This window comes from Reticulibacter mediterranei, from assembly GCF_016587455.1.
The window spans coordinates 1,093,756-1,149,848 of the sequence record NZ_BNJK01000002.1; the positions used below are offsets into that span (position 1 = coordinate 1,093,756).

Consider the following 56,093-nt stretch of genomic DNA (forward strand, 5'->3'; position numbering starts at 1 on the left):
GCAGAATCCCGAACAATTTATCATGGATGCACATGGCAGCGTGATTGCTCAAAACGCCTTCACCAAAGTCTTGAAACGCCTCGACTCCATCGGTGCGGAGGCAGCGAGCGCCGCCTTTGGCCTGACACCAGTGGAAAAGCAGCGGCTCACCCGCTTAGAGCGCAAGAAAGCCCTACTGCTCGTGGGATCGAAGCGGCTGATCGTGGAGATCACCGCCAATGCAGAGGAATACGACCTGGCTCATACTGATCCTCCTACGCACGTGGAGGTACTTGCTCTGCCAGCAGCCGAGAAAGCAGTGCCGGGGGAGCGGGGAGATGCTCTCCAGGAAAGCAAAGAAGAGGATCGACCCTCGGTTGCCAGGACGAGCAAGCGGGCGGCACGCAGCGGCAGCAGGCACGCGTCTCCACCCCCTGTCGTGGCTGCCTCATCACAGGAGGCAGAGCTGCAAGTACAGGCAGGCGACCAGCAGGCAGATGAGGTGGTCCCCATCGATTCGGATGCGCAAGAGAAGCAGCTTCCCCTCTCAGCACCCGTGTTGAGGGAGCAAGAGGAGCCTCTCTCTGGTGCCACGAACACCGTCTCTCTGCACGGCAAGCGGACGGCACGCACCCGCTCCAGGCACGCCAAAACGGGTGTTGCCAGAGCCGCGCCAGTCCCAGCGCTGAGAGCACAGGCAGACCAGCACGCGTCCAACGGGCAGGCGATCACCGCCACGACCCCAGGAGGTGCGCAATGAGTCTGTTCTCTCGTCGAAGCGACCCCTCGTTTGTGGTGCAGATTGTGCCTCCTGCGAACGTGCCGCCGCTTGGCCTGCATACACTAGAGACACTGATGCAATCCCTCGTCGTCCCTTCCGCACGGCTCAGTCTGGAGATCGTTCAGCGCCAGTCGGGGCCACACTTCCTGCTGCGAGCCACCAAGCAGAGCACACTTTCGCAGGCCACCCGCCAGCTTCAGACCTTCTACCCGCAGGCTGTTGTGCGTCCGGTCTCGCACCAGGATGATCCCTTGCACCTGGAGCCGCAGACCGAGCAGGCCAGTGCTCTTGAGGTGCTGCGTCACGGCCCCGTCTATGAAAGCCTGCGGCAGTGGGAGATCCGCGAATGGGCGACCCCTCACAATGATCCGATGTATGCCCTCCTCTCGGTGGGAGCTGTGCTTCCTGCGTCGCTCCGGCTGGTCAGTCAACTCTCGCTGACCCCCTTATCTCCCAAGTGGGCACACCCCTACAGCCGCTTGGCGCTTGAGCATCCCCTAGAACAGGAACGCCAACGCCAGCGCGAGACGCTCTCGCGCACACGACAGGGACGTACTCCTGGCTGGGGGGCAATCATTGGCATGGGGCTACTGGTCCTCATCCTCTCGCTCTGGAGGGCGGGACGACTCGATGGAGTGCTGCCCGCGTGGGGGGAGCAGGCTCTTCTCACGCTCTTGCACGGACAGATGCCCGTCATCAGTGCCACCCAACGCCTCCAACTCATCCTGGCGGGTCTTGCCTGCACGATCCTGCTCGTGACGCTCTCCATCGCGGCTCGCCTGCTTGTCCGGCTGGTGCATCCAGCGCCCACCCTCTACGATCCACGACGCATTGCCGACAAGCTTTCCAAACGAGCGTATCAGGCACGACTGCGGCTGGTGCTCATTGAGACCACTGAAGCAGGCGCACCCACGCCCTTGCCTCGCGCCCCCGGATCACGACGCTGGGCAGACGTGCTCGACCGGCTTTCGCTCCGTCTGCAACGTTCCTGGTTGGGACACATGCGTTTGGTACGCTGGCTCTTTGGACGCTACTATGCCCTGCTGGTGCCTGCTGAGGCGAGACTCTCCCCGCTTTCCACCTGGATGAGCCAGCGATACGTGCAGTGGAGGAGCCAGAGCACCCGACGACGCTTTCGGCAGCAGATCCTCACGCTGGCGCTCGCCAGCTACCGTCAGTACGAGACGACGGCAGTGGGCATACGCTCTCGTCGGTGCTCGACTCGTGCGCTTCGACGAACAGCCCTCCCTCGCTCGGGAACCTGGGTGCTCACTGGCGAGGAAGTCGCGCTCCTCTGGCATCCGTTGACCGAGGCGATGGCCGGTCTCGAACAGCGGCAGGAGCGCACCATCCTGGCCCCTGCTGACGTGACCTCTGGCTCCGGCTGGAAGGTCGGGATCTCTGAGCAGGCCGGGATGCGTGCCGAGGTGTTTTATCCCCCAGAGGCGCTTCGACAGCATGCCTTTGTCTTGGGGCGCACCGGCAAAGGCAAAAGCACCCTCTTTGAGCACCTGGCCCAGGCACAACTGGCGCTGCGGGACGGCCACCCAGATCAGCCAGGGCTGTGTGTGATCGAGCCACATGGCGATTTGATCCGTGCGCTCTTGCGAGGCATTCCCGCGCATTTGGCAGGAGCCGTCACCCTGATCGATCTTGCCGAGCGGGACCACCCGGTCGGCTTCAATTTGCTCGATGTCTCCCAATGGTGGAATAGTGCAAGCGCGGGGCGTCTGGAAATGGATCTTTCGACCAGCGCCATCCTCACGACGTTGCGGAGTATCTGGATTGGCAGTTGGGGATCGCGCATCGAAAATGTGATGCGCTACAGTTTGCGTGCGCTCATGGAAGCCAATCTGACGCTGGTCACAGGCGACCCGAGTGCGGGTCTCATGCAGCAATATAGCCTGCTTGATGTTGTCCCTCTCTTACAGGTGAGGGTCTTTCGCCGCCGTGTCCTCGATCTCGTCCACGATCCCTTTGTCCTGGAGTGGTGGCACACGTATTATGAACAACTCGACGCACAACATCAGCAGGATCTCATCATGCCAGTCATCAGTAAGATTTCTGCCTACGCATCCAGCGAGACCGCCAGGCGCATCATCGGCCAACCCTGCTCGACCATCGATCTGGAGCAGGTGATTCGCACCAGCGGCCTCCTGCTCATCAATACCGCATCAGGGGAGGTCGGAACCGATATCAGTAGCCTGCTCGGAGCGACCATCCTCAGCTCCCTCTCTCAAGGTCTCTCCAGGCAGTACGCACAGCCCCAAGCCGAGCGGCGAGCTTTCCTCGCACTCGTCGATGAGTTTGCCAATTACCCCGTCGATTATGGGGTGTTGCTCACCGAGCGGCGCAAAGCCGGATTGTCTCTGGTGCTCGCTGCCCAATCGCTCACCCAGTTGGAGCAGGTTGATGCGGGGTTGCGCTCGACGGTGCTGGGTAATAGCGAACACCTTTTCGTCTTTACGCCCTCCGTCGAGGATGCCGTGCTCTTGCGCGAGGTGCTTGCGCCGCTGACGCCCCAGGAGGTGATTGCGCTTCCAGACTATCTGTGTTATGCGCATTGGGCACGCTCGCACAAACGCCTCCCGCTCTTCTCCTTTGAGCTACGACAGCTTGCTGCTGGCTCCACGATCCAGGAAGAGCAGATCCGCGCCACGAGCACCCAGCGCGATGGGCGACCACAGGCCCAGGTAGACACGCTCCTCGCCCAATTACATGCCCTGCATCATCAACCGCTCCCTCCTGCACCAGGAACCGGTCGGGGAAAGGGTCGCCAGCCCTTCTCCTCTGCGTCTAACAACGCTGCAAAGGGTCCCCTCCCCCACGTCGCAGGAACACCGACCGGAACCGGACGCAAGCATGTGCGCACGCGCAAACCGATGTTCGCGCCTCGCCCGGCAGGAAGCAGTCACGACTTACTGGAGGAGGAACAGGATGACGTAAGCAAGCCGCCACCTCCACCTCTGCTGCCCTAATTGCTGTACTTTTACAGCGTGAAGAAAGGAAGCTCTCGTATGTCTGTAGATCGCACACACCAGTCCCTCGCACACGTAGATGAGGGAAGAACCATGTTCTCGCAACCTGACGCGCATACACAAGCCTTCTTGCTGGAACAATATGCTGAACGCGCCGTCCTCACGCTCAGGCGGGCTGCCAATTTTACGGAATCTCTCTCTCGGCAAGATCTTTCAGAAGAGATCACGGTGCTTTCCCTTCGTGGCAAGCCGCTGACCATCCACGGCAAAGATCTCTACAATGAGCGGACTTGGCAGAAATTCCTGTCACAGGCGCAGTTTCCCCCTTCTACGCTCTGCTCCCTGGTACAGGGAAGCGATGAGGTGATCCGACGATACCGCAGTTTTCTGATGACCGCTCACACCAAGCGCTATCAGGCGATTGCCACCAGCGAACATCTGTCCTGGTTTCGAGCAGTGAGTCGCCTCGCTGTGCTCTGGCACATGCTGGAGGCGAAATATCAGCAAGCCGCTTTTGCTGATCCGTGGGTGGCTCAGGAAGTCGAACGGCTCTTGACCCTCACCCTCCTCTCCGCTGAGATCGCCAAAGCCATCCACCATATCATTGCTGAGCCACAAGAGCAGGCGACCGAGTTGATCGAGCAGCTCTATCTGACCCATGCCCGGACGCTCTCCGAGTCGTCTCTGTTGCCTGACCCCCTTGCTCCCCTGCCCAAAGGGGTCACGCACCCATTCCTGGAACGAGCAACACGCCATGTTGATGATGAAGAGACTGAGCTGCTCGACGGGAGAACGTCCGATGAGTGAACAGCGTTGGGAAGAAGATCAGACACACCAGGGAGAGACTCCTGAGCCATACGAAGTCGTGACCTTTGATTACAGCGCTCTTGATGAAGAAACGCGTATCTTCGTGCAACAGAAGACAGAGGAAACCCATGTCTATCTCAAGCGCACAACGGAGACGATTGTTCAGATTGGACACAATTTGCTCACCGTCCAGCAACGCCTGGGACACGGACGGTTCATGGCCTGGCTCCAGGCCGAGTTTGCGATGAACTATTACACCGCCCATAACTGTATGCTCGTTGCCTCGCGCTTCGGCGACAAATTTAGAAATTTTCAAAATTTCCCCGCCTCCGTCTTGTATCTGCTTGCCCAGCCTTCCATCTCAGAGAACATTATCGCTCAGGTAGAAGCCGGACACCTGGCTCCCACGCTGGGAGCGATCAAGGCCGCAAAACAGGCTGAACACGCGGCCAACGTGCAAGCCAAGCAGCAGGCACAAAGCAATACCCCAGATGAGCAAGAACAGACCCAAGAGCGTGTGCTGCACCACCAGCACGAGCCTGATGTACCTCCTCAGCATGAGGCCCCACCTTTGATGCAACAAGCAGAACCGAGAACCATCATCAAAGAGGTGGTGCCCAAAGCAACCGAAGTCGAGCTAGCCGCGCTTCGAGAGAAGCTCCGCAGGCTCTCCCAGGAGCGAGATGCGCTCTCGAAGCAAGCTGAGGAACAGGCCCGGCACGCTCAGGCGGCAGCCTTGCAAGAGGAGGAGCGGCCCACCGCTCACATGAACGCTCAGTGGCAACGCAGAACACAGGAGGCGTTGCAGATCCTTTCTCAGCTTCTCATCGGCTGGCCTTCCCCACTCGATGCCGATCATTTTGGACACGACGATTGGAAAAGACTCTCCCAAGTCGAGGAGGCAGTGAACCGACTGCAACACGCCTGTGCGCAGTTACGAGAGACCAGAGATCGCACCGTGAGTGCGGATATTCCGACCAATGAAACAGGAGAAGACAATGGGCCATAACCGCTCCCAGGAGACACCTGCCAGCACGGGACAACACACACCGCTTGAGGCAGATGAGCGATCTGTGCTCAGCAGGTTGCTGCACACCCCCTTGCTCCGAGTGGAAGATCTGCATATCTCCACCGGCCTCTCCCGCGCCACGCTGTACCGCCTGCTGGCTCGGATGCAGCAGCACACGTGGGTTGAGGCTGTCTCCATCCCGGCACTTGGGGTGCGTTCCTGCTCCTGCTACTATCTCAGCACACAGGGCATCGCTCGGCTGGCCCACGAACAAGGGGATGATCCCGTTCACCTCGCCCGCCAATGGGGAGCGACCGAGCACGCCCTCCTGCGCCTGCTGCCACGCGCCCCTCAGCGTCTCGCGCTTCAGGAGATCCTCTGGGAAGTGTGTTTGTCGGCCCCCGAGCATCTCACCTCTCAGGGCCAGCGTAGCGCCATTGCCTGGCACATCGTCCACGACTATGCCTATCCTGTCCCAGAGGGTGAGCGTCAAGGATCGCGCTGTCGGGTCTCAGCACTGGTGTTCTTGCGCCGACGCCCACAGGTGGCCCATTATCCTGATGCGCTTCGAGAGGAAGCGGCGCAGCAACAGGCCCGCGCTCATGAAGCCTGGTATGCGCTGCAATTCCTCCAGGATAGTCCCCTGCTCTCGATGAGCGCTATCGAGCGGTGGCTCGCTCGCTTGATGGTGGCTCGCGCTCACGCTCCCTGGTTCTCGCCTGTCGTGGTGCTTTTGGCATCCCCTGAGCGTGAGGCGCTCTGGCATGCCTGTGCTCGTTGGATTGGTGAGCAGCAACAGCCGCACACCGCGTTCTCAGCCATCGTGACGGTGCTCACACCAGATACCACGCGCCAGGCAGAGGACTTCTGGCTGCGCTCCTTTCGGCAGTTGGGAACAGGTACAGCACGACGCCTGGACTCCGTGCTCTCCCCTGTTGCCCTCGATACGCTCCCCACCGCGATGCAGGTGCTCTTTGGCAACGAGGAAGCCACGACCACCCCCACTCTGCGACCAATCATGCCAGAGCAAGCCATGCCTTCCTCTCTGCAAAAGGCCACCAAGCAGCATTCCCGTGCCACGCCCATCGTGCGAGGACGCTTTGCCAACAGAATCGCCCGTGCCAGAGCCAGCCAGCGGCTCCACCATCTGCCGGTCCCCCTCGCAGCCCTCACGCTCACGGAGAGAGAGCGAGGGCTGCTTTCCCTGCTGGAACACTGCCCGTTTGCCAGCGTGGAAGAACTGGCCTCCTGGCTGGGGCTGCGTCCCTCGACCGTCGCACGACAGCTTGGAGAGCTAGCCCGTGCCCAGTGGGTGCAGGAGGCGCACACGCTCCTGCCGGAACACCCACACACACGAGCAAGCACACGCTGGGTGCTCACTGAGCGGAGCCTCTCGGCCCTGGCTGCGACATCGCCTCTGCCACTCGGCCCCCAGATGATCGTTGTGGAGGGTTCCCCAGCCGGTCACTCCACCGTTTTGCCCAAACGAGCGGCCATGCTGCGACGAGAGGCGGCTTGGCGGCACCAGCGCGGCGTGTATGCAATCTGTGCGCACCTGGCTCGCGCCTGCCGCATGATGTCCGAAGCAGGAACAGCGCATTCCTTCTGGTGGAGTGCGCAGCTTGGCACGCGCCGCTACCGGTGGCAGGACACCATCTGCCTCTTCCAGCCTGATGTCCTCTTCGAGATTCGGACGGGAGAACATCGTCTGCGCTACTGGCTGGAGTACCTGGCAGGCGATCCTTCAGGGCGCACAATAGAGCGGACCCTGCTCGTCTATTCGCGCTATGTGCAATCGCGAGCCTGGAGAGCCGAAGATGCCCTGCTCCCACGACTCTGTGTGGTCCTGGACGGACCTGCCCAGGAACGGCGCTTCGCACGGGGTCTGACACAGGAGGCTCCTTTGCTTACGCCATTGTCACTGCTCAGCACGACGATGGGCAGGATACACACCAGAGGAGCATTTGCTCCGATTTGGTGGTCGTTGCTGCCCACACGAGGCGCGCCGGAGGAGAAAGCCCCTGTACGGGTGAGCCTGCTCGATGCTAGCTTCCCATCCCGTGAGGCGTGAAGTTCCCTCTTGCTTTCAGACAAGAAACACCCAGAGAAAGACTCATGGAGAACCATTCACATGATACGTTCAGAAGGAGACGACCGTGAAGAAACACAGACCATCACGAAGCACAGGGAGATCTGACAAGGCGCACCCAGATCCCCCGGCAAAACGACCCAGGCAGATCATCCACACACAGACCTTTCGGCGAGCCTTGCAGCAGCTCGCCCCCGATGTCCAGCGCTCGGTCCAGCACAAAATCGCGTACCTTGCTATTGATCCACGCCATCCTTCGCTGCACGTGCAGCGAGTACGTGCTCGTCCGGGAACCTGGATGTGTAGTGTCAGTCGCACCTACCGCCTCTTGTACCACCATGTCGGCCACCGCTTGATCTTGCAGGAGATCGGTCGCTATCCCCTGCTTGCACGCTCCTATCGCACACGCTCGTAGGACAAGTACAAGCAGAAGAAACAGACAAAAAAGAGAAAAAGAAAGAAGGACATGCTATGAAAAGCACGCATGATCATCCGATCAGGAGGCAAAGACCCGTGCTCTGGTTGCTCCTGTTCCTGCTCTTGCTCGCAGCCGTCAGTGCAGGGCTGTTGGTGCTGCGTCCCGCAGCGCATCCCATGCGGCACTATCTGCTCACAGGCCAAAGCGTGTTTGCCTTTGAAGGCGGTCGCACGCTCTGGCATCATTCCCTACCCACTTTCAAGACGAGCCTGCCCACCATGCTGCTGGTCGAGGAGCACCTCTATGTGGCGGCAGGTTCCATCTACGCCCTTGACAAAGAGACGGGCAGGCAGCTTTGGCAACGGCAGATCCCCCTCGTGACCGCGCTCTTTACTCAGGAGCAGCTTGCCACTTCGCTTTTTTGGAAGGAGGGACACCTCTATGTTGAGACGGACGCGCAACGCCTGCTGCGGCTTGACCCACAGACGGGAACGATCCTCTGGGAATATGCAGAAGCAGAAGCTGAGATCTCACCTCCCGCCTTCTCAGAGAGAGGGGACGTGATCTACGTCGTCACCCGCCAACAGATCGGCACCTCCGCCTATGAGGTGACAGCGCTGAGTGTAAAAAAGTGCCTTCTGCTCTGGCAACAGCGCTTCGTGCTCCCTGCCCACTGGGACCATGTGCAGGCTCCCATCGTCCAAGAGGAATTGCTGCTCGTGCCACTGGGGGATGTCGTCATGGTGCTACGCACGACCGATGGACATCGGCTTGCGACCTGAAACGGTTCGGGCAAGAGGAGACGAGTGAGCAGGGCAAAAATGCTCTGCCCACCAAAGAACAAAATAAGAGCGACAGAATATCCAATGAGAACAGGAGAGCATGACCCATGAGAACAGACGTGAACGACCTCTTTGCTCAAGCCGCCTATGAAGCCCGCCGCCAAGCGCTTCTCACTGGAGCCTATCCTAAGCAAGCATTCACCATCCCAAATTCAGAGCGTTGTTTCACCTGGGACGAAATAGACCCGGCACTGGAGGATGCTGTCAAATGGCTCTATCGCAAGGAAGCACAGGCGACCATCGAAGCGTTCATCAGCTTTGTGATGCAACATGGCACGACAGAGGCGAAACAAGCGATAGCAACAGCCTTCTCTGAGATGCAAGACGTGTTGTATACCCAGCGTGAACGAGCCACGATGGAAGCAGAGAGGTGGAGGCAGGAGCCACGCTAGAACGGGCTTCGATGCCACATCTTTTCCAGTGAGTCAGAGAACTATATCCTTTCCCATTTCATACGAGAGCGCGATGTGGCTTCAGCATGTCCGTTGCTCAGCCGTGAGAGTCTCTGTAATGACGAGCTTGAGCTTGAGATGCTCGCAAGACTCAAGAAGCGGAAGGAGATGAGTTGCGAACAGCACTTGACCTACAGGAAGGGACCACAAAAAGCACTTTTTACGAGGCTCTCGCAAACGGTAGATTCTGGGGAGTTGGAAACGTATCAACTGCCCAGAGTAAGGGATCGAAGAATGCTGCGCTCAGGTCATATTCTTGCCAGCCCTTCTGGTGGCGAGGCAACGCGCCAGCTTCCTATTTCATGGGCACAACCGAGAAAAGACCGCACCCATATACATAGGTAATCCCCGTTATCGTACCACGTAGCCCTGGCTCTCCATCGGGCCAGGGCTATTCTTTGCTCAAATGATGTAGGCTTGGTCTTTCTCTTTGCACCTTGCATACAGCGGTTATCGCTGAGTTCCTTCAGCTATTCTTCTCATGAGGAACATTAATGATGGAAATAGACCGCAAGACTCCAATAGTAAGGAGTCGACCAATAACTCACATCATTACAATTCAGCGAAGTAAATCGGCTCCCGTCTTGATTAGCCCCAAGAAACGTAATAGTCGCCCCTGCACTTGAACCACTGATACTGTTCACTATGGCAAGATGACCGTAGGTGGAAAAGTTTGTACCCCACACAGCAATATCACCTACACGAATAGTGCCACTAGACTCTTGCTGCCATCCATAGCCAGGAAGTTCTGTCTTCCACTGATATGCGTTCCCCGGAACAGACATGTGATAATAAGAATTCACGTATTCGGTACATTGACAATAATGGACTCCATGAGGTTGTGCTGATGCGGCAGAGGCTGGCGGAGAGAACGAGAGAAAACAGCCAATCAAACAGCTTAATAGCCCCAGAGTGGCAAGGGTCTTCCTTAACTTCAACATGCAGGTATCCTCCTAGAAAACATACAAAGCAGTTCATCTAAAAAACATCGTTCACGTTTTACCAAAAACAGCACTGCTGCTCTTGCAGACAAAGCATAGCAGGAAGGAAAAAAGCTTCCCAGGACAAAAGGCGGCCACTTTAGGGTCACATTTCCCTAAATACACGCCTATTCTATTGTCCTGACTAGATACTTGTTTTCATTCATGATTTGCAGTAGACTCATCAGTATCCTTCAGATCTATGGGGATTGCACGAATTCTCGCAGATAATCACGAATTTGCAAGAAATTCAGTGAAACCACTTGACATATCACAGTGATATATAGCATGCTCTCTGTTAGATACGAGGTACAGCCGCTTAGAGCTATGCCTTTTTGTTTTCGGCTTCGCTCATCATCGCTTGCCTTCGCTGATTACGTCTGCTCTATTTAGCTCTATCCGAAAGATGAAACAATGTTCTACCAATGGACATGTAGGGTAGCCTTAAAGAAGGATGTGGCATTCCAGATGATAAGTTGGAGGCATGACATCAATGGAACTCCTAAAAGATGCAAAAAAACTTCTTCAGCATACTCATAGCTCAGCCGCGAGGGACTCCGTAACCCACGGGATGCGCAACGAGCTGCACTTTTAGCTGAAGCGGCTTCACTGGCTCGTTCAATGCTTGCGCTTGTTTCTCGGCATCGGATCAGAAATATCTCTGCCTTATCAAAACGAAAGAATGATAAGAATGCTCTCAAGCCACTTCCTTGCTAAGCTAAACCTCGTTGCGCATCTCGTGGCGTAAGGATGAGATTGAGCTGGAGATCCTCGCAAGGCTCATATAATTGTTTGAGGGGCCATTTGTGGTCAAAGTGTTCCTCGTTGAAAGAGTGAAAAATAGCCCAAAACATGAGACGCTCGCAAACGGTAGATTTTGGCGGCTTCTCAGACTATACTAGGAGGGGTGCAACTAACTCATTTGTAGAAGTCCTCTGTTGATCGATTTGGCCCAATCCAGAACACGTACATTGATAACCAAATACATAGGCGTATTGAGATTGGCAACCGAGCGACGACGAAGAACTTTCGGACGTTGAGTGTCGAGGTCTTTCGCTTGGCTCTTGATGCATTCACATGAGGTGTGTTGCATGGAGATAGTGTGACGAACGAATCTATCGCTCATTTGAGTGAAATGAATGTTAAATTCACAGATTGTGAAGTATTTCCAGTTTGTGACTGGTCAAGAGAGGTCACGTCCTATGACATGTGCAAGTATCATCCTCACAGCTATGAGTCCAGGCATTGTGATCTGGTTCCTCGTCGTTCCGCTAGCTGGCACGATTGCAGCTATCAGCGCAATGGTCCATCTGCCCGATTATTTCATGCCTGACCAGCACTCTCACCTGTGGTTCAGAATCCCTCTCAATCTCCTCTTAGGTATTGTTGGTGCCTATCTCGGCATCATTGTGCTTCCACTCCTGGGTTCTCTTGTTGGTGGCGGTTACATCCCTGATCTCAATACTGGCGGTCATACCCCCGTTCACCCAAGCACAGTCAGTACAATCGACTTGGTTGTGTCTGCAATCGTAGTCGGGTTCTATGGATTCTTTGGCGGATTGTTTTTCATGGCGACCATAGCCTTGCTTCAGATGGATTACGTCTTCGAGGATTTGGGAGATAGCATCATGATGATATTGAAGAACATGGGCAAATGGAGGAAGGACACAGACCAAAGGGGAAGAACGCAACCAAGGGGGACTGAGAACCATTGGATACCTGGCGGGAATTGCGCGGTCCTATGGAACGAACACACAACTCCAGTGTGCAACACTGATGCGCTGCCAGAACAATCTTTTCCTCTCTCAAGTTGATAGGGCTATTTTCTAACAACATCCGTTTAAGGACGTTTCTGCTACAGAAGTGGGAGTCGCTTGAGCCAGAAGTTACTTGCTCGATTCTTGTTCAATCAGCGCGTGAAGCAATGAGAGACGTGTTCGTGTTCTGATCGAGAAAAACGGCGGATTTCCATTGGAACGTTACTTGCTCGTGTTTTTAGGGAAATGCTCTTCGATCCAGAATCGGAGAATTTCCTGATTTCCACAAATGAGTTAGTTGCACCCCTCTCGTGAGAGCTTGCAACCTGGATGTTTCATGCCATAGCAGAGAGATTCTGAGAGTCTAAAAGGCATTGGGGACTCGTGAGAGCTTGAAACCGAAGGTGCTTCTGCTCGATGAAGTAGAACATGTGGTCTAAAAGGCATTGGGGACTCGTGAGAGCTTGAAGATCCAAAAGAATAAGTACCGCAATATCCTCCTATTTTAAAGGGATATTGCGGTATTTGTTTGTATGAGTGAGTTTATCTCGCTTACCCACTTTGTGGGTCAACCTGCGGGAGGAGAGTTGATCAGGTTCGGGGTCAACCGAAAAGGACAAGGGCGTTACATCGGTAAAAAGAAACCAGGGCGTACAAAAGTTCTCCCTGGTCTTAGTTTGAAGAGAAACGTCCCGCAAAACTTCCTAATGGTTTTCCCCCTATTGCTTTGCTGCCTTAGCACGTCGGCTGGCATGCTCTACTCTTCTTGGAGTTGTAGTTGTGAGGAGTGGTCTCAATGAGAAAGCTCTCGTCTTTTTTGCTCGGCTTGTTCTGCCTCCTTGAACCGCCCTAGTTGTCGAAGCACACTACCTTTGTAATAGTAGGCATCAGCATCGTTGGGATCAAGACGAATAGCCTGCTCAAGGGCCAGCAGTGCCTCTTCTGCCTTCCCTAGTTGTCCAAGCACACCACCTTTGTTATAGTAGACACGGGGATCGTTGGGATCAAGACGAATGGCTTGCTCATAGGCCAGCAATGCCTCTTCTGCCCTCCCTAGCCGTTCAAGCACACCACCTTTGCTAAAGTAGGCACGGGGATCGTTGGGATCAAGACGAATGGCTTGCTCATAGGCCAGTAGCGCCTCCTTGAACCGCTCCAGATCCCGGAGTGCATGGCCTGCGTAATAGTAGGCAGTGGCATCATTGAAATCAAGATAAATGGCCTGCTCGAAGGTGAGCAGCGCTTCTTCTAGCCGCCCTAGTTCGGCTAGCGAACACCCTCGGTTAATCAACGTGTTCACCCTTATCTCGGCAAATTTAGGCATGTCACGGGCATACAGGTGTCCAACACAGTGTGCGTAGATCGCTTGCAACTTCATTGCCACCTCTAACATCGTCGCAGGACGTTTCTCTGGGTGCAGCTCAAAACACCTGTTAAGCAAATTCCTCAGCTCAGCGGGCATCTCAGGAATCCCCGGATGCATTCCCTTGTAGCGGGCGAGGGCTTCTCGTGCTGTTACACCACTCCTCCACGTCACCTCTCCCGTGAACATCTGGAACACGGAGAGTCCCCAGCTCCAGATATCTGTCTTTCTGCCGAGTTTCTGTCCGGTAGCTTGCTCAGGTGAGCAGTAGGCAGGGGTCATCCCGCGTGAACTGATCAGGATACTCTGCTGCACCAGTTCTTGCCCGCTCTGCTGTTGCCCAGCTATTACCCTGGCTCTTGCCAAGCCGAAATCGGTCACTTTCGCGATTCCTTCAGAAGTGAGCAACACATTGGCCGGTTTGACATCCTGATGCACCAATCCTTGTTCATGGGCAGCGTGCAACCCCCAGGCAAACTGGATTGCGATGTCGAGCATACGTTCCAGCGCCCGTTCTGGCCCTCCCTGGTAGAGCCGACGCTGACGAATCCATTCCGCAAGGCTTCCTCCCTCGATATAGTCAGCAAAAATCCGTGGAATGCCACCTATGATGCTCACCAAATAGCACCGAACTAGATGAGGATGCTCTCTCAAATTCGCCCAAGTTTCTGCTTCGCGAATGAAGTTCTCTTTGCCATCTTCCCTAGCAAAAATCTCTGGCTTAGGACTCTTGACGACGAGATCGCGCCTCCAAGTGCGATGGTAGATTTTATAGATGATCCCCATGCCACCTTCCCCCACAATGCCCGTCACATCGTACTCACCTAAGATGCAGTCTCCAGTCTTCCAAACACTAGGAGCACTATCTTCTTTACGTTTCCATTTATTCTTCATAATCCTTTTCTACTCCTTCCTTAAGTCAGAGTGAAACCGAAGGTGCTAGCTCCAGGAGTGGAATACCACGGAGATTATGTTTATGACTGTCTTGTGCTTCCACCGTGCTAAAATCGCCTATCTCTTTTTTATCTCAGAGAAAGTATATCTGAGATGTGCCATAAATGCCATATTTTTCAGGTTTATCTTGCTTACTCCGCAGGCGGGTTAAACCGTTGGGAATTGCTCCCGTTCGAGTGCGCTATCAATGTTGGATATGGATTTATCAACGAACCAAGTGGAAGATACTTCTTCAGCATGAAGGTAACTCAGCCGCGAGGGTCTCTGTGACCCACGGGGTGCGCAACGAGATGCACAGCAAGGAGACGGAATTGCTTGGGCAGCCTCCACAAGCTCCTTTACTAGCATTGTTAGCTTGCTTGTATTTTCTTGGGTGCTCTTCCAAGATAGGAAAATGGTCACCCATCAAAAGCAGGTCCAGAGCCAGCTCACAGGAAAGCGCATCTCGTTGCGCATCCCGTGGGCATAAGGATGAGCTTGAGTTGGAGATACTCGCAAGGCTCCACAAGCTACTTGAGGGACCATTTGTGGTCAAAGTGTTCCTCTTTGAAAGAGTGAAAAATAGCCAAAAACATGGGACGCTCGCAACGAGTAGATTTTGGCGGCTTCTCAAGCAATACTAGAGAGGTAGCTCTCTCAAGGGGAGATCCAGCCCGGCAGGGTTTGCAACGGCCCCCAAGCGTCAAATATCAAATAACAGGTCCATCTTTCAAGGGAAGAAGCAGCAGCGACTTGGCAGCACTTGAAACGTTCCTCCTCCTGAGTTTCCATCTGTTCTAGAGATATGCCTTGAGTGCATCGACGCCACCAGAACGAGAGAACCTGGCCTCCGTTCCGGGTTCTTCCCCACGTCCCGCCTGCCTCACCAGAACCCGGAACACGTCCAGGTGCCGACGCCTGTTGCCTCTCCTGCCCACCCTGACCATCCACACCGCCACCGCAGTCGATCAACATACATCGGACTGGTTGGCCCTCTCCTCCCCTGGTATGTGTTCTCACCTCATGCCCTTTGCCAAAATAACTCAAAGAGCACCTCATCGAGGAGCAGGAGAGGCAGAAAACGGCCCAAAACGAAAAAAGCGCAGGTGTTTCCCTGAAAGCCGCCGGGTGGGAGCCAGCAAGCGTTCCAACTCCCACCAACGCGTCGGGCCTTTCAGATCCTACGACTCCTTTGCTCTTCCAGGCTCTTCTCTGGTGCGTTGTTTCTCCTCCCTGCTTGGCCTCTTGCCTCCTTTGGGCCAACACACGCGAAGCAACACGATCATGTTGCCTCCAATGAGAGCAAAACTGAACAACGTACGATCAAGATCGTGTTCCCTGAGAAACGTTGGTGTGGTGAGAATATCCATGATGATTTGAACAACAAGAACTATTCTCACGCCCCACACAACGAGAGGATGTGCAAAGAGCGCAAAAAAACGCTTTTTCATAGATCACCTTCTTCCTCATAAGAGGGGTCAGCTCACGCAAACCCCTCTGTCTGCTCTCGATGAGAAGCAGGATTATTCATCGCGACGAAAGCGTTCATCCCAGCGGTATGCTTGGCGGGAAAGCCAGGCATTCATCCGGGCACTTTTGCTTGTAAGCAAAGCGCAACCAACGACAACACCTCCCAGCACAATGGCAGCGAGACCGCCGCTCCATCCACGCAGGAGCCAGTCCCATCCCACTGCCAGCGTGACCGCGCTGACATTCAGACAGAAGGAAAAGACTCCTGCATAGAAGCTCCATCGCACCAGTTGGGTGATCATGGTATAGACTGGAGAAGAAGATCTTTTCCGCTGAGAAAAGGGGAACCAGAGGTACAAGGCGCAGACTATCACGCCAAACAACACGAAGACCATGCAGCCTGTAAAGAAGGGGAACCATTGTGGGTTCATAACACCTCACCTTTTTTCTTTCATATCTTGTGGGAGCTTGCCGGAGCGGCTCCCGAAAAAACAGCCTTCTTCAAGAACATTCGCTCATGTCTCGGAGAACAGGCGCTTCACCGTCGCAGAGACATGCAAGTACACCTGAGAGCCTGGGAGATCCCAAAGAGCACACCGCTGCCAATGTGCTCCACGCCGTTCAACGGCTTCTTGGAGATCATCGAGCGAATGCACGTGATACGTTTCGCGGACCAGAATCTCGTAGGCATGATGCGCGAAGGTATTGCGCCTGGTTTTCCTCTTGAGGGAAGCCAGGCGCTTTTGGAAGGGAAGGCTATCCATGTAGCTCTTCCCGTCGCCAGAGCGACAAACACGCGCAAATCGTTCTGCTGGTTCAGCCCCAAGCGACGTTGGGGAAACGAAGACGGTACTAGTAGTCCTTCTTTCGTGGTCTGGGAAGGCTGCGGCCTTGAACGAGGGATCTCTCCTGAGAGAGCCAGGGAGGCTTGATATGTCGTCTGTGCGGAGGTGGGACCAACTCCAGATAGCTCTTGAGCATCTGGAAAGAGTCGGGATCGGTACACAATTGAGACAAACCACTGTTCTGGATCTGCCTCACCCGCTCTTTCTTTACTCCTAGCTGCTCAGCGAGAGGTGCCAGGGGAGACCAATCTCCATACAGAGCCAAACGGTGGCTCACCACAAAGCGTTCTCGCTCACAGATCAGCCCTCGCCAAACCGCCTGATCCAGCGCTCTGAGCAACGCCACTCGAGAAGCCTGCTTCTCTTCTTCCCTTGTTCTCTCTCGTTTCATCGACATTTTCCTTTGCTATTAGTAATTTCATATGATATTTCAATCCACTGCTTCAGGTGCGCCATATCCGTTGTTCATCTCTTCTTTGTCACGATGAGCGATGGGAGGGTCACTCTCTGAGGAAGACTTGTGCTTCATCGCTGCAAAAAAGAGGTCAAACACCTCGCCATCGGTGGCTGCTCGCTTCTGGTCCTCTTCAAAGGTGCGGTGCATCTGATACACCTGCTTGAGCATGTTTCTTTCAGCCGTGGTGGGTTCACGCCTCCCGAAGAGGACAAGAAAGCAGCGTGCTTGCTGCTGCCCCCTTCTGTGCATGGCTGATGCTTCTTTCGGACCATAGAGCAAGAAGGCACACAGAGAAGTGAAACCGAGTTGCATGGAATTGATGAGGTGCTTCATAGTTTCTTCCTTGTTGGTCGTGTGGTGATTTCGTTTTGTAACAGCACATGTTGTCGGTATTTCTTGAGCCACCCATCTTGTTGTCTCTGCACCTGATCTTGGAGGTCAGCAGACAAAGAAAGGAAGCCTTGATGTTGCACCAATGCCTCAAGATCCGTTGCCCTCTTGAACAGATATGGACCAAAAAGGCACGCAGGGTCAGGATGTTGCTCACTACATGTGCAGGCAGGCAAGGGAGGTGCAAAAGGGAGATAAAAGGCGTTTCCAATTTCTTGGAGCACCGCCCATCGACCCTCTTGTTCCCAAAGGCGTTTCTGCTCAGCTAATGCCTGATCACTCTCAAACGGTCCTGCCACAAGAGTAAAAGGAGGACGCCTCCAGGGGTCATCCCGACAGACTTGAAGCACAAGATAGTGCTGTGTGTTCTTTCCTTCCATCATGCTTTTTCTTCTTTTCGCTGTCTTCTTCTCAGGTCCAGTGAGGGTGATAGCTGATCGCTTCGGCCAGATGAGGGAGTTTGAGCCAGGGAGAGGGCACGGCATCTCCAGCAAGATCGGCTATCGTGGCAGCCACTTGCCGAAGCAGGAGGGTCTGCTCAGAGGAAAGCGCCAGATGCTTGTGTGCCGCCTCCATCAGCTTTTGACCAGGAAGATCCAATGGGATGCAGTGGTCCAATTCCTCAAGGGAGACGCGACTATTGAGCCGAGCGTGATTGCGTTGGAATTGCACGCATTGTGCAGCCTCAACGCGCTGGCGCACCAGTGCAGACGGTTCATCAGATGGCTCATTGGGAGCCGCCTTTCTGTGAGAAAGAGTGACTGCCAAGGCAAAGCGCTCTAGCGTCGGGCGCAAGCGCTGCTGATGTGCCTGTTTTGCTTCGGGAGAACACTGACAATCGTTGTCCACCTTTCCACACGGGCAAGGACACAGCGTTGCGATCAGCAAGCCAGGATGAGAGCACTGTGCCATCTGTTGGCGCACCCAGGCAAGGGACACCTCATCCCAGCGATCAAGCCTTTCAAGAACCAGGAGACTGCTGCGATGGTGCTCATACACGCTCCGTAAGGATGCAATGGAATCAGGAGCAATGAGCGGGAGATCCGGGAGAATCGTGGTCATGGATCGAGCCAGGGTCACCTTACCTGTCTGGGAAGGACCAATGAGAACCGCTGAATGATGACCGCTTGCCGCGATCTCTAGCAGACGCTTGGCGAGAGGAGAAACGCGCAGCAATTTCCAATCCAAGACATCAGGACGAGTATTTTCCATAGTATGCTTCTTCTTCCTTTATTTCCTATTTCTTTTGTGGTGGCGGCGATCTTGTTGCTTCTTCTTTGCATGAGACCGAGACGGCGAGAGAGGAGTATGGCGTTCGAGAAAGGTCTGTCCGGTGAGCAGCATTTCTCGTTGCCTGGCGAGAAATTGCTCGACATAGGGTGCGATCTCTTCCAACGACACCCCAAAGGGCTGTGCCTGCACCTGAGAGAGCATCCGATCCAGGTAGTGTCTGTATCGAGCCATCGAAGTCTTTTCCCCTACGAGGATCAAGAACCAGCGTTGCCGATCTCTGGGGTGGGGTCCACGAAACACAGAAAGTCCGAGGTCTTTGTGTTCCTCCATGAAGGTCGTGATGCCAGTGTAGGCGACAAGGGAGTCCGGGTCTCCTCCCGGAATGAGATACACGTGGGCATCTATCCAATCAAACACCAACATGAGTTCCTCCAAAAACGTGAAAAAGAGACATCCCGGTTCGTCCTGGGATGCCTCTCATGCCTGCTATTTCTGTTGTGGCGATGTGTCCGAAGACAGCTCCCAGGAGGATTCCTGACTGGGAGCCGTAAGTGAGCCGCCCAGACGATAGAGCAGGTGGGCGTACATGGTCGCGGCTTTGCGCTTGACCTTTCTCGTGCGAGGATCATGGAAAGCCTGGGCTGCCAGCGTAGAGGCACGGTCCCGCAACTGTGTCCTCACGCTCGCTAGCGCTGGCTCACGCAGCAGAGGCAAGATGTCAGGAGCCAGCACGGACTCCAGATCCTCTTGGAGAGGCGTGCTCTCCATCAGTTCCTCATAGTGGCAGATGAGCACCTCTCGCATGAGGTCTTCGTAGAGACGCTTCTTCAACAACATGTATGCTCCATAGGTGCCATAGACGCTATCGTGTCGGCTTCCATCACGCCTGGCGTACAAGAGACAGTCCGCGCAGACGCGGGTGAGCAACTCGACGCCCAGGGGAAGCGATGTTCGGCTTTCCAGCAGATCGACCGCATCGCGATAGACCCGCCACTCGGCGGTATTGTCCCGGTCCTGCTGCTGCTCGAACAGGGTACGATACTGGGCGGCTAAGAGAGATCGTTGCATCGAGATCCTTTCTTCCTCGCCAGGGACACAGACTGATCCCTTTTGAGAGGTGAATGTGTGGAGAGGCGCATCTGCTCACGCCTCATGTGAACGTTCTTGCGAAAGATGAAGGAGATATTTTCCCTGCCAGCGTTCGCGCTGGTGTTCCAGGTGTCCTTGAAGGAATGCAGGCAGGTAGTTGAAGCCTACCGGCTCGATGAGCGTCCCCAGTGCCATTCCTCTCTCAACCAGATAGGGGCCGATGAGACAGACTGGATCTGGAGCCTGCTCATCACACCGACAGCCTACCGGCTCTGGATGAAGCCCCAGGGTGTCGCCAATCTCGCGCACAGCAGTCTTGGCATCCCGGTCCCAGCGTCTTCGTGCCACTGCCTCGGCTTGCGCTTCCTCTTCAAAGGGACCAGCCACAATAACATGGCGTGCCTGCGCTGGTCCAGGCGTGTGTGATCGTTGCTGCTGATAGACAAGAAACTGTTTCGGTTGGCTCATGGAGTGACCCTTCCCTAAAAGAGAAAAGGAGAGCAGAAGCAGTGTGCTCCCACGCTCCTCTGATGCGGCAAGAAACGTTGTTCAGTCCCAGGCATCTTCTTCCCGCTCCTTGCGAGAAGGGTGTGATCGCCTCTCCAGGTGGAAGAGGGCGACCTCGATCATCCGGTCTATCCGCCGCGTGAGCTGATCAGCTGCAAGGGTATGAGGGGCGCGAAGTCTCGCTTTGATCTGCCTGCACATCTGGACGCGCCGGGGGACGCTGGGAGGTTGCCCCAATCGACCGAGCGCCAGCCCAATGCGTAAGGCTAGCTCTGTCGAGACAGCCATCTCCTCCGAAAGCGTTCCATTCTCTCGCAGCCTGTTCCCTTCCTCAATCCAGAAGCTCGCTTGATGCAGGATGACCTCAGAGGGCCACACGTGCTGATCGAGCAGATGCCCTTTGATCTGTTCAAGCAGATCAGCGTGTTGTTGTCCTGTTGGCGGCTGATTGATGCGACCAAGCCGCAAGGCAATGAGTAAGACCAATTCCGTTTGAATGTCCATCGTTTTCCTTTCATGAACAAGGCACGTCTTCATCCAGACGTGCCTCTTTTCTTTGTCGCTGTGAGATCTTCTTCGCAGCGCTCTTTGCTGTCGTAGGACGACGCCTCCTCTTGTGCGCAGGAGGCTCCTTCCCTTCAAGAAATGCGTGCATCTTGACCAGTGCCCGCTTCTCGATTTGCCGGATGCGCTCGTCTACCCGCTTGCCCTGCCGGTGAAACACCAGCCAGGCAATCTCGTGATAGTTGTCATGAACCACTCCATCCTCCTCCAAGCCAAAGCGCAAGCGGAGGACCTGCTGCTCGCGCTCGTTCAAGCGAGCGAGCGCCGACATGAGCGCGGGATGACAAGTGGACTGCGATTCCGGGTCGGGCAGCAGCAGAGGAGGAGCCGCGACGATCTCCGAGAGCGGTCCAGCCTCTAGAGACGAGTGCTGGAGGGAGAGCGGCCCCTCTCGCAGTGGCAGCAGGGCCATCACCTGCTCGACTGACAGATGGCATCGAGAGGCCAGATCACGCGGATCAGGCGCGATCCCTTGCGCCTCCGCCTGCCTGATGTGCTGCTCCATCTGAGCAAGCGATTGCACCGTGCGCTCTGAAAGAGAAACCGCATGGCTGTTTCGGCACAGCGCTTGCTGTATATGCTGCACAATCCAGTATTTGGCGTAGGTAGAAAGTCGTCGTGTCTTGTGGGGATCGAAGCGTTCTAGGGCATGCAACAATCCCAAATTGCCCTCCTGGATCAGTTCCGAGAGGGGCACGCCTTGACCGGCAAAGGCAACTGCAATCAGTATCACCAAGCGCTGATTGCCTTCCAGCAACGTGTTGCGGGCTACGCTGCTGGTTGCCGCTTGAGCCAGCAAACAGGCTTCTTCCTCCTGATTGAGCAGTGGGCGGTTGGCAACCTCGCGCCAATAGGGGCGAAAGAGAGGATCGACCCGCAGATAGCGCATGCGCCGAGCCTGGAGGCTGAAGAGGTGGGAAAAGAGTCGCGATTGCACCAGAGGGAATCCTTTCCAGAGAAAGAAAGGCATGAGCGGGGTCATGCACTTCTGGCTCACGCCTTTCATGCATGTAAAACACATGGCCTGCTTCTAAGAGCAAACAGGCTTGCTTTTACTCCTGGGAACTCTGGGCCTCGAAGCGGAGGCGCTCCACCCGCAGTTCGGGTGGAAATTGCCCCCCGTTTTCCACGCTTGCCCAGAACAGGGACTTCATCGACTCAGCCAGGGCGTAGAGCATCCATTCCTCCAGATCAGCCCGACCTTGCTCGAAGGCTGGACTGCCTTGATGCGTGGTCACCAGTGGAACCAGCATGCCAAAGAGGGGATGCGACAGATCCAGATGCACTAGGTAGCCCTCAAAACGCAGGAGGTGCTCGGTGGGAAGCAGGACAAGCAGACGAGGATGGCCTGCCACCAGATCGACTTTGTAGAGCGCCTCGTAGTGCCGTGAGCGCTGCAACAGCGTGAGGCGTGCCTCTCCCTCCTCGTGCGGGGAAGGGGCTGATCCGTACAGCGTGACGTGGAAACCATTGAGCAACTGCTCCAGTTCCTTGTCCGTCAAGAGCGTTCCACTGTGGGAAGTCACGTCACCGTGAACGCGTGCTGGCTCCAGCCGCCAGTTCCGCACGCGCTGCCAGAGCCGGTGGAAGAGAAGAGACGGAATCATGAGCGAGCCTCCCGTGTTTCAGCCCTCATCTGTCGCATCATCGGGCGTTGACGCCGCAGTGGAGTCAGCACACGTTCACGCGTGAGCCAGGGAGGTTGCCGGTGATGCTTTTTTGAAGGGGGCACGATCTCTAGATAGCGCTTGAGCGGCTCATAGGTGGCCGGATGCGTCCGCAGTGTATTGATCGCCCGGTTTTCCAGTTGCAGCACGCGTGCTGATGATATCGCCAGATGTTCGGCGATCTGGGCGCAGGTCGCAATCTGCCCATCCAGTAATCCCAGGCGCAGATGCACAATCTGTCGGTCGCGTGCTGGCAACAATGTGCGCTCGACCGCCTGATCCAAGGCAGCCAGCAATGTCTCTCGACAGGAGGAAGGGTCGGAAAGCATGAGAGAATGATCATGGTGCATAGAACACACTCCTTCATAGGACAGAGGAGCCAGTTGTAGTGCTGGCCTCTCTGCCCAGAACAAGCAGAGATCGAGACACACACACGATGAGCGCTGCATCTCGATCCCTGCCCTCACGTGACGGGAAAGGGGAGGCGCGATCACGGCTCTCGTGTGTGGTGATGCGTTCCCGTGAGCCAGTCGCTCGACGAGACAACATGGGTGTGGAGCCGGAAAGGAGGATGAAGCGAAGCGAGTGCCAGCGATGGCTCGATCACGACCTCTTTGGGAGGGACACGTGCCTCCGCAAAACGGTGCGCGAGCGAGAGGGCCGTCTGGTACGCCTCCTGATAGCTCACAGGAAGCGAGGCACCCTCTTCCTCTCTGTCGCGCAGATGCACGGTTGGCAGATCTGCCGCAGCAAGCGCTCGCCAGGCGCTCGGCTCATGAATGATGCCCGGACGATACCAGCACCGGGCCTGACGGATGCTTGCCAGCAGCACAATACTGGGATCGATGACGCTGCCTTGCTGCTGCTGACACCAAGCATGCTCGATGACAACACAACGTGTCTCCTGCTCCCACAGGAGAAAGCCTTCGACCAGGAAGGCATCGTGCAAGAATGGCATCTCGTCAAGCGCATTGCGGACATTGGCATAACAGTGGTGGGGCACTGCTCCCGTGCTCCAGGCCACAGCCAGAGACGCTGCGTAGCGCAGAGGCGACCTCAGTTCACGCTCTCTCGACATCGCCTCCTCCTTCCGATGGTTCCTTTCCCTGCGTTTCCAGGATCAGCTTTCCTCCGATGACCTCCTGGGTCAGGTTCGCATCTGGTTCCTGCGCCAACAGGAAGATGATCTCTTTGGGAGGTGAGCCGAGGCGAGCGCGCAGGAGGCAGTGGTCACGGGCCGCGAGAAAGGCCGCCCGGTACTGGGGATGGCCCATGCCGTCCTCCCCAAAGCGAGGATCACTGCGCACCGCTGGGAACTGCTGTGGCTTGCCCAACAGGACGGCCACCTCCAACCGGGTGCGCTGCACCCCGGCGACGTAGAAGACCCGTGCTCCAGGGGGGAGTGGCTGCACTAGAATAGTCGGATCAATGATCGATCCGTCCTTCTGTTGGAGCCAGCCGTGCTCACACAAGATCACCTCTTCTGGCAGATCGATGACCAGAAAGCCCTCGATCAACATGGCCTGCTCGCACTCGTTGGGGAAGGCCAGCCATGCACGCCAGGCATTGTCATAGGGAGCGGCAAGCACGGCTCCAATCGCATGCATAATCAGGCGGGAGAGTTTGTAATCCAGGACCTTCTGCATGGGCTGGGCAACGGCAACCGACTCCGACCAGCCAGACGCATCAGATAGTTTCATGTGACGCACCTTCCCCTGCCAGATCAGGGCGATGGACCCTGATCCACGCTTCGGTTTGCAGTCCATCCAGACGGCACACCGGGAGGGCTTCACCTCTGCTCACGGCCTGCTGCACCAGCGCGGCGATGTGGAGGTCGGAAGAGGCCACCTGCATCAACAGTCGCGAGGTGACTCGTTCGACAGACACACGAGGTCGGCCATCTTCCCCGATGCCTCGATTGGTGTAGCGTTGGATGCGCAGGTCACGAAGATCCTGGAGGCTCAATGTGGCAAGCAGGTTCGTCGTGATGGCAAAGGCATGCGGGTCCGCCTCTTGCCCAAGCAGATAACAGGCAGCCCAGACCGGAACGTCCTCGGCGAGGGCACGCTGGAGGACGCCTTGACAATACTGCGAGGCTTCCTCTTGCCCAAAAAAGCCTGCCAGAATCTTTTGTGCATCAAAGCCCTCGCTTGCTCCCAAGAGGGGAGGAACCCCTCCTGGCAAGAAGGCGAGGACGGCCAGCGCCTTTGCCAGTCCGTTGAACAGGGCTGCGGTTTCCCCCTCTTTGCGCGAACGAAACAAGAGCAGGTCTCCGTGTGGAGCCAGGGCATCTCGCCCATAGACGCGTGCAGCCTCAACGTCGGCTGCCGTTGGGCCGCCTTGCTCATAGTAATCCAGCACTCGCAGTGGCACAGCGGCACTCAGGCTGGTCTGGAGCAAGGCTCGCTTGTGGAAGTCAGAAAAGGATGTCATATCTGCATACTCCTTTGATGTGTTGAGATATCTTGAAACAGTGCTGCTGGCATCCGCACAGCAAGAGCCGTCTTGCCAGCAGTGGGAAGAGAAGTGTCAAGGGAAGAGAACAGAGGTGAAGGGGAGGTGGTCCTCGGCACCATGCCTGCTCCTGGCTTCGGCTCTTGGCGTCAGAGAGGACACGCGGCGCGTTCGAGATGCTCATGACCGGGCAATGGTCGTATATTCGGCGGCACGGGCAATGAGCGTTGGCAACAGTTCTCCCACCCGGTAGAGAATGCCGGGCAGCGAGTTGGCGTTTGGGTGGCCGAGCGCCACCGGCCCCAGGGCGAAATACCCCCGGTGGACGTGCCGCTCGTGTGCCGCTTGCACTTCTCCGTCCACGTCCACCAGCGCCCGACCCTCAATGACTCCGATCCCGCAGGCATTGAGGGTGTGGATGGGCTGCTCATACCCCAGCAAACCGTACACACGAGCAAGAGCAGGCAACACAAGCACCTGATCCTGTTTGCTGGTCGCCATCAGACTGCGGTTGCCATCTCCCTCCTGCCGAATGCTCCAGTGGGCCACCTGGGGAAGCATCTGCTCCCGCTGACTTTGGCTCCCACAGAGTCGCCTGAACGCCTCGCGAACCGCTGGCAGATCAAGCGCCAGGCCATCCAGATCCCCACGACGCACATCACGAGCCAGCCCAGAGGCCACCGGGTCCAGCAGAGACGCTGGATCATGGTGCGTCAGGACAGTGTAGGAGAGGTCATATCCTCGATCAATAGCATGCTGCGCTTGTTGCACCATTGTCAGGGTGCTAGCAGAGAGGCCGACAAACACGAGCCGTTGCCCCTGCCACTGTGCGAGATCCTCCTCACGCAAGGCTTCCTGCCATCGCTGATCGACCGCTTGTTCCTCGGCATCGGTCTGCATGGAATGGCGAGCAGAGAGAGGGCGAGGCACACCCACTCCCAGCGCATTGATGAGCAGCGGGGATTGGACGATCCGCTCCCCCCAGGAGGGATCACGCAACAGCACCGCATGGGAAAGGTCGCCTGCGATCACCCCACGCACCTGTGCCTGGACCACAGCAGGCAAGAGGTCATCTTCCCCTCCACTGCCCTCAACCAACCGGTGGAAAAAGGCGGACATCGCTTTCCCCGATCCGGGCGCTGGAGGCACCGAGGCCGAGAAGCGCGGTCCTCGATAGCGGAGGGCAAAGGGATTGGTTCGAGTCAACTGTACCTGTGGGCTGTTCCAGATCCCGCCATAGCTGCCTTGTTCATCCAGAACCGTGATGCGGCGGAACCCTAGATCGAACAAGGCTCGTGCGGTGAGCAGGCCGCTGGGTCCGGCCCCCAGAATGAGCACAGGCGTCTGAAGCAGCGGCGTGTGCGCGGGGATCTGGCACCACTGGTCAAGCTGGAGAGTAAAACAACTCCCTCGTCCAACGAGGGCACGACGGGCATGACTTGTCGTACAGATACGCTCATCAATACTTGTATTTTCAACCGACGTTCCCTGATAGTGCGGGAGCGTAGGTATCCACAAACTCTGCATCAACGCCTCATGGAGACCGGGAATTAGCCCATCAGTTTCCCGCATCCAGAAGAGCGCAAGCAAACGAGCGAAGGGACCAGGGATCTGTTGCAGCAAATCCATCACGACGTGTGGAGGGATGAGTTTATCAGCAAAGGCTTGGGTCAACAACCCTGGGAGAACGGATCGTTCCACTCCCCGGCCATCCTTGAGGTATGCCAGTGCCGGAATCGTTGTTGCCATGTTGAGTGACTCCTTTCAGAACAGAGCAGACAAAAACGAAGACAGTAGGAACAGGGGCGAACACATTGCGCAGAGAGAACCTGATGTGGTACGCTATCAGCGCTCAGGTACCCCCTGCGCAATCGCGAGGAGGACGGTTCTTGTGCTTTCTCAGGGCATTTGGAGAACCGTCCTGCTCTGAGACACTCCTGCTGGCATGCCGAGCGTGGTGAGACAGGAGCGTCGTGTATGTTAGGTGCTCCTCTTTTGGCGAGAAGAGGTGTCGGGGTGAGGGTCAGGAAAATCCAACAGTTCTTCCCGCACAATGGAGACATCAGGGGGAGCAGTAATCCCCAGTTTGACGCGTTCTCCTTCCACCTCTAGGACGGGGACGATCACGACCTCAGCGATGACGAGGCTTTCCCCAACCTTTCGTCGTAACACGAGCATCGTTGCGACTCCTTTCTCTCTCGCAATGCACAGGCCGAGATAGAGCCTGCTTCACTCATCGTTCCTCTCCTCTTGTATCTGGATGAGTATGGTCAGTGCAGGGGTGGGATAGACAAGATCTGATGAGAGGCTCGCTAGCCCCTCTGGATACTGCGCGAAGAGAGCTTGTTGGTACTCGTTGAGTTCCCAGGGCAAGCCCTCGCGCTTGTGCAGGGAGCGCATCTGCCGCAGGAATTCGGCCTCAAATGCATAAGCACGCAGCAGCGTATGGTGCCGTTCGAGCCGATTACAGAGAAAATCGCGCGCATGGCTAGCGATGAAGACCATCCCTCCCAGTGCATGGAGAGGATTCGCGCGAATCTGCTCAAGACAGTTGGGCGGGATCACGATCACAGGCGTCCGGCTTGGCTGCGATAGACGAAAAGCAATGGCAAATGCGACGGTCGGAACCCCCGGTTTGAGGCTGAGCGAGATGATGTGGTGCTTCATCATCTGGGAGAACAGCGCGATGAGCACATGCACTGGCTCCTGGGCAGGCAAGAGATCAGGAGCGAGCAGGAGCACGCAGAGGCGCTCAAACACGTTCCTGATACTTGCCGCCTGCTGAGAAGCACTAGGAAGCGTGCGCAATTCGTGATACAGGGTTTGTAGTGTCATCTTGACACCATCCTTTCTTTCTTGTTCGTCAAGTCCTTGAGACACAGGTGGAAGAAGCACGAGATGATCTTCTTTCCGTAGAGAGCAGACAGGAAGAAGATGAACACGCTGAGAGGTGAAAAGAGATGTGCTCACGACGAAGCACATCAGTTCTCCAGGCGGTTGAGAATCATCAGGGGAGGAGTGGGATACACCAGCGCACTGCTCAACCCCTCTGGGAACGTTTCGAGAACGAATTGCTGCGTCTCGGAGAGCGCCCAGATGAGACGCTCCTGTTCATGCAGGGGGCGCATTGCCTGGAGAAAGACCGCCATATACACACACCCACGCGCCAGAGAGACATCCTGGTCGAGACGCTGACAAAGACAATCACGCGCCTGACTTGCCAGACACACAACCTCCCCCAATTGTTCCAAGGGATTCGCTCGCACCTGAGCGAGATAGTCGCTGGGAAACAAGATACAGAGCTGGACGGTCTGCTCCTGCCGGTTCCCCCGAACGGCGAAGGTGACAGCGGAGATCTCCTCCTCTTCACAAAGTGCGAGCGTCAGGGCGTGCCGTTTGAGCAGTTCGGCAAAGAAGGCCATCAGGCTGAGAAGCTCCTGTGGCAAGGAGAGCACATCAGGGGAACTGAGCGTCTGGATCAGGCGCTCAAATGTCCGTTGAATGGCCTGTGGTTCCTCTTCTTCTGAGGCCACAGGAAGCGTACAGAATTCCTCGTACAATGCGTGAAGTGACATGCGTTGTTCCTTTCTATATTGATGAGTTTGTAGGGGAAACGACTCCTCCAGAGCCTCTGGACCACAACAGTGAGGAGACAAGGGGACTCCGACCAGCATGGAAGATGGAGACCTTCGTTGGGAGCTTCCCCCAAAGCATCTCTGAGCAGGGAACTCACTCACGGGCTACCCTGGACGCAGAGGAAGAAGGTCGCAGATGCTTGGGCAAGCTCGCCAATCCCTTCGGCAGGCGCGTCAGGAGTCGCTCGACCCAGAGCGAGGGCGTCCAGGGTAGCCCATGCTGCGCGTAGGTCGCCCGCAAAGCGAGCAGGCATTCAGCTTGCCATGCTTTTGCCCGTCTGCGCATGAGATCGGTCGCCAGAGCAGCAGGCTCCCCCTCACAGTGTTCAAGCGTATCGAGGCACAGACTGGCGCATCGGACGCTCTCGCTGAAAGCAAAGAGCACATCCGCGCGAGCCATGTCGAGATAGCCGCTTGGCACGTGAATGAGCAGCTCCTCTGCCTGTGGCTTGCGGGAAAATCGATGGACGCGGATCGTTTGCACGCCTCCCAAACAGAGCGAGAGCCTCTCTTGCGCCTCAAGTGCTTCAAGACGCGTGAGGCATGCTTGGGTGAGGGCAATGAGCGTAGCATGTTTCACGACCTTCCCATCTCCGAGCGCCTGCCAGCACTGAAACAGCGTCAAGCGGATCACGGCAAAATGCTCCTGCACCGTCTGAGGAACAGGCATGGATAAGAGGTCAGATACATCTGGAAGGTGCATCATCAGCGTCTTTGCTCCTTCTCTCCAGGATGTTCCCCGACGAAAGAGCCTTCCAGGGCCAGGGCTGCCATGTCTTGCCAGAGAGCGACCAGAGAATGCACTTCCAACGGCTCATCAGCGGGAAGTGCTATCACCAATTGCGTGCGAACCATTCCCCCGAGAGGTGGACAGTGCTGATGGAAGAATGCCCCCTTCCACTGCCAGCCCTCGGTTCCACTCATCCCGTGTCCTGGAGGATTGTCTGCGGCCATGACCCCTTGTTCAAAAGCAGAGAGCAGCCGTTCACACAGCCAGGAGCGCTCCTCTTTGAGCCAGGTCAGCACCGCACGGGCACGCTGATAGTTGTAAACAACATGAGGAGAGGGTGGGACGGGTAGCCTCCTCAACTCCCCCTCGGAGAGCACAGCCGCCAACAAGTGTGCACCCACTGGTGAGGCTGCTTCCCAATTGATCCCATAGCCAACTTCCCCTTGTAACCCATACTCATCAAACTCGAAACTGCCGAGACCGCGTTGAAACAGGCAGAGGCGGCAGGTCGCTGTGGGCAACTGCTCCAGATCCGCTTCTAGAGCGACGGCAATCCAGTGCAGTTGCTCTGGCTCCAGACGCAGATAGACCTCTCGACCATCCAGGAACCAGGGCCGCTGACACAGGGAGCAGCGGTAGAGGATTTGCTGCCCCGCTCCCTTCGAGGCATGTGGCAAGGATTGTCCAAAGATCTCCCATGCAGAAGCTCCAGCTTCTTTCATTCCTTTCTTCTTTCTTCGCACCTCTTGCTTCTTTTTGATCCTCTGACGTTGATTGCTTGGACGCTTTTTCTTCTGTTGTTTCATACCACTCCTTTGTTTCTCTACAAACAGGAAGAATCTGCTGCTTTTTCCATCAAGGGCAGCAGATTCTTCTTAACAACACGCCGCTGATACTGCATCAGCGGCAAAACGGCTTTCATTGGGCGCATTGGCGCGTCAGGGTTAGCTCCAGCATGCCTTTTGTCAGATGGAGCAGACTGCTCAGGTGAAGCAGCTCTTCTTGTGGAAGGGCGAGAGCGAGTGTAATGAGGGCTATTCCTTGCAAAGGAGGACAGTCTCCTCGGAAGATTGCCCCTTTCCACTGCCAGCGTTCGGTCCCGCTCATGCCGTGTCCTGGAGGCAGTCCGGCGGCCATATCCCTTTGGTCGCGGGCATCCAGGATATGCGCACACGGCAGATGCTCCGTCTCGATGAACCAACGAAGCACCTGCCGGACATGCGAACGATCTCGGATCTCGTGAGACGCCGGAGGAAGACGCGACTGGAGTAAGAAGGCTTCCGAGAGCACCGAGATGAGCAGATGTGCGCCTACCGGCTCGGCGGCTTCCCAGGTCAGCCCATAGCCTTGCGTTCTCCCATAGGCATTCTCCTCAAAGCGGCCTGTGTCTGCACCTGCACGAAAGAGGCACAAACGGCAAGGCGCTTGAGGCACCTGATCGAGATCAATCTGAAGTGTGCGAGCCAGCACATCACTTTCGGCGGAACCTACCCGTAAACGGATTTGTGCTCCGTCCTGGACCCAGTGTTGCTGACAGTTCGGACACTGGTACAGGGTCATCATCGGAGCGTGGTCAGATGATCTGTTTTGTGGCATACGTTTTCCTTTCATGCATGCCTTGCTCTCTGGGAGCAAGGAACAAAGAGGAAGAGCCTGCTTCTCTCTTTCCATCAGGAGAGGCAGGCTCTTCCTCACAACACGTCGCTTTGCCGCTCATGTGGCATCAGCGGTTTTCCATCAGGTCTGTACGCGTGTCTTCTCAGCGAGGCAGGGAGGCGCACGAGCACGAGGGGTCAGGGCAGGGAACAAACAGGGGTCACTGTTCATGGATCATCGCTGCTGCTTTGAGTGCGGTCAGCAATTTCCACAGGAGGATGGTCTCTTGTGCATCGAGTGGCACCTCGACTGGCAAGGCGCTGAGGATCATCACGATCACCGCATCCCTCAGTGGCGGGCAGGGCAGCACAAACGACAGCCCTTTCCACCGCCGATCTGGAGCAGGAGGTTCACGCGAGAGGATCTCATTCTCCTGCTGGGAGAACAGACGCACCGACAGCGAGCTATCCAGGCCCGCAAACCAGAGCAGGAGCGCCAACAGCTCTTGCTCATTGGTGGGGATCTCAGCCGCCCCCTGCATGGGATGGGAAAGCAACTTCACGGGTCGGATGCCCAATTGCAGCCGCCGACCTCCCGGCTCTTCGTAATTCAGCCCATAGCCGGATTCTGGGTAGGCATCGATTTCCAGGCTTCCAGCATTGAGCTTGAGCAGGCAGAGCCGACAGGGCATCAGCGGTAAGTGCTCTAGATCTGCCTGAAGGCGCTCGGCCAGGGGCGCAAGCATCTGGGCAGCCAGATCGAGAAGCGGCTTGGGGCCATCTTGCAACCATACTTTTGAACAGGACGGGCAGCGATACAAAATCTGCCTGCCCTTCCCATCTGTACTGATGGGAGCCGATTGCCCTCCAAAGATGCGGAAGCGTCGTTTGGGGTCGTGTTCCTTGTTTTGGGACATAGGTGAACCATCTCCTTTCAGGCACAACGATGGGGTGCCTTGAAAAATAGGAAAGAGGTGAAACAGACGTGTTCTCGCGGGAAGGGAAAAAGACATAAGGGGATTGCACGGGAAAGGTATCATGAGAGGATGAGGAAGGCCGATGGTGAAGCCATGCCCATCTAAGGGTGACGGACTGGCAGCCTCCAAATGAGAGATGCTAGCGCAGATAATACAGCAAGACCACATCCAGGCGTGCATGCCCTAGCGCGGCAGAGACCTGGAAAGCGGCTTGCTGGTCCACCTCGCTTGCCTGCAAGCGACGATCCGATGAGAGAGGCGGAAGAGGACCACCAGCCAGTTGCTCGTAGAGGCACTTCGCATAGCTACGTCGATACGCCTGGATATCGAGGTGGACTGGCAGATGGGCAAAGACGTGTTCATCGGGGGGACGATGACGGACCTGAGCGAGCACCACCTCCTCTTGCCCATCCAGGACCGGAACCTCTCGCCATTTGCCTCCCTTGCCGTGGACGACTCGAACCACCAGCCGCTCGTCCGAGCGACGGACACACACATCATGCACTCGCAAATCACGCAGTTCCTCCCGGCGCAACCCACATGCCTGACAAAACGAGATGAGGGGCTGCCAATGTGCAGGTTGCAGGTGTCCATCGCGCTGAGCAGGCAGGCGTGAACGGGTAATCTGCGAGCTATGGCGCTTGGGCAAGCTCACGCTCTCGGCCAGCGTCCGCTCTTGGAAGAACAGGCGCAACGCTGAACGCTCGGTTGCCAGCGTCCAGGGGCTATAGCCTTGCCTCATACGCTCCTCCAGATACGCGCAGGTCAGTTCCTCGGCGCACAGATCGATGTCTGTGAGCCGATTGAGGCCAAAGGAGGCACGACACCAACGCAGGAAACGCATCACCACGTCCTGATAGGTCGTCCGGCTTTGGTAGCTATGGATGCGCTGATCCGAGAAGGCAAAGGTGGCTTCCCCTCGCGCAGCCGCCTGTGCTTTGGCTTCTCGGCGCTTTTCGCCAATTGCCATCAGTGCATCGAGCCGCTCCAGTGCTTCATACAACATGCCTTTGCGTTTGCCGATAGCGGTGCCCCTTTCTTCTTTACTTACTTCTTCTGCATGACATGAACGACGGACGTGTTCAGAGAATTTCCGAAGCTGCAAGGCGAGTAAAGACGCTCCGCGATCTTGCTCTCCTGTTTATTCATCCATGCAAAAGCCCCAAAAATGTGAGACAGATGCACGAAATGCAGGAGATCCCCCTGCCCGGAAACGCACACGATTTCCTGGACAGGAGAGGTCAGCCGGAGCCGCGCTCGACGGCTGAGAATGCTCAGGGAGACCGTCCTTGCAGAGATGAGGAGCCACGCTCAACTATCTCTGCAAGAGGGGTGGAGTATCTTTTGAGAAAGATCTCCAGTAAAGCTCCGCTGAAACCAATGAAACAGTAAGACTATAGCATGATATTTTGAGAATTACAAGGATACTCTCCTTTTCTTTTTGAGAAGATACAAGTATTTATCGGCCTTCTTTGCCCAACTGGGCTACCACCTCGCTCACTTCCCGCAGCCGATCTCGCCGCAAGAAATAGTAGATATGCGTGCCTTTCTTCTGGCTCTCAATGAAGCCTGCCTTGCGCAAGCAGCGTAAGTGGTAGGAGATCGTGGGCTGCGAGAACTGTCCAATCTGAACGGCAAGTTCTTGCACACAAAGCCGATGCTCACGGCGCTCCAATATCCAGAGCAGACGCCACCGTGTCGGGTGGGTCAGCGCCTTGAGGTCCATCAGCACGGGATGCTCCTCGGCAATGGCGGGAAGCACAGGTTCGGGAACGGGAAGAAGCAACGGGGACATAGAACACTCCTTTTCTTGACCCAAGAGGTCTCGCATAAGATGCCAGTCACACGCATAACGAGAGGAAATCCTGCTGGCATTGGATTGCTCTCTTGAAAAAGATCTGCATGAGAGGCAGATCGAAAGAGCTTCGGCCTCAGCGCAATGGGGAGAGTCCCAATGCCCGGCCAAAGAGCAGCATGTCGAAGGCCGAGAGCAATCGCATCTCGTCATTGCTCGACAGGAGTACATAGGCATCCTCCCAACGAAAGAGCCGAACCAGCAACCGTGATCCCCCAAAGCGAGGCAGCAACAAGGGACCACGTTGTTGCAAGTGCTCATTGATGAGAGCGAGAAGGGTCTGTTCAGCCATGTTTGGCTCCTTTCTGGTGGGACTACAGCAGGCGTGCAAGCCGCTCAAAACGGTGTTGCCAGATGGCAACGAGCGCGAGGGGGTCATGCTCGGCAAAAGGTGGAGAGGCCGAGACCAACGCAAGGAGCAGATCATCTTCGCGTCCCTCTTCCGGCTCAACGCTGGAGGCAGGATGCCAGAAATAGCCGCGCAGATGCAGCTCGTTGGGAGGCAACCACATCCTCCTGGCTTCCAGAGCCAGTGCCGTCACATCTAAAGGGCGCATCGCGTGGGTCTCTGGCTGGGGTAATCTCATCAGCATATGGAGCAACAGATGCGTATAGGCTCTTGAGAGTAAGAGATCAGTTGGGGAGTGCATCGACGCACGATGCACTCCAGAGAGATCGCCTCGCCCCCATGCCTGAGCAAGCACGTGAGCCTCAAACATCATGACGTGGAAGATCTGCACCTCCTCGGAGGTTGCCGCGTGCCACACAAAGCGAGAGTACCCTTGACTGGTAATGTCCCTCTCGACGCGAAACCTGCCTCCCACCTCGCGACTCGAACACGTTGGACACAGCCATGCCGGTAAACGCTCCAGATCTTCGATCCCTACATGGAAGGCATGCGCTGCCAGTTGCTCAGGCGAGAGATGCTCTTGGACACTGCTCCTGTTTTTCTCCACCCAGGGCTGATGACACAGTGGACAGCGCCACAACACGTGACGCCCTCCATCGGGAGTCAGCGGTGCTAATTGCTGCAACACAGAGTGCATCTGATCCTGTTGCCGCTGCCAGGGGTCATCATACCCACGCGGAACCTTGAAAACGGCATCAGACAATGGTATAGTCATAGTGATATGAACTCCTTTTTTGTGAAAGGGAGACCAGCCAAGACATCCCCGGTGCTCTGCTATAGCATCGGGGGTGTTGCGTCTGTAGGTGTGCGAGAGACGCAAGAGTCTCCTTCCACAGGCTAAAAAGAACAACACAAAAAGATCACCAGCAAACCGTCTGTCTGGTGATCTTTTTGTCCTCTAGGGATGTCCCGAAAAGAAACGAACTATTGCCCGGAGAGCGCAAGCAACACAACGGTAGGGTCACTGCTTTCATCCAGGACGCCTAACAAGCGATTCCAATGGGTCCAGCGTGCGGAGAGCACGTGCACTTTGGCCGCCAGTTCCGAGTGGAGCGCCCACACCTGCTCCACATACCAGAAGTAGTGGGTTGCGCAACGAATATACCAGTGAAACTGGTGAGACGCCTCCATTTGCTGCATCACCCGTTGGGTCAGGGTCAAACTTTGTGGGGTGCCGATCCCAAAGAGATTTTGGACAACCCAACCCGTCGTGATCCCTTTTCTCTTGAGGGCAAACTGTGCCTCGGTGCCCTGGCGGGATGCTTGCAACGCTTGCATCTCGTCTTGATACCGTGCTTGCAGTGCTGTGAGCTGTTGCCCTCGTGCTTCGTGTTCGTGACTTAACCGCTCACGTCGTCCCTGGAGACGCTCCCGGTGCTCTGTCAGCACCGCTGCAATGCCCGCAATACAGCCAGGGCGTAATCCCTGCTGGACGAAGCGCTGGGCGCACTCCTCCAGATGAGACTCATGGGCTTGCATGGCCTCCTGGAGGTGCTGGAGGTGTTGCTGGACACGCTCCTGTTCGTTGTGATACCACCGCTCCACCCCTTCCTTCCTGCGCGAGAGCGCTTCCTCTTCCCGTGAGGCTTGTTCCCAGCGCATCGTGGGACGCATGGGGTCGCTCATCTGTCCCCGGTAGATATCCAACTCCAACTGCCAGTGCTCCAGGCAAGAGAGCTGACCTTTGTGCAGCTCTTCGAGCAGTGGAAGCACCTGCTGCTGGATCGTCTGGACTCCTGCTTGCAGCAGCAGGAAATTATCGGTCGTCTCGGCGAGCAGCCGTACAATTTCCAGCATCTCACAGGCAGGATGACCACATGAGCAGCGGGGCACGAAGGAAGACGACGATGAAGCGCTATGATGGTCTCGATGAGAACGTTTCTGCTTTGCCATGAGAGGGAATCCTTTCCTGAAAGGGACGAGCCACAGAAAAAGAGACACCACCTCTCACGGCTGCTCCGACTCCGCGAGCAGTCCTCTCCCGTCTTGCAGGGTGAGGTGATTCAGTTGTGTGTGGGTGCCTCCTTTCTGTGGGGAACAACGTTCAAAGATCGCTTCGAGAGGGCAAGCGGCGATCAGTCAGGACAGAGCACGCTCGATGTCCTGGTTCTGATGGTCTGATCCTCTCCAGGGTGATTCATCCCTGGCCCAGTCCTGATCGATGCGCGGAGCCGTGCTCAACGCGAGCGCCGATCAGTCGGTGCGCGACCGCTCTCAAGAGGGGGAGCCGTGCTCAACCTCCCCTTTGCAGCGATTACCTGAGCACACCTTGCATCGTGCGAGCAACACTGGCACGATGCCCTGCCAGCCAGATCCAAAGATCGTGGGGGCAGGTGGTTCCACCTCAGTTGGAACCATCTATGTCCCTCTTGTTGTACAGAATCGGGCCTTGCTTGTCAAGGGGCACTCCATGCGGCTTCATATGGCATACATGAGAAAAAACACCCCCCAAAACAGGGGGGTGGCACAGGCAACCAGCGGCCTGTGGAGCCGATATCCCAGGTGTGTATTCGGGTGAGAACGTCTCAGCGGGAACAGCGAGAACAAGATTCCTCCCGCCACAAATTGCGTCCGATTGTGAGCTGCGTGCGGACCTGAAGACAGCAGGAAGATGCTTCCAATCGGACGCAATTTGTGGGTTCCGCGAATCCTTCTCACGTTTTGGTACACGTACTCCTTTTCATCCCTGCCTGCTCTCTTTTATACTAGCTCTTGATGCTTGCGTGTGTGCAACTTGGATGGACGGAGGGCGTTCGTTCGCCCATCTAAACTGCACGTTGGGGGCTGCCATCGCATTCCCATCACACAAGCTCTGGCTCTCTCTACAATCTCTGTGAAAGGATAGCATGTATGATTTCTTCTCTTGTTGATCAGCCTGGTGGAGGACGAGCAGACCCCCCTCTGGGCTTTTTGGGGCTGGGCCACATGGGCCTGCCCATTGCTCGCCAGTTGGTACGGCACGGTTACTCCTTGCGCGTGTACGATCCCGATCCAAGACGCGTCGCGCTTCTGCTGGATGAAGATTACGTTGTCGCCAACAGCCCAGGCAGCCTCGCCTTCTCCTCTCACCTGATCTGCTCAATGGTCCCTGATGATGCCTCGGTCGAGCAGATCATCGGGGAGCTTGCCCCACGTCTCTCCAATGGAGTGCATCTCTCGCTCTCGACCATTTCCCCCCAACTCTCCCTCTGGGCACTGAAGCAGTACCAGCAGGCGGGACGTGGGAGTCACTTTGTCTCGGCCACTGTGTTGGGCAGGCCACCGCTGGCTGAGCAGGGCAGACTCACCGTGTTTGTCTGTGGAGAAGCGTCAGCCAAAGCACGAGTCCGTCCACTGCTGGAGTGCCTGGGGTCTGTCTATGATCTGGGAGATCGCCCAGATGCCGCCGCACTGGTCAAGCTCATGTGCAATGGCGTCATTGTTTCATCGATCCTCGGACTCGGCTATGCTGCTGCTTTCCTGCGAGCTGAACAGATTAATCCTGCCCCAATCCTTGCTCTCTTGGCTCAGACACCGCTCTTTACCGGGACAGTCTTTCAAGAGTACGGGCAGATGATTGGTCATGATGTCTTCCAGCCCACTCGTTTTCCGGTGCCGCTGGGTCTCAAAGATGTGCAGTTGATCCTCTCGCAGGGAGTGCAAAATGGCACTCAGCTCCCCTTGATAGAGTTGGCGCAGGATCTCTTGCTGCAAGCTTCTCAGTCGGGCTGGGGAGAGCTGGACTGGTCAGTCATGGGTCGTGTCATTACAGCTCGTCAGCCCACAGGGCCGCTCAGCCATCCTCTCCATGAGCAGACGCATATATAAGGAAGGGGAACCACATGAGCAAGCAGCCTGCCTCACGCGCCCAATGGCTCGCTTTGCCTCTTCGCCTGAGCCTGCTGGCCCTGGTCGCTGTCGCCATTAGCGGCAACTTTACCAATTATGGGGGCATGCAAGAGGCGCTTCAGGCCGATCTTGGCATGAGCAGTCAATCCATCGGTCTGCTCTCCACCTTCCTGTATGTGGGAATTGCGGGAGGCTATGTGCTGGGAGGGTTGCTCGTAGATCGCTTTGGTCCCAGGCGGGTGCTCATCGGGGCACTGCTTGGGATCGGGCTGTTCAATGAGCAACTCGCTTTCATGCCCTCTCTCAAAGGGGTGCTGCAATGCCGCTTGCTCGTTGGGGTGGCCGCAGGCATCGCCATTGTCGCCGGGAGCCAGAGTGCAGCACGGTTGCCCGGACGCGCCGCTCCCATTGGACAGGGCCTCTTTGGGGGGGCCATGCAGGTAGGAGCAGGGATTGGCTTGTTCGCCTCCCCCTTCTTACTCCCCTTTGTGGAGGAATGGGAAAGCATCTTTGCCCTGTGGGGGCTGCTTGCCCTGGCTCTTGCCCTCGCGTGGATGCGCGGTGCTCCACCAGAACCACAGGAAGGCCAGGCACCGCAGCCACGCAGGGGAGCCGCGATGCTGCCCCGTCTGCTCGTCGCCTTCCGAGAAAGGCGGCTTCTGCTGCTGGGACTGGTGCATCTAGGGTCGCTGGGCATGGGACAGGCGGTGGCTCCCTGGCTGGCCGTCTTTTTCGCCTCCACCCTCTTTCACCTTTCGCTCCCGCAGGCGGCTACTATCGGAGCCTGTGGCTTGTTGCTCGGAGCCATGACCCGGCCATTGGGAGGGGTATTGCTTACACATGGTCCCTGGAAGCCGAGACTCTTGCGTGTCTCAGGACTCCTCGCGTGGATCGGGCTACTGGTCCTGGTGCTGTGTCCGACTGCGCTCCAGATGCTTTTTGCGGGACAAGCGCCACCTGTGGCTCATGTGCTCGTGTCGCTGGGAGGCGTGTTGCTCGCTGTGGCAGGCTGGACGTTGCCCTACAGTAGCGTCTTTTCCCACGCGGATCGGATCGGGCAGGCACAGCACCTCGGACGAGGAACCGCTCAAAGCGTGACGATGCTGCTTTCCGCTCCCGCCTCCGCCTTCGGGCCTGCCCTCATTGGCTGGCTGCATGCCCAAGCCAGCTTTCCTAGTATTTTTGCGCTGCTCTGTTGGATACAACTGGGTATCCTCTTGATTGCCTTCCTGCTTGAACCGTCATTGGTGCAAACAGGAAGCCGCTCTGCTCGCATGCGAATGAGGAGGCTTTCCCCGCAGGGACACGTGCCGCAGACCTGGGCCTCTCCCTAGTCGCCGCGTTTCTCTGGTCATGGTCCCTCCATCAGCAGATGGGGAAAATGCACGCCAGCGTTCCTTACAGAAGAAAGAAGAGAAAAGGAGAAGTTCACATGCCATCGCTCGATCTTTCAGCGCATCCCACCCAGCACAGGCACGGGGCAACGCCTCCCCCACGTACCAACGTGCAGACGGCGATCCCCAAATGGAAGCAATCCCTCATCACCATCCTTCCTGCCTGGCTGATCAGTTCCGTCCTGGCTCCGGTCCTTGGTGCCTGTTTTCCGGAGTGGCCGTTTCTGTTCCTGAATCTGGTGGTGACGGTGATTTTGGTCCTCGTTCTGACCTATCTCATCTTGCCTGTGAGCACGAGGCTTTTGCATGGCTGGCTCCTGGCTGCACCTTCCACCCCTGCCCCTCGTCGGACAAGACGCAGCCGGAGACGAGCACTGCTCTCTCCTCGTCTCCAACTCCTCACGCTGCTGGGTGTGAGTGTGGCCCTCACGGGGCTGGTGGCACAAACCCAACCCTCGGCCCTGGCCTCGGCTCCCGTGTCCCCGCTGATCTGGGGGACGAATCTGAATCTGTCCACTGCTCAGGATCTCTTTCTGACCGATCCCGCCACCGTGAAGCTTACGCAACAGATGCATGTGCAACTGATCCGCTTCCCCTACCGGGGAGACTTCGCCGTGACGGAGGCAGCGGCCAAGCAGATTGCGGCTCTGCATGCCACCCCGCTGTTGATCCTGCCCTATGGCGTGGAGCAAGTGACCACCGATCAGACCTTGATCCAGATGATGAATCGCGTCTTTGGCACCCAGAGAGTGTACTACGAATTTGGCAATGAGCAGGATGTGCCTGCCAACGGAGGGATCAGTGCAGCGGCCTATACTGCGAGCTGGAATACCGTGATCGCCCAAGTGAAACCGCTTGCTCCCGCAGGACGCTTCATCGGCCCTGTCACCTCTCACGCAGATACCGCGTATCTTCGCACGTTCTTGAAACAAGCCAATCCACGTCCCGATGCGGTGAGTTGGCACGAAGAGACCTGCGGGAGCAACGATCCTGATGCGACCTGCATGCAAAGGATTACCACATGGGGAACGCACATCCAGCAAGCGCGTACAATCATGCAACAGGCGCTTGGCCGTCTGTTGCCCATTGCCATCACCGCCTATACCTGGAATGCCCATCCACAGACCGATCCTCGTGCCACCAACAGCGCATTCTTGGGAACCTGGATGAGCACAGCCATCGCTGAGTTGATCCGCGACACGGTGTTTGCCGCCAGCCAGTCTGCCTTGACGACGACCGCGCTCCCCTTGATCGATGATCGCACGCAGACGCTCACAGCGGCGGGCGTCGTCTTCCAAAGCACCTTTGAGGCCCAGGTCTTCGCCTCAGCCACGCCAACGCCATCCGGGAGTATCACTCCCATGAGCACGCCTGGCAGCACACCCACGACGATTGCCACCAGTGGGGCCACCACGCAGCTCTGTTTTCAGGAACAGGGAACGGCACGTGTGCTCTGTCTTCCTCTGACAGATGCATCTGGCAAAACAGGAAGCGCTGGTCAAGCAGCAGGAACGCTCTGCTTGCCGTTCTCTCCGGCGACAGGTCAGCCTCAGCAGACGATGCCGTTCGTTTGTGTGCCGGTCTATGCCACGAGTATCTCTGCTGTGACCCCGACCCCGGCGACCAGTCCGACCGTTCGCCCTGTCGTGACCCCGATCCCAACCCCGCTCTCCTGAGCGGGTCTCTGTTCCCGCTCAAGGATGCTCGCCTCTCATCGTCACGAGCATCCTTGAGCCATTTCATCTGAGAGGAGCCACATGCGATGAGCACGATGCGAGCACACGATATTCAACCATCCCCGACGCCCTCCAACGAGAACGTTCCCTCTCACCCAGACCCCCTCTTTCTAGAGGGGTCGCATCCCGAAGGGATCTCTTTGGACCATTTGCCTCTTGACACCCAACGCTTGCTTGAGTTGGCACTCCCAGAGGAAGGACTGCGGGTGCTGGCCCATCTGCTGCGTTACGCCACGCTCCAGCCCTCGCGAACCTTGCCTCCTCTGTGGGCCGCACGCGTGAGTGAGCCGTCCGATCAGCCTCCCGCGCTGGTCATCGTGCGCTCCCTCAAGGCATTGGCACACACCTCCGATTCGCCCTGCGGAGCTGATCGCTATTTTCATCTCGTGACGATCTGTGAGGCGCTGGGCATCGTGAGCAGGCGCGTCCACCGCCTCGGCTCACACTATGCAACAGTGCTTCTCATCACCTTGCATCCCTGTCGCCTCACCCCCAGCGTGCTCTTGCACTGTCAGGAGCTTGAGCGCCGTTACCGCAATCCGCGTCTTGGGCGATTCCTCCGTCAAGTCCAAGCCCGCCTCCAGAGTCATCTGTCAGTGCTCCCTGCCCCTGAAGCACCTTCCACCTTCCATTCAGGAGGAGTGGAGGTGCTGCTCACACACATGCGCCAGCTCGTCGAAGGGAGCGTTCAGCGAGGAATACCCCAGGCTGACTTGCTCCAGCTTATCGAGCAGATGCTCCGCCTCGTGCTCCAGCATTCAGCACGGCTCTCTCTCCCTGTCTCCACGCACACGCCACCAGGCAGAAACCTGACCCATCGAGACAGAAACGTGCCACATGCACTCGACAGAGTGCTCCCACAGGAAAGCAGAAACCTGCCAGTGGCAGAAACCTGCACCTCAGAGCACCCTGCCGGGTTTTCGCCACACATGGGCAGAAACCTGTCCACTAAATCGTCAGTCCGAGCAGCAGAAACCTGCCCACCAGAACAAAAGAGCGGGTTTCTGCCGCACACAGACAGAAACCCGACAGAAGGCCGAGCTGAGCCTCGCAAACCCGGCAGAAACCTGACCACCACTGTATCGATGAGCGATTCTCTTGTATTACAAAAGAAAAGAGATCTGGAAAGAGAAGCGCTGATCGATCAAGAGCAGCAGGGATCACCACGCCACACCGCACACGCGTCTCCAGCACCCATGTCTGCTCCCATGAGCAGGCAGATGATGACCACCTCAGCAGGTCATCCCCTCTCGCCAGAGACGCAGGAATCCAGGCCAGAGGCTCAACTGAGCAAGCAAGGGCCAGCTTTCATCCACCCCTCACAGGCGCAGTCTGGGTCAATGTCCCATGCGTCTGACGCTCTTGCCGTCCGCTCGTCACCTCCATCAGCACAGAGCGCGTCTCTCACGCGGTCCACACCTGAGAGCATACCAGGACCAGGCGAGCAGATGGGGATGGCCGAAACCAGACAAGCAACGCAGACAGTGCAGGCAGAAACCAGACCGAGAGCGGCAGAAACCAGCCAGGAATATCATGATCCAAGAAACCACGCAGAAATCCGGCGCGAAGCTGCGTACTACGCCCAGTTGCTCGACGGACAGGACCGTTGGATAGGCAAGCTGGTGCGCTGTGTGCAACTGTATCCGGCCCCCATTCGTCATCTCGCTGTCGTAGATACGCTCTACCGATGCTACGAACCCGATTGGCGTGGGAGACCGAAGAGTCCGGGAGCCTGGTTCTGCCGCACCTGTGAACGTTTTGCGATGAGAGAAGAGGAGATCCCACGCGTAGTGCGTCGTTGGGCGGCAACCAGCCTCACGTATGAGCAGATGGCCGCGCTGTTCGAGCAGGGGCATCGTCGCCCGGAGCAGGTGGAGTGGGATGCCATTCCTGCTCCCTCGGTTCCAGGGACGTTCATGAACTTCTCGGAACACCGAGAAGGGAGGGATGCGACCATCCCTTCTGGAGAGAAACGTCTCATGCACCCATCGGTTGCCCTGGCTCAGGAGCACCTGGAGTATGAGGCTGCCACCGCTCTGGCCGCGCAGGTCATGGAAGCGCTTGCGGCGGCTGGCAAGCATGGCACAGCGGAGGTGCTCCAGGAAAGCTCTGGGCAGCACTGGATGGTCCTGTTAGTATGGGAGGATGGACTGGAGGTGCCCTTGCTCAATGAAGGGGAATGGAAGCAGTATTGGAACGATGTGCAATACTGTACAGCCCTGCAACGCTCGCTTGGAGAAGCGAACGGTGCTCGTCAAGCAACGATCTCCCGCTCCTGGTAACAGACGGCGCATGCCCCAGGCGCGGAAGACAACCACACCTTGCTCCGAGAGCCGTCATTGGAGCATGGTTCTCTAGCTCGGTGCTTTCAGGAGCAAGACCACAGCGCTGTTCGTTGACACACACCACCACCACGGTCGAGAGCAGACTGTTAGAGGAAGGTCTCACCTCCACCTTGTGGACCCTCGTTGGCGAGGAGTACCGGACCACCATGAGCCGGGGTTGCCCATCACATACTGGAAAGGTGACGAGCTTTTCTCCAGGGGTCAAACGTGCTGTCATTGTCCCTCTACCCATACAGACGCCGACCAGCCCCCAGATCCTTTGGACGGGTGCGAAGGAGCCGATCTCCCCCTCTATCGGGCCACCAGCGCTGCCCATTCCCATGATCCCCTTCCATCCAGGGTCCAGGTGCAAGGCAGAGGGCTTTTCTGGCTGCACAAATGCGATCTTCCACGTGGTCCTGGGTGCCGCCGTAATGCTCAGCGTGGAGATGGTCAACGGGGTCAGGTCATATTCGATGGATTGGGGCACGTCTGTAAGCAGCGAAGGAACAGAGCAGGGTTGCTGGCCCAACTCCATCTGCCTGTTCACTCCATCAAGGACGAGGCGCACCGCACCTTCAGAACACTCCAGGGCATAGCCCCAGAGATGAGGCAACACGATCTGATGTCCAGCAATGATCGTGTTGCCCTTGCCGCTCAAAGCATCGATCAGCTTCCAGCCAGGACGCAATGCGGTGCGCCCCTGCGGGTTCGAGATGGGTTGGAAGAAGAAGAACCAGGAACCAGCCAAGACGATCATGAGCACCAGACCGATGAACACGCTCTTCTTTCTCAGCTTCATTTGCTTTTGCCTTTCTCACTGGGGACATGGCATCTCGGTGATGCTCCCTGATGGACTGATCCGTCCGACACGCTTGCCGTCTTGCTCGGTAAACCAGAGGGTGCCATCAGGTCCAGCAAGAATCCCTTCCGGCTGGCTGTCAGGATGCAGGAGGGGATATTCCGTGATGGTGCCGGAAGGACTGATGCGCCCAATGCGATTGCCGCGCTTCTCAGGAAACCAAAGATTGCCATCAGCTCCAGAAGCGATCCCCTCCGGCTGGCTGTCAGGATGGGGGAGCGCATATTCGGCGAGGGTGCCGAAAGGACCAATGCGTCCGATCTTATTTGCATCCCGCTCCGCAAACCAGAGAGCACCATCGGGTCCGGCAGCAACGCTGCTCGACCCACTGCTCTTGCTCTGGCACACCGATGCTGCCATGCGCTCTGGTTGCTGGCCGGACCAAAAGGTTCCAACCGCGATCAGCAGCAGCCCCAAGAGCAGCAACAGCAAGGGGGTACGCAGCTTTTTCACGCTCCTCCCACGTTGCAACGCCAGGTGACACCTGCTTTCAGACATACAACCTGCCTCCTTTCACGAGATGGCTTCTCCCCTCCTCGACAGATGAGAGGAGAAGCCTCTGCCTCTTACCGCCTGGAGAGCAGGGACACAGACGAACCACCCACACCGTCAACAACGAGAGGGGGTGCCTCCTGCATACGTTGCCCCTGACGCACGTGCTGATGCAGCGGTTCAGTCTGTGTGACCTGCCGCTGCTGTGCCTGGCGCGTGCGACGACTGACCTCCTCCGTCAGCCTCCCCAGAGCCTCATGAGCATGAGACAGGTAGAGGACCGGCTCGATGATCTCCAGTTCATTGAGGACCAGTGTGTGTCGATGGTCGCGCACCAGATCGACACGGGCGTAGAGTGGTACGCGGGGCAAGCGGCTGAGCACCTCTCTGGCAAAGGCTTGTTCCTCTTCTGAGACTGGAATACTCTGCTGTCCCGCCTGATCCAATCCTTCCATGAGCGTAAAGCGCTTGCGCATCGCATGGGTGAAGACGCCGTTGATAAAAATGAGCGCACGCTCCCCCGCCGCATAAAACGCGGGGAGAAAGGGTTGCACCATGACCGCCTCTCTCTCTAGCAGGCGACTGAGGTGTCGTTGTCCTGTCTCCACCGTCTGCGCGGAAACGACGTGCGCCTCACGTGAACTGGTGCCAATGACCGGCTTGATGACCACCTGACTCCAATTGTGTGCGTGCATGAGTGAAGTAAGCGAGACCGGACTCTGAGCAGGCAGCCACACGGTCGGGATCGTGGGAACGCCTCGCAGATGCAAATCGAGTAAATAGGTTTTCTGGAGATTCCAGCGCACCAGCTCCGCAGGATTGCAGAGCGTCGTCACTTGGGAGACGCCTTCCACCCATTCAAGAAACGCCGCTGGACGGGTGGGGTAATCCCAGGTCGAGCGCAGGAGCACCAGATCAGGGCGTGACCAGTCATAGGTAGGGTCATCCCAGGGCACCAGATCGGTGTTGATCCCTTCCTGGTGCAGCGCTGCTTGTAAGAGGGCATCATCCGGCTCCTGACTATAGAGCGCAGGCTGTGCACAAGTGGCAATCGCGAGATGTGGCTGTGGCATAGGACAACGACTCCTTTCGTGTGCGGGAACGCCTCCGCTTGGGGCGTCCCCTGTTCAAGCATATCGGCTCCCTTGCAGCTATGACAGCGACAACCGAGCCAGATCTTTGTCCGGGTAACGCCCGGTCTGTAACGCTCGGAGGCTAATGGTGGGAACGGAAGCCACGACGGGAGGTGGAGCCTCCGTTGCCTGCCATGCATTGTCCCAGGTGGCGAGGTAGGCCCGGATGCCTACTTGCCGGGCTGCCTCTACATGGACTGGCTGATCGTCCACAAAGAGAAGCTGGGAGGGAGCACGCTGCTCCCTCTGGGCAATGGCGAGCAATGCCTCCTGTTTGCTCGCACCTGCTTCCCAGATGCGATCTGGTGGCACGACGACCCGCTTGCTGCTCAGAAAGGCCAGCACAGACTCCTGATCCCGTCCGGTCACAAGATACAGCGTGCGCTGCTTGCGCAGATAGGCTCCCATGCCCCGGTAGAGGGTGAGCATGGACAGCCACCACTTCGGCTCTTGCTCACGCCATTGCCTGCGAAGCTGGGTGGCGCTGGCAAGAAACTGCTCGCGGCTGCTCGCATCGAAGGAGGCGGCATAGAGTGCCTCAAACTCCTCTGGCGTCTTGACCGTGTGAGCATCAGGCACAAGGGCCACCTGAAAATGGCCCAGATGTCGAGCAAAGCGGCGCACCTGGGCAACCCGGTGAAGCAGGATAGGATCAATCGGATGCCCCTGCATCGTTCGCGTGTTCTCAAAGGAGTGAGATGCTCCTGCATGCCGGGTGAGACGTGCTACTTCTTGGGTCGCATCGCAGATGACCCCCTCAAAATCCAGCACAAGCACCGGGGATGTGTTGCTCATGACGCTCTTCCTCCCAGACGGCGCTGCGCTTCGGAGAGCACCGTCTGCATGAAGGGTTCCACATAGGCGTAATATGAGCAGGTAATGATGGGGCCATCAACCATGACCGGCGCTTCGATGACGGTGGCTCCGGCATTGTTCATGTCATCTTTCATGCCCACATAGGCACAGGCACGACGCCCGGCCATCACCCCAGCCGAAATCATGATCCAGGGTCCGTGACAGAGACCCGCCACCACGCGATCTGCCTCGGCCATCCCTCGGACAAAGGCGAGGACGGAGGGATCTTGCCGGACACGATCTGGTGCCTCATGTCCTCCCGTGCAGATGACGAGATCATAGTCGTTCATCGAGAGAGCCTCAAACCCGATCAGGGGCCGCGCTGTTTTATCCAGGGGGAGAGGCACCCCATATTTGCCCTTGACCCGCTGGCCTCCTTGTGCCGCCACCTCGACCTGATAGCCAGTGCCCAGCAATCGATAATACGTGTAAATGACATCGTGATCCTGAAAACCTGGACCCGTGAGAATGACCGCTCGTGGCATACGATGTTTTTCCTTCCTCTTGTTTGTGGCTAGCAGGGATCTTCCTGCCTGCTGATCGTCAAAAATGGCTCGGCGAGCAGATGCGTTGGCATGCTCGCGCCAGCGGGAAAGACGGCGATATGTTGGGCCAGTGCCAGGCGCAGGGAAAGGCACACCGACCACAACAGATGGTCGGGGGCACCCCGGTGGTCGAGCGCGTGGCCGCTGCCACCAATGGCGAAGCGATAGCGTCCTTGCACACACGAGGAGCGCAGTCTGGCTCCAGGTCGATGAGGAGAGGGACCAAGCTCGACGCGCAGCGGGGTCATCTGCTCGGGTGCTTCATAGCCCATGCCCTCGCGACCATAGGAGTCCTCAATGCGAACCAAATCGCCTTTGTTGCGTGGCACCTCCACCTCGATGAGGTGCAACGGTTCTGTGCCGACGTTGTGGGTGGCATGGAACAGCCCACGTCCCAGATGCAGCGCCTCCCCCGCTTCAAGCGTCCGAGGTGGATACTGGAGGAACTGCACTGATGCCTGTCCTGCCAGGACCAGTAAGGCCGTGACTTTGCGAGGATGGCAATGCAGCGAGGTGCTCTGTCCTGCCTTCAGCTCCAAAAACCAGAGATCATAGAACGCATCAGCATAGACGCGATACTCCTGGCCCCAGGGCTTGTTCACTCCTCCACTGAGGGCCGCATCTGGTGCGACGGCAAGGGTCTGCTCCTCCTCTAGAAAGCGGCTCACCAACCGTTCGATATCGCCCGCCTGAGCCTGAAGAGGCAGACTCGGCAAGGCAAAGCCGTGCATCACGAGGCCACCTCCTCTTCCTTGCTCTTTGGCTCAGGACGCAAGAGCGCACAGACGGCTTGGGCAACCCCGCGAGCTGAGGCTGGGTTTTGTTCAGTGATGAGCGTGCCATCTGTGACAACGTGGGGCTGCCAGGCCGGAGCCGAGGTATAGAGACCCCCGTAGCCGCGCAAGGCATCCTCCAACAAAAACGGCACAACCTCAGAGAGGCCCATCGCTTCCTCCTCCTCATTGGAGAAGCCTGTCACCTGTTTGCCATCGACAAGCGCACGTCCCCCAGAAGTTGTAAGGTGGAGCAGTCCTGCTGGTCCATGACAGACTGCTGCCAGCACCTTGTCCTGCGAAGCGGCATGCTCCAGCAGGGCAATGAGGGCGGGATGCTCCGGCAGATCCCACATCACCCCATGTCCGCCAACCAGAAAGAAGGCGTCAAAGTCGGTTGCCTGCACCTGGGCAAAGGCGTGAGTCTGCTGCAAGAGTGGCAGAAAGGGCCACAATGTTGCTGAGAGGCCGCTTGGATCAACGGGAGCCTGCCCACCACGAGGAGAGGCGACTTCGACCTGATAGCCCTCGTGTTTCAGCACTTCATAGAAGTCGGTCAATTCTGGCAGGTAAGTGCCAGTCTTGCTTTCTGTAGACCCTAAGACGTTATGACCAGTCACGAGCATGAGAACACGCTGATTCATGAAGAGACATCTCCTTTCTTCAGAGAACGGGTGCGCAGTGAGAGAAAACGAAGCACATCACGATTGAACTGTTCCGGGTCCTCTAAAAATGGCGCATGGCCGCAGTCCTCATATTCCAGGAGTTGGGCATGCGGCAAAGAACAAGCCAGATGCCGAGTGTATGTGAAAGGAACCAGCCGATCCTCAAGCCCCTGGATGAGCAGCGTAGGAATCGTCATCTGCTGCAAAAACAGCGCAGGGTCGTCGCAAGGCCGTTCGTCCATCCAGTGCTGGGCCGCTGAGAGGCTGCGCACAAAGGCACGCAGAGTGTAGCCGTATTGGGCCTCTGCCTCGTGAGGAGGCAAGGGACGCGCCGTGAGCCAACCGATCCAGCGCTCGAACGCATCGAGGCGCTGGGGGAAAGGGATATCCGGGTCCATCATCCTCGTCATGACCGCTGTGACCTCTGGGCGGGCAACAGACTGATAGGCACCGACCCCTCCAAAGAGGGAAGCAACCAGGATCAGCCCGTGAAGCCGCTGGTGCCCATAGGTGAGGAGATAGTTGCGTACGACCAGTCCTCCAAATGACCAGGCAAGTATCGTGAGAGAGCGATCTGCAAGGCTAAGGTGAGAGACGACGGCGCGAAGACTCTCGACCCATACGCTATAATCAGGCAAGAGGCCCGCTGGCAGCACCCCAGAATGCCCATGATAGGGCAGGTCCACCGCGACCACGTAGTGCTCACGAGCGAAACGTGCGATCTGCTTGTCAAAACAGCGCAAGGATTGGAAGCCTCCATGCACCAGTAAGACCACCTCCTCGGCTGCCGGGTCGCCAGCGGTGACAACGGAGAGTGGAATGCCGTAGGGTCCGGTAATAGTCTGGGACACCTCTTTCTTCATCTTCATCTCCATCTCAGGAGCAGGGAACACAAGCATAAAGAATCCTCCTTCCATACTTCTATCACAAGTATAGTAGGTGGCTGGTGCGAAGAAAAGGAGTACGTGTACCAAAACGTGAGAAGGATTCGGCTCGCGCACACATTGCGTTTGATGGAGGGGTCACAGAACCTCTGGTGAGAGGACATGATACGAGCAGGGGTAGCACATGACCATCGCGCTGATCAGGTATCGCCCCTGTTCGTGCAACGAAGCGAACCGATCAAGAAGGAGGCAACAGCACAGAGCCAACGGCCTCAGCCCCTTGCTCGAAGGAAGGCTCACCGGTCCTGGTTCTTGGAGGAACGAGGCGATAGCCTCCTCCCATTGCAGAGGAGGATTTGGTACAAGGAATTGCCCATCCTTCCGGCAATTTTTTCCGCAGCCTCATGATGAAGCGGCGTAAGGGGAGGGGGGATTCTTTCGTCGTCGCAGCAAAGGCAGAAAAGGGGAGCAGGCTGCCACAGGGAGCACGTACGAATTGCTCCATGATCGTGTATTCCCCCTTACTCGTGCCAAAATGATGCAGCGTAGAGGTCTCTGGATCATACAGAAAGATGGTATGGATATGGCGCAACAAGAGGATCATATATCCTCCATAGATGCGTTGTTCAATCGGATAAGGGGAATCTTGGTGAACCGCAGATGGGGTGTGCATATGGCTTCCTCCTACATGAGTATGTCATCACGAGCGCTCTTCCACTCGTCAGAGAACGTGCTTATGCGTTGCTTGTTCCTGTGAAGCTCTGCCCCTCAAACGCGCGGCGTCCGCATCAGTGTCCACCGACACGCTTGAGAGGCAAGAGAAAACGGGCGCTCACCCCTTCCTGACTCGCCGCACACGGGGCCAGCGCCTCTGGGTGGGTGAAGGCATCGGCACCGCCTCTCCAGCAGGGAGAATCTCAAGTCGGCATCCCTGCTGGCTGGAGACGATTTCCCACCCAGCAGGCAGCTTCCTCTTGAGACGGCTGATGTGCCGCCGAAGCGCGCAGGGCAGGAAACAGGATGGAAAACGGCACCACTGCGCCCGCAGGGGCTTGCACCAATCCCGGCAAGATGACCAATTCTGAGGGGGTAAAGACAGATGCAAGACGTTGACCTGCTGACAAAGAAAGGCCACATGAAGTGCTTCTAAGACCAGCAGTTTATAGCCGTGAAAGGAAATAGGAGTGAGGAAGGGACTGGAAATCAAGGGAAGTACTGGAGCGTCCTTCATAAGAGTGAGCAAGAATCCTTTCTAGCGATGGATACTGGGACATCATTGGCACAGACGACGCAAACGTATCAGGAGAGGCGCGTGCTCGCATTCCCATCCTCATCAATGGTTGGGCACGCCGAGATCTCCGAAGCCGAAGCAAGAAATAAGAAACAAACAGGAAGGGAGTGCCCTGCTCAGTGACCTGCTGACCCTTCACCACATCATGAGAAGAGCCTGAACGGTGGTGCTCCATTTCTGCACAAGAGATTGTTGTTTCCGCAGAGAAACGGCTCCCCCGCCACTTTCTCTCAAAAGAATTTTTCCCTACAAAAAGAGTATAGCCGAAAAGATGCTGTTTTGCTAGATGTTTTTGTCAAATCTTTGCCAATTGTCTAAAAAATGCATAAGAATGTTGACAGAAAAGAGGAAAGATGAAAGGAAGGAGTCAAAATACTGGGGTATGCTTGTTGTTTGGGAGGGAAATGATTCTCGGTGGAAGAAAACGGAGGAGAGAAGAAAATGAGGAGCATCCTTCTCAAGAGACGAAGAGTGCTCCCCTCAGCGTGCAAGAAAACGGGCTAGATGGGCTTCTGACCACAAGCAGACACGAGCAAATGGAGTGCACAGAAATCATCCTGATCCCATTCAATCCTCATCGCATCATAAGTCGTCTGCAAGTCTTCTGCCGTTGCAACTCCTGTTGCCAGAAAAAAAGGCTCTATGAGTTTATACCAGACCTCATGATCTTTAGACATGCCATCATGGTCCTCGGTTCCTGAAGACCAATCGATCCCGTAAGCATTCACTGTCACGTTCTTGCAACCAACCTTCCGTAGCAATGGTGCCAACATGACCGTGAGAGAAAGGCTGTGATCATCTGGAGCAAAACTTTGCCCAGTGAGATGCACTGATTTGTAAAACCACGCGTTCTCGCGGGCCAGAGCGGGGCTATTTGTCCGGGTCATCTCCGTCTCAGTCAACCTGATAAAACCGCCTGGACGTGTGATACGCATATATTCTTGAAGCAGTGGGAACCACTGAGCGGGAGTTAAGAAACCCAAGAGACGGGCGTTGACGAAATCGAATGAGGCATCAGGAAACTTCAATGACTCGGTGATATCCATCACCGAAAACGAGATGTTATACAACTCTTGTAATTGTGCTTGTGTCTGAGCATAGGAAATCATACTCTGGCTGATATCGATCCCAACCACCTCGATCTCTGAGGACGTAAAGGCAACTTCTTGCGCCCAAACGCCAGGGCCACATCCTACATCGAGCACACGACGGAGATCCGTAAAGTCGTTGCCTCTCTCGACAAATAAGCCTCCCATCGCTTTCGTGAACTGTCGATCTTGGTTTTCTAGCCGCGACATTTCCGCTGGGCTTTCATGGTCAATAAAATAGTCGGAAGATGAATGATCCATGTTGGCTCCTTCCTGGCGTTAGCAGTGTTCTGTATCATGATCGTTCGCTTGCTTTCCCCACCTGCGCAAGAGTTCGAGCTGCACAGAAGGAGAGGGAAGCGGGCAAAAGGCGATAGTCGTGGGAGGATAATAGATGTCAGTGACCATCGCGAAGAGATAGCTATATTTCTCTACAACGGTGAGTCGATGAGTATTGGTAAAATGATCGACCTCTCGGCTACTGACCACCATTGCTCCAGCAACCATTTCTCCCCGCAAGAGAGGATAGGCAATGATGCATGTCGCTTGATCGAGAAGTGCATCTTCAGCCGACGTTGCCAACTCAGCTTGTCGAGACAGAACGACTCGTGCAGGAAGTGTCCCTTCTCCCACAAACGCTCGTGGTTGATACTGTAAAAGTCTCCATATTCCAGTTCCATATGAAGAAGCAAGCAACAACCCTCGCACGAAGCCATCTTCTCCTGGTTGGCAAAGGAAGACTTGAACTGCGACCCCTACTCGATCCTGATCCAACTGTTTGAGCATATTCTGCGCAAGAAAACTATAGAGACTGTCTTGCCGAATAGCAGCGGGTGTCAGTGCCATCCCTCTCAGAGTGAGGTCATAGAGAGCGTTCGGAATCTCCATGACCACCTCTTCCACCTCGAATAAGGAGGGGAATGCCTGCGAGAGAAGATCCTTCATCGGTGTCTGATGTTCTTGGGGAAGCAGCTTTGTCAGCTCTCTCAATTTGTCCATTCCCCCCCGAACGTGTCCAACATCTCCTTTAATCAACCGATTTAAAGTTCGCACAGAACAACCCAATGCTTGGGCCACTCGTTCTTTTTCTTTCGTCGATTTCAGGAGCCGAACAAGCGCCTCGCTCCATGTTTCTTCCTGCTGTGGCTGTTTCACACCATTTCTCTCCATCATCATAGGAACCTCATGTGAGAAGCTCTCTCCGTTCTTCTTTCCTAGAGAGGCAAAGGCTCCTACTACCAAGAGTATATCCAAAAACACTTCATTTGCCTAGAGTATTTTGACAATTTTTTGTCAATTGCTCAAAATTTGTCAAAGACAGAGAGCCGTCTCGTGTCTCCTCTCTCCCATCTGTGTTCTCCTTGCACGGCAAGAGGGTTGACCATATCCATGCTTGTTGTGAGTGGTCTCCTGAGAAGCAGGAGGCCACTCGTTTCTTGAACTCTGAGGAGAAGAAGCAAGCAAAAGTGCCTGTCTCAGATGAAGCGGTTCTCGTTCATAGAGTATGAAATACTGCATTTCATTGACTTAGATTGATTAATGCAGTATTATATCCTGCATCTAAATGATGCATGCGGGCGCTGGATCATCCAATCCAGCAAAGCCAACGCCGGAGATGGCTCTAAATCTCCGGCCCCTCTACTACAACTCTTCCTTTTTCTCTTTAAAGAATGTGCCGAAGATGATTGGTGCCTTCGCAAATTTTGCGCTGACTCGGTTGCATAATGCTTCCTCATCGAGTCGCTCAACGATACTCAGTTTCCCCAATGAGCGGCCATGATAGCCCTTTTTATAGAATGCACATCATAACCCTCGCCGATTTGCCTCTCTAGAGAAAAACCATTCCAGCGTCTTTCATCTGAACCCGTAAGCAAAACCTCTCTTCTTTGGAGCTTGATAGCGGGGTCCGAGTTGCTCTATCATGAAGGGTGCGCGTACGCTAGGGCAATGGGCTTCGGCTGCTGCCAGCGCCCGGTGGATGCGATCAGAGGGAAGCAAGTCGGGAGTTGCATGCATGGCCCCTAATGCAAAGTACGCACCAGAGCCAACAGCATCATAGCCATGCGCAGCTTCTAGTATGTGAAAGTTTCCTTCCATCTGAAAAAGTCTACCATGCATCCCTATGAGTAGGGAGCATTCCTTCTCTAATGCATCTTCCTTTTCCCCAGCACACTTGAGCGAATATTTCATTGCATTCGTAAAATCTGTTAATAGGAAAGCAAGCAGGCTTTTCTTCTTATTAGAAACATAGATTGGGGGGACAAAGACCTGCTGCAAAATATCTTTTATGCGGGGATCACCTGAGCAGCCAATAAGAACATCTCCATTTCTCACCACTTTCTTACCGACTCCCACACTCATTTCCCAATTATTGCACCAAGCGCTATCTCCCCCTATATAGACAATGCCTCCTTCAACACAACCTACAATGCATGTCATACTGTTTATCCTTCATTATGAATCGATGAAGGGAGATCCAAATCGGCAAACGTCTGAATCATCACAGGGACCTCTTTTATCCTATAATAATTCATTTTCCCTATTCCGAGACTGTTTTTTCGTTGGATAACAGTGATGATATCCGCGTCGAGTAAGATCTTCGTATGTGAAAAGACCGTTGGCTCTGTCAGAGAAAGAGCCATTGCTAATTCAGCTACACTCATTTCTCCTTTCTTTAAAAGTAGATGTATGATATAGAGTCTCTTCGGGCTTGTAAGAGCTTTTGCGACTTTTGTGATAGATATATAAGGGTCGTAGCAGAGAATGCGGTTGTTTCTCAGAATTGCCCGTACCTCTCCCAGAATTTGACCGAGCATATTTTTGCCGCTGCCGTCCTGTCCACAGCCCCAGTAGTAATCATGCTTGGTATTTTCAACTATCTCTTCTTCACCAGTAGCTAGTAAGATCTCGCGAAGCTGAGTATGAGTCTCAAACTTGCACAGGACAGCACGACGCATCACCTCATCTTTCACCTGTTCCCAATCGGGACGCAGAGGGAGCGTGCGATCTCGTCCGAGGCAAATAGCCTCTTTGATAGGTGCCTGGCGTATCTCCTCCTCGCGTGCAGTTCCGGCAAATTTTTGCGCTTGAAAGTAATGTTCCGTCGTCGGCCAGCGCTTTCCATCGATAGACACTTCTGATGGAAAGAGATTCGAGAAACATCCAAAGTCTTCATCAAGATGATAGAAGTAGATCGTCATATGGTCTCCTTGTTTCCAACTGCTATCTTCCCCCTCTACCAGAAATAGAGAGGAAAGATAGCACTGCTACGAAGCCAATGAAAAGCGGTAAAGCCTATTGGTCACATCGGGAGGTGTCCAATACATTCGGTCAGCTTCTTCAACGTTTGCACAGAATGGGGATGGAGGGGACCGAAAAGCTGGAGCCGGATGCTGAGCGCATCGCGCAACAATGGTTCTGCTCGCTCATCCTGTCCCCACAGATGATAGAGCCATCCCAGATTATTGATGATGGTCGCCGTGAACGTATGCTCTCTGCCAAAGACGTGTTCCCAGATCTGCCATGCCCGTTCATAGAGGGGCAATGCTTGATAATACTGCCCTTGTAGACGCCTGAGATGGCCCAGGTTATTGAGCGTGAGGGCCACTGTCGGATGGTCCGGTCCCAGCCGACCTTCCAGCAGAGATAAGGCGCGTTGGTAGAGCAGCTCTGCCCGTTGATAGTCGCCCAACGCTTTGAGGACTCCTGCCAGATGCTTGAGGCTATCTGCCACATCTGGATGCTCGCCGCCAAGCGCCTGCTCACGCAGAGCCAATGCCCGCTCATACAGCCCCTCCGCTTCTTGATAGCGTCCTTGCTCTTTATACAAGAAAGCCAGATTATTCAAGCTGCTTGCATACGCTTGCTGATCAGCCGAAGCGTCATGGAGAGCAAGCGCTCTCTGATAGAACCCTTCAGCCTGAGCATAGTTGCCTTGCCTGCGAGACAAGATCGCCAT

General features: G+C 56.2%; 60 protein-coding genes and 1 pseudogene (2 of these 61 only partly in view). 13 read left to right on the forward strand and 48 right to left on the reverse strand.

Going from position 1 to position 56,093, the window contains the following annotated elements; translation table 11 throughout:
• The 8 genes from K3T83_RS43220 to K3T83_RS43255 form a co-directional block, all read left to right on the forward strand.
• On the forward strand, window positions 1-739 hold the 3' end of the coding sequence (locus tag K3T83_RS43220; protein ID WP_220209341.1) for a PrgI family protein. 2,651 nt of this gene lie to the left of the window's left edge; only the last 739 of its 3,390 coding nucleotides appear in the window; its start codon lies beyond the left edge, outside the window; it ends in the stop codon at window positions 737-739.
• Window positions 736-3,738, forward strand: coding sequence for a type IV secretory system conjugative DNA transfer family protein (locus tag K3T83_RS43225; RefSeq protein WP_220209342.1), 3,003 nt, complete (start codon window positions 736-738; stop codon window positions 3,736-3,738). Before K3T83_RS43220 ends, K3T83_RS43225 begins: the two co-directional genes overlap by 4 nt.
• Window positions 3,739-3,777: 39 nt before the next feature.
• Complete coding sequence (locus tag K3T83_RS43230; protein ID WP_220209343.1) at window positions 3,778-4,545, forward strand: hypothetical protein; 768 nt, start codon at window positions 3,778-3,780, stop codon at window positions 4,543-4,545.
• A complete protein-coding gene (locus tag K3T83_RS43235) occupies window positions 4,538-5,554 on the forward strand; it encodes a hypothetical protein (RefSeq protein WP_220209344.1) in 1,017 nt (338 codons plus the stop codon). Before K3T83_RS43230 ends, K3T83_RS43235 begins: the two co-directional genes overlap by 8 nt.
• Entirely contained in the window at window positions 5,544-7,625 is a 2,082-nt protein-coding gene (locus K3T83_RS43240; RefSeq protein WP_220209345.1) for a replication-relaxation family protein, read from the forward strand. The genes K3T83_RS43235 and K3T83_RS43240 overlap by 11 nt, the downstream gene beginning before the upstream one ends.
• Before the next feature lie 85 nt (window positions 7,626-7,710).
• Entirely contained in the window at window positions 7,711-8,058 is a 348-nt protein-coding gene (locus K3T83_RS43245) for a hypothetical protein (RefSeq protein ID WP_220209346.1), read from the forward strand.
• Between the two features lie 56 nt (window positions 8,059-8,114).
• Window positions 8,115-8,843, forward strand: a complete 729-nt coding sequence (locus tag K3T83_RS43250) for an outer membrane protein assembly factor BamB family protein (RefSeq protein WP_220209347.1) — start codon at window positions 8,115-8,117, stop codon at window positions 8,841-8,843.
• 107 nt (window positions 8,844-8,950) lie between these two features.
• Complete coding sequence (locus K3T83_RS43255; protein ID WP_220209348.1) at window positions 8,951-9,295, forward strand: hypothetical protein; 345 nt, start codon at window positions 8,951-8,953, stop codon at window positions 9,293-9,295.
• Between the two features lie 551 nt (window positions 9,296-9,846).
• On the opposite strand, the gene K3T83_RS58215 is transcribed toward K3T83_RS43255, so the two are convergent.
• Window positions 9,847-10,296: a CHAP domain-containing protein gene (locus K3T83_RS58215; protein ID WP_220209349.1), complete on the reverse strand. Its 450-nt coding sequence runs from the start codon at window positions 10,294-10,296 to the stop codon at window positions 9,847-9,849.
• Between the two features lie 1,241 nt (window positions 10,297-11,537).
• On the opposite strand from K3T83_RS58215, the gene K3T83_RS43265 reads away from it, so the two are divergent.
• The gene (locus K3T83_RS43265) at window positions 11,538-12,149 is read left to right on the forward strand and encodes a hypothetical protein (protein WP_220209350.1); all 612 of its coding nucleotides are present in this window, start codon (window positions 11,538-11,540) and stop codon (window positions 12,147-12,149) included.
• Between the two features lie 736 nt (window positions 12,150-12,885).
• Here the strand turns inward: K3T83_RS43265 and K3T83_RS43270 are convergent.
• The 31 genes from K3T83_RS43270 to K3T83_RS43420 form a co-directional block, all read right to left on the reverse strand.
• Window positions 12,886-14,349 (reverse strand): serine/threonine-protein kinase, encoded by a 1,464-nt coding sequence (locus tag K3T83_RS43270; RefSeq protein ID WP_220209351.1) that lies wholly within the window; start codon window positions 14,347-14,349, stop codon window positions 12,886-12,888.
• Between the two features lie 1,220 nt (window positions 14,350-15,569).
• Window positions 15,570-15,839, reverse strand: a complete 270-nt coding sequence (locus K3T83_RS43275) for a hypothetical protein (protein ID WP_220209352.1) — start codon at window positions 15,837-15,839, stop codon at window positions 15,570-15,572.
• Window positions 15,840-15,911: 72 nt separating this feature from the next.
• The gene (locus K3T83_RS43280) at window positions 15,912-16,289 is read right to left on the reverse strand and encodes a hypothetical protein (protein WP_220209353.1); all 378 of its coding nucleotides are present in this window, start codon (window positions 16,287-16,289) and stop codon (window positions 15,912-15,914) included.
• Window positions 16,290-16,373: 84 nt separating this feature from the next.
• Window positions 16,374-16,622, reverse strand: coding sequence for a hypothetical protein (locus tag K3T83_RS43285; RefSeq protein WP_220209354.1), 249 nt, complete (start codon window positions 16,620-16,622; stop codon window positions 16,374-16,376).
• An 88-nt stretch (window positions 16,623-16,710) separates the two neighbouring features.
• Entirely contained in the window at window positions 16,711-17,094 is a 384-nt protein-coding gene (locus tag K3T83_RS43290) for a sigma factor-like helix-turn-helix DNA-binding protein (protein WP_220209355.1), read from the reverse strand.
• A gap of 39 nt (window positions 17,095-17,133) precedes the next feature.
• On the reverse strand, window positions 17,134-17,493 hold the full coding sequence (locus K3T83_RS43295; RefSeq protein ID WP_220209356.1) for a hypothetical protein: 360 nt from the start codon (window positions 17,491-17,493) through the stop codon (window positions 17,134-17,136).
• Window positions 17,490-17,933 (reverse strand): hypothetical protein, encoded by a 444-nt coding sequence (locus K3T83_RS43300; RefSeq protein WP_220209357.1) that lies wholly within the window; start codon window positions 17,931-17,933, stop codon window positions 17,490-17,492. The genes K3T83_RS43295 and K3T83_RS43300 overlap by 4 nt, the downstream gene beginning before the upstream one ends.
• Window positions 17,934-17,961: 28 nt before the next feature.
• Complete coding sequence (locus K3T83_RS43305; RefSeq protein ID WP_220209358.1) at window positions 17,962-18,762, reverse strand: ATP-binding protein; 801 nt, start codon at window positions 18,760-18,762, stop codon at window positions 17,962-17,964.
• An 18-nt stretch (window positions 18,763-18,780) separates the two neighbouring features.
• On the reverse strand, window positions 18,781-19,206 hold the full coding sequence (locus K3T83_RS43310) for a hypothetical protein (protein WP_220209359.1): 426 nt from the start codon (window positions 19,204-19,206) through the stop codon (window positions 18,781-18,783).
• A 63-nt stretch (window positions 19,207-19,269) separates the two neighbouring features.
• Entirely contained in the window at window positions 19,270-19,851 is a 582-nt protein-coding gene (locus K3T83_RS43315) for a hypothetical protein (RefSeq protein WP_220209360.1), read from the reverse strand.
• Between the two features lie 75 nt (window positions 19,852-19,926).
• Window positions 19,927-20,340 (reverse strand): hypothetical protein, encoded by a 414-nt coding sequence (locus K3T83_RS43320; RefSeq protein WP_220209361.1) that lies wholly within the window; start codon window positions 20,338-20,340, stop codon window positions 19,927-19,929.
• An 81-nt stretch (window positions 20,341-20,421) separates the two neighbouring features.
• The gene (locus tag K3T83_RS43325; protein ID WP_220209362.1) at window positions 20,422-20,883 is read right to left on the reverse strand and encodes a hypothetical protein; all 462 of its coding nucleotides are present in this window, start codon (window positions 20,881-20,883) and stop codon (window positions 20,422-20,424) included.
• 10 nt (window positions 20,884-20,893) lie between these two features.
• A complete protein-coding gene (locus K3T83_RS43330) occupies window positions 20,894-21,880 on the reverse strand; it encodes a sigma-70 family RNA polymerase sigma factor (RefSeq protein ID WP_220209363.1) in 987 nt (328 codons plus the stop codon).
• A gap of 115 nt (window positions 21,881-21,995) precedes the next feature.
• The gene (locus tag K3T83_RS43335) at window positions 21,996-22,550 is read right to left on the reverse strand and encodes a hypothetical protein (RefSeq protein WP_220209364.1); all 555 of its coding nucleotides are present in this window, start codon (window positions 22,548-22,550) and stop codon (window positions 21,996-21,998) included.
• A complete protein-coding gene (locus K3T83_RS43340) occupies window positions 22,547-22,960 on the reverse strand; it encodes a sigma factor-like helix-turn-helix DNA-binding protein (protein WP_220209365.1) in 414 nt (137 codons plus the stop codon). The genes K3T83_RS43335 and K3T83_RS43340 overlap by 4 nt, the downstream gene beginning before the upstream one ends.
• A 140-nt stretch (window positions 22,961-23,100) precedes the next feature.
• A complete protein-coding gene (locus tag K3T83_RS43345) occupies window positions 23,101-23,688 on the reverse strand; it encodes a hypothetical protein (RefSeq protein ID WP_220209366.1) in 588 nt (195 codons plus the stop codon).
• Window positions 23,672-24,310: a hypothetical protein gene (locus tag K3T83_RS43350; protein ID WP_220209367.1), complete on the reverse strand. Its 639-nt coding sequence runs from the start codon at window positions 24,308-24,310 to the stop codon at window positions 23,672-23,674. Before K3T83_RS43350 ends, K3T83_RS43345 begins: the two co-directional genes overlap by 17 nt.
• Entirely contained in the window at window positions 24,297-25,043 is a 747-nt protein-coding gene (locus tag K3T83_RS43355) for a hypothetical protein (protein ID WP_220209368.1), read from the reverse strand. The genes K3T83_RS43350 and K3T83_RS43355 overlap by 14 nt, the downstream gene beginning before the upstream one ends.
• Window positions 25,044-25,244: 201 nt before the next feature.
• A complete protein-coding gene (locus tag K3T83_RS43360; RefSeq protein WP_220209369.1) occupies window positions 25,245-26,813 on the reverse strand; it encodes an NAD(P)-binding protein in 1,569 nt (522 codons plus the stop codon).
• Window positions 26,814-27,044: 231 nt separating this feature from the next.
• The gene (locus K3T83_RS43365; RefSeq protein WP_220209370.1) at window positions 27,045-27,242 is read right to left on the reverse strand and encodes a carbon storage regulator; all 198 of its coding nucleotides are present in this window, start codon (window positions 27,240-27,242) and stop codon (window positions 27,045-27,047) included.
• A gap of 51 nt (window positions 27,243-27,293) precedes the next feature.
• A complete protein-coding gene (locus tag K3T83_RS43370; RefSeq protein WP_220209371.1) occupies window positions 27,294-27,899 on the reverse strand; it encodes a hypothetical protein in 606 nt (201 codons plus the stop codon).
• 146 nt (window positions 27,900-28,045) lie between these two features.
• Window positions 28,046-28,639 (reverse strand): hypothetical protein, encoded by a 594-nt coding sequence (locus K3T83_RS43375; protein ID WP_220209372.1) that lies wholly within the window; start codon window positions 28,637-28,639, stop codon window positions 28,046-28,048.
• A gap of 154 nt (window positions 28,640-28,793) precedes the next feature.
• Window positions 28,794-29,405 carry a hypothetical protein gene (locus K3T83_RS43380; protein WP_220209373.1) on the reverse strand — a complete coding sequence of 204 codons (612 nt, stop codon included), beginning with the start codon at window positions 29,403-29,405 and terminating at the stop codon, window positions 28,794-28,796.
• Window positions 29,405-30,235, reverse strand: a complete 831-nt coding sequence (locus K3T83_RS43385) for a hypothetical protein (protein WP_220209374.1) — start codon at window positions 30,233-30,235, stop codon at window positions 29,405-29,407. The genes K3T83_RS43380 and K3T83_RS43385 overlap by 1 nt, the downstream gene beginning before the upstream one ends.
• 112 nt (window positions 30,236-30,347) lie before the next feature.
• The gene (locus K3T83_RS43390; protein WP_220209375.1) at window positions 30,348-31,025 is read right to left on the reverse strand and encodes a hypothetical protein; all 678 of its coding nucleotides are present in this window, start codon (window positions 31,023-31,025) and stop codon (window positions 30,348-30,350) included.
• A 220-nt stretch (window positions 31,026-31,245) separates the two neighbouring features.
• Window positions 31,246-31,941 carry a hypothetical protein gene (locus tag K3T83_RS43395; RefSeq protein WP_220209376.1) on the reverse strand — a complete coding sequence of 232 codons (696 nt, stop codon included), beginning with the start codon at window positions 31,939-31,941 and terminating at the stop codon, window positions 31,246-31,248.
• Window positions 31,942-32,140: 199 nt separating this feature from the next.
• Entirely contained in the window at window positions 32,141-33,007 is an 867-nt protein-coding gene (locus K3T83_RS43400) for a tyrosine-type recombinase/integrase (protein WP_236065201.1), read from the reverse strand.
• 453 nt (window positions 33,008-33,460) lie between these two features.
• Complete coding sequence (locus K3T83_RS43405) at window positions 33,461-33,796, reverse strand: ArsR/SmtB family transcription factor (RefSeq protein WP_220209377.1); 336 nt, start codon at window positions 33,794-33,796, stop codon at window positions 33,461-33,463.
• 136 nt (window positions 33,797-33,932) lie between these two features.
• Window positions 33,933-34,148, reverse strand: coding sequence for a hypothetical protein (locus tag K3T83_RS43410; RefSeq protein WP_220209378.1), 216 nt, complete (start codon window positions 34,146-34,148; stop codon window positions 33,933-33,935).
• A 22-nt stretch (window positions 34,149-34,170) separates the two neighbouring features.
• Window positions 34,171-34,980: a hypothetical protein gene (locus K3T83_RS43415; RefSeq protein WP_220209379.1), complete on the reverse strand. Its 810-nt coding sequence runs from the start codon at window positions 34,978-34,980 to the stop codon at window positions 34,171-34,173.
• Window positions 34,981-35,189: 209 nt separating this feature from the next.
• Complete coding sequence (locus K3T83_RS43420; protein ID WP_220209380.1) at window positions 35,190-36,158, reverse strand: hypothetical protein; 969 nt, start codon at window positions 36,156-36,158, stop codon at window positions 35,190-35,192.
• Between the two features lie 957 nt (window positions 36,159-37,115).
• Here K3T83_RS43420 and K3T83_RS43425 point away from each other — a divergent pair.
• The 4 genes from K3T83_RS43425 to K3T83_RS43440 all read left to right on the forward strand — a co-directional run bounded on the left by K3T83_RS43425 (window position 37,116) and on the right by K3T83_RS43440 (window position 43,505).
• Window positions 37,116-38,072, forward strand: coding sequence for an NAD(P)-dependent oxidoreductase (locus tag K3T83_RS43425; RefSeq protein WP_220209381.1), 957 nt, complete (start codon window positions 37,116-37,118; stop codon window positions 38,070-38,072).
• A gap of 14 nt (window positions 38,073-38,086) precedes the next feature.
• A complete protein-coding gene (locus K3T83_RS43430; RefSeq protein ID WP_220209382.1) occupies window positions 38,087-39,427 on the forward strand; it encodes an MFS transporter in 1,341 nt (446 codons plus the stop codon).
• 98 nt (window positions 39,428-39,525) lie between these two features.
• Entirely contained in the window at window positions 39,526-41,163 is a 1,638-nt protein-coding gene (locus tag K3T83_RS43435; protein ID WP_220209383.1) for a putative antibiotic biosynthesis monooxygenase, read from the forward strand.
• Between the two features lie 86 nt (window positions 41,164-41,249).
• Window positions 41,250-43,505: a hypothetical protein gene (locus tag K3T83_RS43440; protein WP_220209384.1), complete on the forward strand. Its 2,256-nt coding sequence runs from the start codon at window positions 41,250-41,252 to the stop codon at window positions 43,503-43,505.
• Here K3T83_RS43440 and K3T83_RS43445 read toward each other — a convergent pair.
• The 16 genes and pseudogenes from K3T83_RS43445 to K3T83_RS43515 all read right to left on the reverse strand — a co-directional run.
• Window positions 43,390-44,349: a hypothetical protein gene (locus tag K3T83_RS43445; RefSeq protein ID WP_220209385.1), complete on the reverse strand. Its 960-nt coding sequence runs from the start codon at window positions 44,347-44,349 to the stop codon at window positions 43,390-43,392. The genes K3T83_RS43440 and K3T83_RS43445 overlap by 116 nt on opposite strands.
• 15 nt (window positions 44,350-44,364) lie before the next feature.
• Window positions 44,365-44,907, reverse strand: a complete 543-nt coding sequence (locus K3T83_RS43450) for a Vgb family protein (protein ID WP_220209386.1) — start codon at window positions 44,905-44,907, stop codon at window positions 44,365-44,367.
• A gap of 68 nt (window positions 44,908-44,975) precedes the next feature.
• Window positions 44,976-45,974 carry an ATP-grasp domain-containing protein gene (locus tag K3T83_RS43455; RefSeq protein WP_220209387.1) on the reverse strand — a complete coding sequence of 333 codons (999 nt, stop codon included), beginning with the start codon at window positions 45,972-45,974 and terminating at the stop codon, window positions 44,976-44,978.
• 78 nt (window positions 45,975-46,052) lie between these two features.
• Entirely contained in the window at window positions 46,053-46,829 is a 777-nt protein-coding gene (locus K3T83_RS43460; RefSeq protein ID WP_220209388.1) for an HAD family hydrolase, read from the reverse strand.
• Window positions 46,826-47,374: a DJ-1/PfpI family protein gene (locus K3T83_RS43465; RefSeq protein ID WP_220209389.1), complete on the reverse strand. Its 549-nt coding sequence runs from the start codon at window positions 47,372-47,374 to the stop codon at window positions 46,826-46,828. Before K3T83_RS43465 ends, K3T83_RS43460 begins: the two co-directional genes overlap by 4 nt.
• 29 nt (window positions 47,375-47,403) lie before the next feature.
• Window positions 47,404-48,165, reverse strand: coding sequence for a cupin domain-containing protein (locus K3T83_RS43470; protein ID WP_236065319.1), 762 nt, complete (start codon window positions 48,163-48,165; stop codon window positions 47,404-47,406).
• Window positions 48,165-48,851 carry a type 1 glutamine amidotransferase domain-containing protein gene (locus K3T83_RS43475; RefSeq protein WP_220209391.1) on the reverse strand — a complete coding sequence of 229 codons (687 nt, stop codon included), beginning with the start codon at window positions 48,849-48,851 and terminating at the stop codon, window positions 48,165-48,167. The genes K3T83_RS43470 and K3T83_RS43475 overlap by 1 nt, the downstream gene beginning before the upstream one ends.
• Entirely contained in the window at window positions 48,848-49,771 is a 924-nt protein-coding gene (locus K3T83_RS43480) for an alpha/beta fold hydrolase (RefSeq protein WP_220209392.1), read from the reverse strand. The genes K3T83_RS43475 and K3T83_RS43480 overlap by 4 nt, the downstream gene beginning before the upstream one ends.
• Before the next feature lie 223 nt (window positions 49,772-49,994).
• Window positions 49,995-50,429 (reverse strand): hypothetical protein, encoded by a 435-nt coding sequence (locus K3T83_RS43485; RefSeq protein ID WP_220209393.1) that lies wholly within the window; start codon window positions 50,427-50,429, stop codon window positions 49,995-49,997.
• Between the two features lie 159 nt (window positions 50,430-50,588).
• A complete protein-coding gene (locus K3T83_RS43490; RefSeq protein ID WP_220209394.1) occupies window positions 50,589-50,987 on the reverse strand; it encodes a hypothetical protein in 399 nt (132 codons plus the stop codon).
• Between the two features lie 560 nt (window positions 50,988-51,547).
• Complete coding sequence (locus K3T83_RS43495) at window positions 51,548-52,396, reverse strand: class I SAM-dependent methyltransferase (RefSeq protein ID WP_220209395.1); 849 nt, start codon at window positions 52,394-52,396, stop codon at window positions 51,548-51,550.
• Between the two features lie 18 nt (window positions 52,397-52,414).
• The gene (locus K3T83_RS43500) at window positions 52,415-53,290 is read right to left on the reverse strand and encodes a hypothetical protein (RefSeq protein ID WP_220209396.1); all 876 of its coding nucleotides are present in this window, start codon (window positions 53,288-53,290) and stop codon (window positions 52,415-52,417) included.
• Between the two features lie 699 nt (window positions 53,291-53,989).
• On the reverse strand, window positions 53,990-54,574 hold the full coding sequence (locus K3T83_RS43505; RefSeq protein WP_220209397.1) for a hypothetical protein: 585 nt from the start codon (window positions 54,572-54,574) through the stop codon (window positions 53,990-53,992).
• A gap of 5 nt (window positions 54,575-54,579) precedes the next feature.
• The gene (locus K3T83_RS58220; RefSeq protein WP_373324743.1) at window positions 54,580-54,936 is read right to left on the reverse strand and encodes an ArsR/SmtB family transcription factor; all 357 of its coding nucleotides are present in this window, start codon (window positions 54,934-54,936) and stop codon (window positions 54,580-54,582) included.
• A pseudogene (gene ybiA / locus K3T83_RS58225) lies at window positions 54,910-55,335 on the reverse strand (riboflavin biosynthesis intermediates N-glycosidase); the annotation flags it as partial. The gene K3T83_RS58220 and the pseudogene ybiA, both read right to left, overlap by 27 nt.
• Window positions 55,336-55,436: 101 nt before the next feature.
• Window positions 55,437-56,093 carry the 3' portion of a tetratricopeptide repeat protein gene (locus K3T83_RS43515; protein ID WP_220209399.1) on the reverse strand. 474 nt of this gene lie beyond the right edge of the window, so 657 of the gene's 1,131 nt are visible here — the last part of the coding sequence; the start codon falls outside the window, past its right edge; it ends in the stop codon at window positions 55,437-55,439.

Bases quoted from the DNA above. Each gene is read 5' to 3' on its own strand.
- K3T83_RS43225 (WP_220209342.1), top strand. From the start codon at position 736: ATGAGTCTGTTCTCTCGTCGAAGCGACCCCTCGTTTGTGGTGCAGATT.
- K3T83_RS43230 (WP_220209343.1), top strand. From the start codon at position 3,778: ATGTCTGTAGATCGCACACACCAGTCCCTCGCACACGTAGATGAGGGA.
- K3T83_RS43235 (WP_220209344.1), top strand. From the start codon at position 4,538: ATGAGTGAACAGCGTTGGGAAGAAGATCAGACACACCAGGGAGAGACT.
- K3T83_RS43240 (WP_220209345.1), top strand. From the start codon at position 5,544: ATGGGCCATAACCGCTCCCAGGAGACACCTGCCAGCACGGGACAACAC.
- K3T83_RS43250 (WP_220209347.1), top strand. From the start codon at position 8,115: ATGAAAAGCACGCATGATCATCCGATCAGGAGGCAAAGACCCGTGCTC.
- K3T83_RS43255 (WP_220209348.1), top strand. From the start codon at position 8,951: ATGAGAACAGACGTGAACGACCTCTTTGCTCAAGCCGCCTATGAAGCC.
- K3T83_RS58215 (WP_220209349.1), bottom strand. From the start codon at position 10,296: ATGTTGAAGTTAAGGAAGACCCTTGCCACTCTGGGGCTATTAAGCTGT.
- K3T83_RS43265 (WP_220209350.1), top strand. From the start codon at position 11,538: ATGACATGTGCAAGTATCATCCTCACAGCTATGAGTCCAGGCATTGTG.
- K3T83_RS43270 (WP_220209351.1), bottom strand. From the start codon at position 14,349: ATGAAGAATAAATGGAAACGTAAAGAAGATAGTGCTCCTAGTGTTTGG.
- K3T83_RS43275 (WP_220209352.1), bottom strand. From the start codon at position 15,839: ATGAAAAAGCGTTTTTTTGCGCTCTTTGCACATCCTCTCGTTGTGTGG.
- K3T83_RS43280 (WP_220209353.1), bottom strand. From the start codon at position 16,289: ATGAACCCACAATGGTTCCCCTTCTTTACAGGCTGCATGGTCTTCGTG.
- K3T83_RS43285 (WP_220209354.1), bottom strand. From the start codon at position 16,622: ATGGATAGCCTTCCCTTCCAAAAGCGCCTGGCTTCCCTCAAGAGGAAA.
- K3T83_RS43290 (WP_220209355.1), bottom strand. From the start codon at position 17,094: ATGAAACGAGAGAGAACAAGGGAAGAAGAGAAGCAGGCTTCTCGAGTG.
- K3T83_RS43295 (WP_220209356.1), bottom strand. From the start codon at position 17,493: ATGAAGCACCTCATCAATTCCATGCAACTCGGTTTCACTTCTCTGTGT.
- K3T83_RS43300 (WP_220209357.1), bottom strand. From the start codon at position 17,933: ATGATGGAAGGAAAGAACACACAGCACTATCTTGTGCTTCAAGTCTGT.
- K3T83_RS43305 (WP_220209358.1), bottom strand. From the start codon at position 18,762: ATGGAAAATACTCGTCCTGATGTCTTGGATTGGAAATTGCTGCGCGTT.
- K3T83_RS43310 (WP_220209359.1), bottom strand. From the start codon at position 19,206: ATGTTGGTGTTTGATTGGATAGATGCCCACGTGTATCTCATTCCGGGA.
- K3T83_RS43315 (WP_220209360.1), bottom strand. From the start codon at position 19,851: ATGCAACGATCTCTCTTAGCCGCCCAGTATCGTACCCTGTTCGAGCAG.
- K3T83_RS43320 (WP_220209361.1), bottom strand. From the start codon at position 20,340: ATGAGCCAACCGAAACAGTTTCTTGTCTATCAGCAGCAACGATCACAC.
- K3T83_RS43325 (WP_220209362.1), bottom strand. From the start codon at position 20,883: ATGGACATTCAAACGGAATTGGTCTTACTCATTGCCTTGCGGCTTGGT.
- K3T83_RS43335 (WP_220209364.1), bottom strand. From the start codon at position 22,550: ATGATTCCGTCTCTTCTCTTCCACCGGCTCTGGCAGCGCGTGCGGAAC.
- K3T83_RS43340 (WP_220209365.1), bottom strand. From the start codon at position 22,960: ATGCACCATGATCATTCTCTCATGCTTTCCGACCCTTCCTCCTGTCGA.
- K3T83_RS43345 (WP_220209366.1), bottom strand. From the start codon at position 23,688: ATGTCGAGAGAGCGTGAACTGAGGTCGCCTCTGCGCTACGCAGCGTCT.
- K3T83_RS43350 (WP_220209367.1), bottom strand. From the start codon at position 24,310: ATGAAACTATCTGATGCGTCTGGCTGGTCGGAGTCGGTTGCCGTTGCC.
- K3T83_RS43355 (WP_220209368.1), bottom strand. From the start codon at position 25,043: ATGACATCCTTTTCTGACTTCCACAAGCGAGCCTTGCTCCAGACCAGC.
- K3T83_RS43360 (WP_220209369.1), bottom strand. From the start codon at position 26,813: ATGGCAACAACGATTCCGGCACTGGCATACCTCAAGGATGGCCGGGGA.
- K3T83_RS43365 (WP_220209370.1), bottom strand. From the start codon at position 27,242: ATGCTCGTGTTACGACGAAAGGTTGGGGAAAGCCTCGTCATCGCTGAG.
- K3T83_RS43370 (WP_220209371.1), bottom strand. From the start codon at position 27,899: ATGACACTACAAACCCTGTATCACGAATTGCGCACGCTTCCTAGTGCT.
- K3T83_RS43375 (WP_220209372.1), bottom strand. From the start codon at position 28,639: ATGTCACTTCACGCATTGTACGAGGAATTCTGTACGCTTCCTGTGGCC.
- K3T83_RS43380 (WP_220209373.1), bottom strand. From the start codon at position 29,405: ATGATGCACCTTCCAGATGTATCTGACCTCTTATCCATGCCTGTTCCT.
- K3T83_RS43385 (WP_220209374.1), bottom strand. From the start codon at position 30,235: ATGAAACAACAGAAGAAAAAGCGTCCAAGCAATCAACGTCAGAGGATC.
- K3T83_RS43390 (WP_220209375.1), bottom strand. From the start codon at position 31,025: ATGCCACAAAACAGATCATCTGACCACGCTCCGATGATGACCCTGTAC.
- K3T83_RS43395 (WP_220209376.1), bottom strand. From the start codon at position 31,941: ATGTCCCAAAACAAGGAACACGACCCCAAACGACGCTTCCGCATCTTT.
- K3T83_RS43400 (WP_236065201.1), bottom strand. From the start codon at position 33,007: ATGTTGTATGAAGCACTGGAGCGGCTCGATGCACTGATGGCAATTGGC.
- K3T83_RS43405 (WP_220209377.1), bottom strand. From the start codon at position 33,796: ATGTCCCCGTTGCTTCTTCCCGTTCCCGAACCTGTGCTTCCCGCCATT.
- K3T83_RS43410 (WP_220209378.1), bottom strand. From the start codon at position 34,148: ATGGCTGAACAGACCCTTCTCGCTCTCATCAATGAGCACTTGCAACAA.
- K3T83_RS43415 (WP_220209379.1), bottom strand. From the start codon at position 34,980: ATGACTATACCATTGTCTGATGCCGTTTTCAAGGTTCCGCGTGGGTAT.
- K3T83_RS43420 (WP_220209380.1), bottom strand. From the start codon at position 36,158: ATGGCAAAGCAGAAACGTTCTCATCGAGACCATCATAGCGCTTCATCG.
- K3T83_RS43425 (WP_220209381.1), top strand. From the start codon at position 37,116: ATGATTTCTTCTCTTGTTGATCAGCCTGGTGGAGGACGAGCAGACCCC.
- K3T83_RS43430 (WP_220209382.1), top strand. From the start codon at position 38,087: ATGAGCAAGCAGCCTGCCTCACGCGCCCAATGGCTCGCTTTGCCTCTT.
- K3T83_RS43435 (WP_220209383.1), top strand. From the start codon at position 39,526: ATGCCATCGCTCGATCTTTCAGCGCATCCCACCCAGCACAGGCACGGG.
- K3T83_RS43440 (WP_220209384.1), top strand. From the start codon at position 41,250: ATGAGCACGATGCGAGCACACGATATTCAACCATCCCCGACGCCCTCC.
- K3T83_RS43445 (WP_220209385.1), bottom strand. From the start codon at position 44,349: ATGAAGCTGAGAAAGAAGAGCGTGTTCATCGGTCTGGTGCTCATGATC.
- K3T83_RS43450 (WP_220209386.1), bottom strand. From the start codon at position 44,907: ATGTCTGAAAGCAGGTGTCACCTGGCGTTGCAACGTGGGAGGAGCGTG.
- K3T83_RS43455 (WP_220209387.1), bottom strand. From the start codon at position 45,974: ATGCCACAGCCACATCTCGCGATTGCCACTTGTGCACAGCCTGCGCTC.
- K3T83_RS43460 (WP_220209388.1), bottom strand. From the start codon at position 46,829: ATGAGCAACACATCCCCGGTGCTTGTGCTGGATTTTGAGGGGGTCATC.
- K3T83_RS43465 (WP_220209389.1), bottom strand. From the start codon at position 47,374: ATGCCACGAGCGGTCATTCTCACGGGTCCAGGTTTTCAGGATCACGAT.
- K3T83_RS43470 (WP_236065319.1), bottom strand. From the start codon at position 48,165: ATGCACGGCTTTGCCTTGCCGAGTCTGCCTCTTCAGGCTCAGGCGGGC.
- K3T83_RS43475 (WP_220209391.1), bottom strand. From the start codon at position 48,851: ATGAATCAGCGTGTTCTCATGCTCGTGACTGGTCATAACGTCTTAGGG.
- K3T83_RS43480 (WP_220209392.1), bottom strand. From the start codon at position 49,771: ATGCTTGTGTTCCCTGCTCCTGAGATGGAGATGAAGATGAAGAAAGAG.
- K3T83_RS43485 (WP_220209393.1), bottom strand. From the start codon at position 50,429: ATGCACACCCCATCTGCGGTTCACCAAGATTCCCCTTATCCGATTGAA.
- K3T83_RS43490 (WP_220209394.1), bottom strand. From the start codon at position 50,987: ATGAAGGACGCTCCAGTACTTCCCTTGATTTCCAGTCCCTTCCTCACT.
- K3T83_RS43495 (WP_220209395.1), bottom strand. From the start codon at position 52,396: ATGGATCATTCATCTTCCGACTATTTTATTGACCATGAAAGCCCAGCG.
- K3T83_RS43505 (WP_220209397.1), bottom strand. From the start codon at position 54,574: ATGACATGCATTGTAGGTTGTGTTGAAGGAGGCATTGTCTATATAGGG.